Below are 55125 nucleotides of genomic sequence, written 5' to 3' on the forward strand. Positions count from 1 at the left end.
TCCTACATCATGGTCCAAAAACATTGAGCCACAACAGCCTCGCTCCTACAGGGATTTGGGGTGGAGTCAAGATACTGCAGGGCCGATCCATTTGTTAACGCTGGGCGCTTGCCATTGCTCAAGCGCATCAATCAACGCCGCCGGCTCGGTATCAAAGATCAGCATCTCGCTGTGTTCGGTTTTCATGAAACCTTCCTTCACTGCATGCTCGAGCAGGCTGCGCACCGGGTTGAAAAAACCGCCGATGTTCAGGCAGCCGACGCCTTTGTGGTGTTCGCCGAGCTGAGTCAGTGTGGTGACTTCAAACAGCTCCTCAAAAGTCCCCAGACCACCCGGCAGGGCAATAAAGGCGTCCGCCCATTCACTCATTCGAGTCTTGCGGCTGCGCATGTCGGGCGTGATTTCATGCCGGGTCAATCCGCCATGCAGATGGCCGAGGTCGTGCAAATAGTGGGTGATGACGCCAACCACTTCACCGCCCTCGGCGAGCACGGCATCCGCCACGATCCCCATCAAACCCTTGTCGGTGCCGCCATAAACCAGTTGCAAGCCGCGCCTGCCGATTTCCCTGCCCAGGGCGCGAGCGCCTTCGGCGTAGGCGGGGTTGAAGCCAAAATTGGAGCCGGAGAAAACAGCAATGCTGCGCAGTAGAGAGGGCATCGGAAGCGGTCCGGTTGAGAGCGAGCGCACCATCCTGCGGCCTGTTGGATCAGCGTAACAGCGCCAAGAATCGAGTGTTTGCGTAGGCCATGAATCGCTACAGCAATTCCAGAATGCGTTGGCCGAGGCGTTCGGCGGTGGCCTGGGAATCGATGTTGGCGAACCCGAGCAACAGCGCCGAATCGGTCTGGCCATGAATGCTGAAATCGCTCAAGGCTTCGGCGTAAATGCCTGCCTGCTGAAGGCGCTCGACCAGCGCTCGATCGGATTGTTGATCCGCCAGCCGCAAGATCAAATGCATGCCGCCGGGCTGCGCATCAATGCGAATGCGCTCGCCCAGAACAGCCTTCAACCCGCGCGCAGTCGCCTCCCGACGTTCACCGTAGAGTTTGCGCATCCGCTGGATATGCCGGGCGAAATGGCCTTCGGTGAGAAACGTGGCGACGATGGCCTGGGTCAGTTCCGGGCTACCGCCGAGGAATGTCTGGCCGACGTATTCGAAGCGTTCGACCTGCGCTGGCGGCACCACCAGATACGAGAGGCGGATCCCTGGAAACAGCACCTTGCTGAACGTGCCGGCGTAGAGCACCCGACCGTCGCGATCCAGGCTTTTGAGCGCGGGCAATGGACGACTGACGTAGCGGTACTCGCCGTCATAGTCGTCCTCGACAATCCAGGCTTGCTCCCGGCTGGCCCACGCCAGCAACTCCAACCGGCGCGGCAGCGACAGCGACACACACAGCGGACTTTGATGCGCCGGCGTGACCACCGCCGCACGGGCGCCCATCGAATGATTCACGGCTTGCGTCACCTGCATGCCATCCTGATCGACCGGCACCGGCACCGTTTCAATCTGCAGATGCGCCAGCAATTGTCGGGTCGGTAGATAGCCCGGGTCTTCAACCAGCACGCGGTCACCCGGTTTGAGCAATGCGTAGGCGATCAGCGCCAGGCTGTTGCGGTAACCCGAGGTGATGAACACCTGAGAGGGCGCGCAGGTAATGCCACGGGCGACTTGCAGGTAAGTGGCAATCGCGATGCGCAACGATTCCAGTCCATACACCGACGGGTTGGCCATGTCCGCCACCCGCGTGGCGCGAACGCACCGGGCGCCGATTTGCGCCCAGATTTTTCGTGGAAAGGCGTCCAGCGCCGGCAACGCCATTTGGAACGGCAGGATGGGGGCCTTGTGCCGGATCGAGGTGTTTTCGAGGGTTCGTTCAGTGGCAGAGGAGGGCGCCCGCACATTGATCCCCGGCGCCACCACCGTCCCGGCCTGGCCGCGCGCCTGAATGTAGCCCTCGGCGGTCAGCAATGAATACGCGGTATCGATGGTGCCACGGGCCAGGCCAAGTTCTTTCGCCAGCGCCCGAGCGGCCGGAATCCGTTCGCCCGGTGTGAGCGCGCCATCGGTAATCGCCCCCCGAAATCGCCAATAGATTTGCCGGTAGATCGGTTCATTGGACGTCGGGTCCAGGGGCGAAAATGGTTTGCCAGGAGTAGTCATTGCGCCTCGTGATGTTGGAAGTGCGCGAGCAGCGCCTGATCTGTTCTGGATCGCGCTTCAGCGATAGCGTCCGGGCCGAGAGCGGTGCCTTCAACCGTGAAGAAATTTAGATCATGCAGGCCGATCATGTTTAGCACGGCTTTCAGGTACGGCGTCAAAAAGTCCGGCTGACGCGCGCGCTCCCCGGAAAATCGCCCGCCTGAAGCAATGGCCACAAACACCGGACGATCGCGCAACATCGGTGTTTTCCCTTGGGCACCGACATTAAACGTCCGGCGCACCCGAGCGACGTGATCGATCCACACCTTCAATGCCGAGGGCACGGTGAAGTTGTGCATCGGCGTACTGATGACCAGCACATCCGCGCTTTCCAATTCATTAATCAACGCTTCGGACTGGATAAAAGAACCATCCTGCGCAATGTCTTCAAGCGATTGCTGAGAGATCGCGTAGTTCTCATCCACATGGGCGATACCGCCGGCGCCCAACACCCGGTTTGTTATGACGGCTGTCGGATGGCTTTTCAGTAAGTGGCCCATCACTGATTGAGAGAGACGATAGCTCTCGGACGCTTGCCCGCGCGGGCTGCAACTGACGTGCAGGATGTTCATGGTTTTTGCCCTTTCAGATGATCGATAGAGGCCCCCATGCTACGAACCCCATGACCTAGCCAAAAGATCCATGAATCACCTTTGTGACTGGTCCATGATCACGCGTTCATGGCCCATGACAATAGACAGATCATGGACCTTCAAGGCTAGTCCATGACGCACCAAGATGGAGTCCTCCCAATCAGCCAACAGAGGATTCATCATGACCAATCGCATCGACTACGCCAGCGCTTCGCCCGACGGTTACAAGGCATTCGGCGGCGTCTACGTCACCGTGCAAAAGTCCGGTTTGCCCCACGAACTGATCGATCTGGTGTACCTGCGAGTCTCGCAACTCAACGGCTGCGCTTACTGCATCGATATGCACTCGCGGGACCTGATCAAGCTCGGCGTCAGTGTGGAAAAACTGGTGCTAGTGCCGGTATGGCGCGATGCCGGTGCAGTGTTCAGCACCCGCGAACGCATCGCTCTGGCCTGGGCCGAAACCGTCACGAAAGTGGCCGAAACCGGCGTGCCAGACGCGGACTATCAAGCCACCACTGCCGAGTTCAATGACAAAGAACTGGCTGACCTGACTTACGCCATCGGCTTGATGAACGCGTTTAACCGATTCGGCGTGACGTTCCGCTCGATCCCCGCAGCGGCCAACAAGGCCTGAACCCTTTAAGCGAGCGCCGCGTTGGCGCTCGCTTCACCCACTTAACGGAAGGAACAGTCACCATGGCATGGGTATTACTAGGCCTCGCCGGCATCCTCGAAATCGCCTTCGCCTTCGCAATGAAAGGCTCTGAAGGTTTCACCCGATTGACCCCCGGACTGATCGCCGCCGCTACCGGCGTGTCGAGCGTTTATATCCTTTCCCTGGCACTTCGTTCACTGCCGGTCGGCACGGCTTATGCGGTGTGGACCGGTATCGGCGCGGCGGGCACGGCGATTCTGGGGATGGCGATATTGGGGGATTCCACCACGCCGCTGCGGATTCTTTGCATCGCGCTGATCCTGGGTGGCGTTATCGGGTTGAAGTTGGTGTCGGCGAACTGATCGGGTTCAAATGTTCTGATCATCGATCGGAGTTCCATTCAACCATTCCTGATTCATCGTCTCGGCATCCCCCAAATAATCGAGCAACCAGGCCATGGCCGGTGAGTGCTTGTTTTGATTCCACGCCACGCACGACGGGCTGGCGGCGAAGGGGCGTTGCAGGTTGAGGGCGATCAGTTCGCCTTGCTCGATCAGTGGGATCACCAAGTGCGCCGGCGCCATGCCCACGCACAAACCTTCGCGCAGACAATCCAAAGCCGAGGCCCAGTTCGGCACCACCAGTCGCCGCTGATTATCCAGCGACCAGGTGTCGCGTTTGGGCAGGTGGCGTGAGGTGTCGTTCATGCACAGCGCGGGGTAGGGGCGCAGTTGATCGTCGTCCAATGGCCCGTTCAATGCGGCCAGCGGATGCCCGGCGCTGGCCACGCACAACCAGTTCAACAGGCCCATGTCGCGAAAACTGTAGTGACTGGCCACCGGCACCGCGCTGGTGGCGCCGATCACAATGTCGGTGCGCTCATCGGCGAGGGCGTCCCACACACCGTTAAACACCTCGTAGCCGAGCAGCAATTCGACGTCGGGAAACTGTTTATAAAAATCCAGCACCAATTGCCGGCAGCGTTCCTGTTTGACGATGGCATCCACGGCCACTTTCAACTGACCGCTCCAGCCGTTGGCCACTTGCTGACACAAGCGCCGGGTGTCGAGCATGCTTTTCATCACCCCGCGCGCCTGCTCGATAAACAGCTTGCCCGCCGGTGTCAGCTCGACATCGCGATGCCGCCGTACAAACAACGGCACCGCCAGCCATTGTTCCAATTGGCGCACGGTGTAACTGACCGCCGACGGCACACGGTGCAACTCCTGCGCGGCGGCGCTGAAACTGCCATGCCGGGCCACGGCATCCACCACATCCAGGGAATATTCAGACCACATTCAGTTGCCTTCAAAAATATTGATAGGAGCGTCCAATTATTATCGCTTCACAAGAAAAGCTCACCACCCATAATGGCACGCTGCTAACAAATTATTTGATTTGAAGATTCAGTTAGGGCGTTGATGAAAAACTCGTTTGGCTTCACCTGTTATTTGATTGGGCTGAGCGTGCTCGGCTACCTCGGCATGGACATGTACCTACCGGCGTTCGGCGTTATCGGCGGCGATCTGCACTTGTCCGCCGGAGCGGTCGGCGCGAGCCTGAGCATCTTCCTCGCCGGTTTCGCCGTCGGCCAATTGTTGTGGGGCCCGTTGTCGGACCGCATCGGCCGCAAACCCGTGTTATTGATGGGCTTAAGCCTGTTTGCGCTGGGCTGCCTCGGAATGTTCTGGGTCGAAACCGACGTGCAACTGTGGGCGCTGCGCTTTATCCAGGCCGTCGGCGTGTGTTCGGCAGCGGTCAGTTGGCAAGCGCTGGTGATCGACCGCTACCCGCCAGAGCAAGCCAATCGCCTGTTCGCCGGGATCATCCCGCTCATGTCCCTGTCACCTGCACTCGCGCCACTGCTGGGTGCGCTGCTGCTGAATCACTTAGGCTGGTTGTCGATTTTTGCTGTGCTGCTCGGCGTCAGCGTGCTTTTGCTGGTGCCCACCATGCTGCTCAAAACCACACCGAAACGCCTGACTGCCAACGGCGAACGCTCCCGCATCAGTTTCGGAAAACTCCTCAAATCCCCGGCCTTCAGCGGCAACGTGTTGATCTACGCCGCCTGCTCAGCCGCGTTCTTCGCCTGGCTGACCGCCTCACCGTTCATCCTCGGCGGCATGGGCTACAGCCCCGGCGACATAGGCCTTAGCTACGCATTGCCCACCCTTGGATTCCTCATCGGCGGCTTCAGTTGCCGCAGTTTGCTGCAACGCCTCAGCGGCCAACGCATGCTGCCGTGGCTGATCCTCGCGTATTGCCTGAGCATGGTGGCGCTGTACCTGGTGGCGACATTCACCACGCCGACCCTGACCACGCTGCTGATCCCGTTCTGCCTGATGGGCCTGGTCAACGGCGCCAGTTTCCCGATCATCATTACGAATGCTCTGATGCCATTCCCGGAAAATTCCGGCAAAGCCGCGGCACTGCAGAACGCGTTGCAGCTGGGGGCGTGCTTTGGCGCGAGTTTGTTGGTCTCGACGTGGATTGAGCAGCCGTTGCAGATAGCAGTGGTGGTGATGCTCGGGACGGTGCCGGTGGCGGTGTTGGGGTATTGGATGCAGGGGCGCAAGAGCGCGGAAGTGGAGCGGTTCGGGCGGGTAGAGATAGATCGGTAACCCCGATCTACTTGTTGTCGCGACCCCCGGAGCTGCCGAAGGCTGCGATCTTTTGATCTTTATAGGCCAGCCGTTTATTTCAAAAAGACCTATAAAACTGTCATTTATTACAGTAGCTCCCAATGATTGCCGGACCTAACCTAGGCCGGGAATCACTGCCATAAATCGAATGGAGTTCACTATGGAAACCAAATCAGAAAACCAGGGTTTTCCTGCTCTACCTAAACTGTTCTCAAAAATCATGCTTCTTTCAGCACTGGTCCTCCCATTAGCAAGTCAGGCAGCGGACGACACTTACAACTGTAATTTGGTGGGGGTGCCCGGGACTACGACTCAGACCGTTCAAGCCTCATCCGTTGATGCGGCCAAGAAAAGTTTTAAAAGCCAATTGGAAAATGCGAGACAGAACTACCCTAATGCGACCTTACAGTGTGTGAAACAGTAAATTGCAAAAAAGGGGAGTAATTTATTTAAGGCACGAAAAAGCCCGGCTGATTAGGCCGGGCTTTTTGTTGGGAACCGCTTTAGAGGCATTCATTCATGCGGTGCGGTTTTCGATCAGGCGGTCGGAACCACCTTCAGCGACGCGGCTTTCAATCAAACGATCAGAGCCACCTTCAGCGACGCGTTTTTCGATCAGGCGATCCGAGCCGCCTTCAGCGACGCGGTTTTCGATCAGGCGATCGGAGCCACCTTCAGCGACGCGTTTCTCGATCAGGCGATCGGAGCCACCTTCAGCTACACGGCTTTCAATCAGACGATCCGAGCCGCCTTCAGCGACCATGGTGTGAGAAGAAGCGGCGAAAGCGTTAACTGCAAAAACCGAGAAAGCGATGCTGAGAAGGACTTGGCGTTTCATGATGGTGTGCTCCGGGGGAGTTATTGGTTGGTATGGACGCGATGTTACGCCCCGGATTTTTTAAGAGAACTTCATTGATGTGATGGTGACTATCGACGTCGACAATGGTTGAGCGAAGTACCCCATCCTTGAGTGATGGCCTCTGGCTACGCGTTGCTAGATCAGCCCCGCAGTGGCACCCTCGACGCCCGTCGCACCAAGGAGCAGGTGATCAAGGAATGAGTGGCTACGTCCCCAACCCCCCGAAAAACTATCGATATGACGAGGCCAAGCCTGTCGATATCCACGCCCAGCGTTGGGCGGAATATGAGAAGCACGGTAAAGCGCCGGCGCCTGATAAAGAGAAAATTGGCATTGCGCTGAGGATTGGCGTGTTCTTCGATGGCACCGGCAACAACGCCAATAACACGGCTGCTGGTTTGCTTTGTGGGGCGCAGCATCCGATTGCGGTTGAAGATATTGATGCGAGTTGCAGCCCGTACATGTCTGATCCGGATAGTAGTTATGGCGCAGGTCCTACGAACGTAAAAAAACTCCATGACTTGTATTACTCGACGGTGATGGCCGAAGGCGACGGTCCTACCAAGCTTGCTTCACGTGCTATTTACGTAGAAGGCATAGGCACAGAAGCCAATGAAAAAGACAGTATGGTCGGCTCAGGTATGGGACGCGGAGGTACCGGTGTCGCCGGTCGTGTTCAATATTCATTTACGCTCATTAAACAGCTGCTCAACAACGTACTGCAGGAGAACCCTAACAGCGAAATTACGTCGCTGACTTTTGATACGTTCGGCTTTAGCCGAGGCGCAGCTGCCGCTCGGCATTTTTCGAATGAAGTCGTCACGGGTAAGCAAGGGCCATTGGGGGATCTTCTGCGCAGTAACGCCAAAGACTTCAGTAGAGGCTTTAACGAGCAGTACGGTAATGGGCTGAATATGGGCTTTATTGGGCTATTCGATACAGTGCCCTCCATTGCTGGATTCACCAATTTTGGCAGAGTGAAAAGCCCTATCGCCCCAGGAATAAAGTTGTATCTGGATCGAAGGTATTTCAAGGATGTCATCCATCTGGTCGCACGTGACGAATGCCGTGGAAATTTTGCGCTGAGTCGAGTCAAGCCGGATCATCCGGAAATGACGCTACCTGGTGTCCATTCAGATATCGGTGGCAGTTACCTTGATGACGTACAGGAATGCGTGTTGGTCAGCCCAATGCAAACCCTTGATGTGCCAATCAATACGAATGTCATCTCCACTTCGATCTATCGCGACGCTGCAAAGGTAAAAAGTCAGTGGGTCGCTAAAGGATGGCCATCGCAATTATTGGAAATTGTGACACCTTCAGCCCTTGTAATAGCGAAGGATCAGCAAGACAGGTTCGGTCCTGGAGAAAAGCGCGTTTATGCCGCGCTGCAACTCAAGCGTCCAGTGAGTGGAAAACTCTCAAGGGTTTATCTGAGGGTGATGTATCAACTCGCCAAGGAAAAGGGTGTTCGGTTTGAAGAGATTCCAGACAAGCCTGAATATGTCATTCCGGAAGAACTTCAGGCGCTTAGTGATCGGTTCGTCGCAGGTGACTACAGCACCACACCAGAAGAAGAACAGCTATTGAAACTGAAGTACATTCATACGTCTGCCAACTGGAATCATCCTCTCGGTAAAACGGATGGCAGCGGTATCGAGGCTGTTTACATCAATGCCCCTACGGAGGACGCGATTCGCGTGCAACATCCTCACGTACCTGATCGGACGCTTTGGTAATGAGAATATTCATAGCCCTGTTGGGCGTTTTACTTTTCACTGGCTGTCAGTCCACAGGTCACGTTTTGGGTAAAAGTGACCCGAGATCTAGCTGGTGGGAGCTGACGTTCCTTGAACCGAACTATATGCAAGTTTGGGTTGAAGACAGCTCTGTTCAGGATATCAACGGAAAGGTCTTTTTAAGGGCCGGTAGCGGCACCGCCGCTGGCGGAGAACCAGAAGACGGCAAGGCATCTGCTCGCGGTTGGGTAGGCGTTGGTGGTAGTGGGAAAACAGTGGTTGGAGCTGACCTGCCTAAACGGATCTTTGTTCGATGGCAGTCTATCGCAGAGCAAAAAACCTATCGGGCGTGGGTGGATATTCCCGATGAGGCCCGACAATTGATGGAGTCTTCAACCGCACAGCGTTGCCCGGAAACGCCAGAGAAAGAAGCTCGGTTTATGGCGACTGTTTATCTGGGGTTGGCGCCGGGTGGGGTCATACAGGCGTGGGTTAAAGACTCGTGCTATCGCCCGATCAAAGTGGCTCGTGCTCAAGCGGAGCTTGAACCATTGGGACCCGACCAAGGCAAGAATGATGGCCGCTATGCCTACCCCGTAAGCGAAAAATCCAAACGCTATATCAACCAATACGGCATCCCCTACGGCAGTTGGTAATACACCCCCCCAACCAAATGAAAACGGGTGCCTGCACGGCATCCGTTTTCATTTACTTAGGTATCTGACTGGACGCTTTGGTAATGAGAGCATTAGTCGCCCTGTTGGGCGTTTTACTTTTTACGGGTTGTCAGTCTACGAATTCGCTCTCGGGCAAAAATGACCCTAAGTACCCTTGGTGGGAATTAGTGTTCATCGAACCGGACTACATGAAAGTCTGGGTGGAAGACAGTTCTGTGCAGGACATCAATAACAAAGTCTTTTTCCGCGCCGGTGGCGGCAATGCCGCCGGCGGCGAACCCGAAGATGGCAAAGAGTCTGCTCGCGGTTGGGGGGAGGTTGGGGGAACCGGTATTCCGGTGGCGGGGGCTGGCCTACCCAAACGTATCTTCGTGCGATGGCAATCTTTGGCAGAACCCCAAACCTATCGAGCCTGGGTGGATATTCCTGAGGAGGCGCGGCAGCTAATGGTTTCATCCACCAATCAACGCTGCCCGCAAACGCCTGAGAAAACAGCTCGGTATATGGCCTCTATTTACTTAGGCCTTGCGCCGGGTGGTGTGGTGAAAGTCTGGGTCAGAGACTCATGCAGAGTTGCGATTGAGGTTGCTCGTACCCAGGCCGAAGTAGAGCCGCTAGGCCCGGACCAAGGCAAGAGTGGAGGCCGCTACGCCTATCCGATAAGCGAGAAATCCAAGCGCTATGTTGAGAGATTCGGCATTCCTTATGGCAGTTGGTGAGTGATCGTGTGGTGATCAGTCCACGGTTAACCGGGATACCCGTTTTGCTGGTCGCTATCTTGATGGTTGGCTGTCAGTCAGCAGACTCCCTCTCTCTCAAGAATGCCCCCAAAGCTCCTTGGTGGAGCCTCAGCTTTAACGAGCCGTTCTACATGAAGGTATGGGTGGAAGACAGCGCCGTTGAGGATATCAACGGAAAGGTGTTCCACGGTACTGGCGGTGGCCGAGCTTCTGGTGGTGAGCCTGAGAATGGGACAGAAGCCGCTCGTGGTTGGGGCGAGCATATCGGTGGGAGCATTCGGGGTGTGGTCGGGGCTGATTTGCCCAAGCGCATTTATGTTCGTTGGCAGTCGATCGTCGAACCACAAACTTACCGCGCCTGGATCGATATCCCTGAGCAAGCTCGGCAGATCATGCATGCCTCTGTAAACGAGCGTTGTCCGACCAGGCCAGAAGAACCCGCGAATTACAGGGCGGCCGTTTATGTCGGCTTGGCTCCCGGCGGGATTGTTCAGGTATGGGTTGAGGACAAGTGCCTGAAAACGATCAAGGTCGCTCGTGCTCAGGCCGAAATAGAACCGTTGGGGCCGAGCGAGGGCAAGACTGGCGGGAAGTATGCTTATCCGGTTAGCGAAAAGGCCCAGCGATACATCAAACAGTACGGTGTCCCTTACGGCAGTTGGTGAGTGATTGTCGTGGTGCAGTTGTTTCATCCTTTGTCTGACAGGAGCGAGTTTTGATTCGAGCGATGCTGGCGTTGCTGGGTGCAATTTTGATTTCCGGTTGCCAGTCGGGTGATCCGCTTTCAGCAAAAAATGACCCCAAGTCTCAATGGTGGGAGCTTGCTTTCACCGAGCCCGATTACATGAAAGTGTGGGTGGAGGACAGCTCGGTGCAAGACGTCACGGGCAAAGTCTTTTTCAGAACTGGTGGTGGCAGCGCCGCTGGCGGCGAACCTGAAGATGGTAAAGAGTCCGCCCGCGGCTGGGGGGGAGGCGTTGGTGGTAGCGGTAAAACAGTTGTAGGTGCCGATCTACCCATGCGCATATTTGTCTGTTGGCAATCCATCGTAGAGCAGAAAACCTATCGCGCATGGGTGGATATTCCTGAGCCGGCCCGTCAACTGATGGCGTCATCTACCCAACAGCGTTGCCCGCAAACACCTGAGCGAGAAGCTCGGTTTATGGCGTCGGTCTATCTGGGGCTTGCCCCCGGCGGCGTCGTGCAGGTTTGGATGAGAGACTCATGCAATCATCCCGTCAAAGTTGCCCGAGCCCAAGCGGAGCTTGAACCGCTAGGACCTGACCAAGGCAAGAATGATGGCCGCTATGCCTACCCCGTAAGCGAAAAATCCAAACGCTATATCAACCAATACGGCATCCCCTACGGCAGTTGGTAATACACCCCCCAACCAAATGAAAACGGGTGCGTGCACGGCACCCGTTTTCATTTACTCCGATGCCGACGCCTGCACCTTAGATCGGCGAGTGGTTGGCCTGAGGAGATGTTAGAAATCGTGACTCCGCAGCCAAGCATGCGACCTGCGGCAGACCAAGATAAGCCGGTGTCCAAAAAAGTGCGCGTCCGATAAGTGGCAAGCTATCGGTGGTATACCAATGCACCTACCGAAGATGGGCTTCGGGTTCGCCACCCTCACGTGTCAGATCCTGGCTGGAGAATCTTTTGATGCGTGTTTTAGTTTTGTTTTTGGGAATGTTGTTGGTGATCGCTTGCCAAGCAACGGACTCCCAATCAAAGAGTGAGCTTACGAGAAAGTGGTGGAGCCTCAGTTTTAACGAGCCGAACTACATGAAGGTGTGGGTGGAAGACAGCACCGTTGAAGATATCAACGGCAAGCTGTTTCCCCGAAGGGGCGGAGGAAGGGCCGCAGGTAGCGAACCAGAAGACGGCACCGAATCCGCTCGGGGATGGGGTGAAATAACGGGCGGAGTTCGTGAAGTCGTTGGGGCTGATTTACCCAAGCGCATCTACGTTCGTTGGCAGTCGGTTGTCGAGCCACAAACGTATCGCGTATGGATAGATATTCCCGAAGAAGCCCGGAAAATCATGCGAGAGTCGATGAGTGAATCGTGCCCGACAACACCGGACGAACCTGCCGGAACCGTTTCTTTGGTATATGTGGGCCTTGCACCCGGCGGAATTGCGCAGGTGTGGGTATCGGACAAATGCATGAAAGCAGTCAAGGTTGCACGAGCCCAGGCTGAGATAGAACCTCTAGGGCCACACCTCGGGAAGTCTGGCGGGAACTACTACCCGCAATCTGAGAAATCCAAGCGCTATGTTGAGAGATTCGGCATTCCTTATGGCAGTTGGTGAGTGATCGCGTGGTGATTTGTGCTTGGACGCCGAGACATCATTCTCTGCCTTACTGGAACCAGTTTTGATGCGAGCAATGATCTTTTTATTGGGCGCATTTTTAATCGGGGGCTGTCAGGCGGCCGACCCCCTGTCCGGTAGAAACGACCCAAAAAATCAGTGGTGGAGCCTCAGCTTTGTTGAACCTTCGTATATGAAGGTATGGGTAGAAGACACTGCTGTTGAAGACATTAATGGGAAGGTGTTTCGTCGTACCGGTAGCGGTTCAGCAGCTAGCAGTGAGCCCGAAGGTGACACAGAGTTTGCGCGGGGTTGGAGTAATAACATCAGCAGCAGTATTCGGGGAGTCGTGGGTGCAGACCTGCCTAAACGGATCTACGTTCGATGGCAGTCGGTGGTCGAGTCAAAAACCTATCGCACATGGGTCGATATCCCCGAGGAGGCGCGACAGCTTATGCACGCTTCCGTGAATGAACGTTGCCCGGCAACACCTCAAGAGCCTGCCAATTACATAACGATGGTTTATCTCGGCCTGGCTCCCGGCGGCGTCGTGCAAGTGTGGGTGACAGATAAATGTTTGAAATCGATCAAAGTCGCCCGCGCTCAGGCTGAAATCGAACCGCTAGGGCCACACCTCGGGAAGTCTGGCGGGAACTACTACCCGCAATCCGAGAAATCCAAGCGCTATGTTGAGAGATACGGCGTTCCTTATGGCAGTTGGTGAGTGATTGTCGTGGTGCAGTTGTTTCATTCTTTGTCTGACAGGAGCGAGTTTTGATTCGAGCGATGCTGGCGTTGCTGGGTGCAATTTTGATTTCCGGTTGCCAGTCAGGTGATCCGCTTTCAGCAAAAAATGACCCTAAGTCTCAATGGTGGGAGCTTGCTTTCACCGAGCCGTATTACATGAAAGTCTGGGTTGAGGACAGCGCGGTTGAGGATATCAACGGTAGGCTTTTTCGGCGCACCGGCGGTGGTTCTGCGGCTGGTGGGGAACCAGAAGACGGGACAGAATCCGCCCGAAGTTGGGACAGTGTAGGTAGTTCTGGAAAAATGGTGGTTGGTGCCGATCTACCCAAACGTATCTTCGTGCGCTGGCAGTCGATAGTCGAACCACAGACGTATCGCGTTTGGTTGGACATACCGGAACAAGCCAGGCAGCTAATGAAGGCATCCACCAACACGCGATGCCCGGAGACACCTGAACAAAAAGCTCGGTATATGGCATCTGTCTATCTGGGTCTTGCCCCTGGTGGCGTCGTGCAAGTGTGGGTTAGAGACTCATGCAGTCGCCCTGTAAAAGTAGCTCATGCCCAAGCGGAGGTTGAGCCTTTAGGACCTAGCCAAGGTAAGAGCGGGGGAAGATACGCCTACCCCGTAAGCGAAAAATCCAAACGCTATATCAACCAATACGGCATCCCCTACGGCAGTTGGTAATACACCCCCCCAACCAAATGAAAACGGGCTCCCGCACGACACCCGTTTTCATTTACTCCGCTGCCGACGCCCGCACCTTGGGCCGGAGTCATGGGAGCGGCTTTATTTCAGGCACAAAAAAGCCCGGCTTATCAGGCCGGGCTCTTTGTTGGGAACTGCTTTAAAGGCATTCATTCATGCGGTGCGGTTTTGGATCAGACGGTCGGAACCACCTTCAGCCACGCGATTCTCGATCAGACGATCCGAGCCACCTTTGGCAACGCGTTTTTCCAGCAGACGATCCGAACCACCTTCAGCAACGCGATTCTCGATCAGACGATCCGAACCACCCTCAGCAACGCGTTTTTCCAGCAGACGATCCGAACCACCTTCAGCAACGCGATTCTCGATCAGGCGATCCGAACCACCCTCGGCAACACGTTTTTCCAGCAAACGATCCGAACCACCTTCAGCAACACGATTCTCGATCAACCGATCCGAACCACCCTCAGCCACTCGGCTTTCAATCAGACGATCCGAGCCGCCTTCAGCGACCATTGTGTGAGAAGAAGCGGCGAAAGCGTTAACTGCAAAAACCGAGAAAGCGATGCTGAGAAGGATTTGGCGTTTCATGATGGTGTGCTCCGGGGTGTTTATTGGTTGGTATGGAGCGGATGTTACGCCGGGGATTTTTTATGAGAACTTCATTGACGTGATGGTGACTATCGACAGGAGCAATGGTTGAAAAACAGTGGGCAAATGCCAGGGCAGCCAAGCGCCAAAACATAAGCGGGCGGTGACCGCGACAAAATGACTTAAGATCCTCGAAAGCCGGAATAACCCCTCGACTCAAGGATGCGACATTTATGGAAATCCCCTTCTCTCAAATCAGCGAACGTTTGCACAATCGCCGATTTACCGTAGCAAACAACACCCAAGGGCTCTCCGGTGCAGGCACAGTTTTTCATTACCAGGTCGAAGGAAATGCAATCTCGAGCACTTACCAAGGCGGGCGGATCCGTATAGGTAACCAAGTCGGGCGCGTGACAGGCCCCGATACCATTGAGCTTCTCTTCCAGTGTTTAACGACGGAGGGCGAAATGCTTGCCGGCTGGTCCCGTGGCACGGTTGGCGTTGATCACGCAGGACGTACCACGCTGACCTTCGTATGGGGTTGGTTATCCGGCGCGACGGGAGGCGGGGAGTCCAGCTACGTCGAGCTTGCCCCATAGCGGTTTTCGTTCCGGTTCACAGAGCACAACCTGCTGGCCGGCGCCATCCCCAAGTCGCCATCCATCGCTGCACGCTTAACCTTCCTGAGGCCATTGATCTTCAATTTCAAACCACGACGCCTTCGACGACACACACGTGTGCCGCTGCTTTGGCGCGTGGAACGGCGTATCGAGCGTACCAACCGCAATCGAAATCCAATCCGCGAACTCTCCATTCGAATCCGACCAAAACAACGAAGTGCCACAGTTCGAACAGAACTGCCGCGTGACCCCGGCCGACGACTGAAAACGCTTCAGCGCGTCAACACGGCTCGCGATGGAAACCGCCGACCTGGGAGCGCTGGCATACGTCGCGAACGCGGCGCCATGGGCCTTTCGGCAGATGAGGCAATGGCAGTGAGACACGGCTTTCAACTGCGCCGAAACCTCATAGGTCACGGCACCGCAGAGACAACTTCCTTGATGAAACTCATCCATGTTCATCGGTCACTCGAAAAAGAAGGGGAGAGGCAAGACCCGCCATGCTACGGCATCACAGACACAAAAAACGGGCGCCATCACAGCGCCCGTTTTCATTTACTCCCGAACCTGCGCCCGCAAGCGCCGACCGATCACATCCATCAAATCACAGCCATCGCGCAACGGAATGACCAACAACTTGGAAAAGTCCGCCAACACCACCGTGTCACAACCGATCTCGGCGCGGTAAGCGATGTTCTCCAACACCTGCGTGACCGTGCGAATGCGGTAATCGGCCATGGCTTGCAGGACGTCGAGTGGAGCTTGGGTGTCGATGAGCAGGGAAGCCGGGACCAGGTCGATTCCGGTGATAGGCATGTATCTTTCCATAGGGGTAAAACTCCGATCAAAGCAAAGGTTGACTGCCCCTCAATCGTCGCCAAACGAATGGGTGACAGCTGTACGCAGGTTGGCGAACCGGGATCGGAAAACCGGCAGACCCGAAGGTCTCCCGCGCACAGCTGCCATAAAGACAGCTTTGCGAGCGTGCAACAGCGTCTGCAAGAAAGCACAGAGCTTTTGCACCCGATCAAACAGGTCGCCAAACCTGGTCGCCATTTGGGCGACCGGGCGGACTATAAGCTTGTTGGGGTGAAATGAGCAAGGTGCTGATACGGATATTTGCGTGGACGGTTGCGAGTAGAAGTGCCAAAAATGAGTTGTGGTTTTCTGATTATCCAATCAAGTTTATATAAAATATATTTGATGTGAAAATAAGTGTTTTATTGTTGAAGGCGCTAATAAAGATTCAATTGCCAATTGATGGCCAAGTGGTATCATGCTTGGAATAATCTGGAGAGTGGGAGGTCTTATGGAAACTAAAGAAGAAGTCGAAACTGGAAAAGTAAGTGATGAGCAAAAACTACGGATTTCAGCGCTTTGGGATACCCTGAAAAGATATGATAATTATATTGGAACGGTTAATTTTAAAAGTGGATTGATTACTACGTTAAATGCGGCGGTTTTTGGTGGTGTAGTTCTTAAGTCTGATGTGTTGGTTTTGAAAGATAGCTTGTATCGTGATGCGTTAATCTTGAACGTGGTTGTTATCGCCTTCCTGTCTTTGCTAAGCATATACTGGGTTATAAAAAGTATTTGGCCTAATTTGAAAAGCGCAAGCACGGGGACTAACAGAGATGTGTTAGCGCCCTCTCTGTTTTTCTTTGGCTCAGTGTCGAGTAATTTTAACGCAAAGTCTTATGCTGAAAGTTTCAGAAAGGTAACTGTTGAAGAGATGGAGAAGGATTTGTCTGTCCAAGTTCACGAGGTTGCAGCGATTACCTCTTTGAAATTTAAAACAATATCGACGGCTAGTTTGTTTACGAAGTTGAACGTCTTGGCGTTGTTATCTTTTGGTGTGATTCAATTGTTGCAAAGTGTGGGGTATACATTATGTCGCGCATGAAAGAAGTTTTTGGCTCGTTTGAAATGGAACCACAGATTCTAAAATCTGCCCAGGCGATGGATTCTGCTCGTAGCGTTGGTATGGTTGCTGAGTCAGCGTCTCTTGAGCAAATTAGTAATATAGAAAGTCATGATTATAATATTCAAAGAAAATTACGTGAGTTGTTCGGTAAGTCTGGTTTGAACTCAACCCCTATAGGTGGTCATCCTCACTTTGATCACTTGAAGGATAGCGGTGGGCTAGAAAATGGCTACGCCACGACACTTTTTGTTGACATTCAAGGTTCTACGAGGTTAGGAGTGTTTTATGCTCCGGAATTGGTGTTCTACATAAAAAATCAGATAATTAAATGCGCAATAGAAGCCATTCTTGCATTTGACGGTCATGTTCATAGGATTATGGGTGACGCCGTTTTGGCGTTCTTTAGAAGTGATGGAAATAATCCGCGTAATAGTGCCATAGATGCAATAAATTGTGGTTCTGTACTCGTGCAGTTTATCCGAGAGGAAGTAGTTCCAAAGCTTAGATTGAATGGGTTGGAAGAGGATGTTGGTATTCGTGTTGGAATTGATTATGGGGCGGAGAAAACTGTGCTTTGGGGCATGTATGGATATACGGGAGTGTCGGAAGTAACTGCCACGTCCTTTCATGTTGATATCGCAGCCAAGCTCCAACAAAGCGCACCGCGTAACCGTGTGATGCTTGGCGAGTCCCTCGTGAATTTGCTTGATCTACATGACCAAGTTGTTGAGGTTAAACGCGGTAAAAAAGGAGAGGATACAATAGATCATAAATTTGTGAGACCTAATTACACAGATAGCAATGGGCAGCCAATGAACTATAGGCAGTATGTGATCTCACAGGATAAATATTTTGGACTGCTACCGAGCCCTGCAGATGACAGTTTGCCTATACGAATTGAAAGTACACTAAAAAATAAAGCTGGTATTCAGTCTGATGATAAATATCACCGTTGCTCTCGGTCTATTAAGCAGGATCATGGTGTTGATTTTAAGGCCTTATTTTATACCGTGGGTAATCCCCAAAATGTCGAAGTGAAATTTCGTGTGGAAAATCATGGGACTCAAGCTTCTGAAGAATCTGATAATGGTAATCATGAAACAGTGGTTGCGGCTCGACAGAGAGTAGACGGAAGTTATTTTGCCAATCGGTGGGAGGGGACCTCTTATATCGGCTTGCATTATATGTTTGTTTCAGTTCTTGAGGATGGAGTTGTTAGGATTCCAGAGCAATGTTATGGAGTGTTTGTTGGGTGATATTTGGACCGAAGGTGGTGGGTTTTTTGGTCGAAAATTCTCCACCACCTTTACTTCTAAATCCAATAACCTATGTGCTAAGAAGACTGGCTCGTAGGCAGCAGGAAACTGTCTATTCCTTTTCACGAACCTACCTTAAGTAAATAGCTTGATTATGCAATTGGATGTTTTCTAGCCCATTGAGCTACCGCACGTTCGACATTATCTAACTGTCCGTCGATACCTCTTATCCAATGTTTGTACTCATCACTAGGTAAGCAGGATGCCCCATAAATAAACGCTCGGCGAACCCAAGGGGTCATTTCTTGTAAATTTTGTTTTCTGCTTCGAAACCAAAAATCTTTTTTACTACGCCCCATTGCTAGAAGAATCTCGCGGCGTGAAAATTCATCAATGGAATCATTGTATAAATTGACATATTGATTGTCACAGTTCCATTCTCCATCTAATGCAAATGGCCTAAGCATATACATTCGTGAGTATTCTAGGTGGGAAGCTGTTGATGCGTCGCTGCGATATAAGTCAATAAGTTTTAACCCGAGTTTGGCTTTCTGATCAGCTGGGAGATTGTCTAGATGCAATAAGTACTCCATGCATTTTCTAATGACGGGTACAAATTTATCGAAATTGTCAAAAATCAAATTTGTTGCATACGTATCGCCAAGCTGCGCTAGTCGACGTAGTAAGAATTTAATGAGGGAAAGATCAGGCTCATCCTCTTCGATTTGTTCTTCTAGAATGCCTTCTAGATTTAGATGGTCGACTGCTGCTTTGTGTTCTATCGATAAAGCATCATAATCTATTTCTCCATAAACATCCTCTACGCCAATTTCATCTAATAATTCGTAAAATCTCTCCGATAGTGTTTCAAGCTCCCTTTTTTCATTTTCTCTAAGATACTTTTGGCGGAAAATTTCTATCGGAACTATTTTTGTTTTATTTTGCTGAAGAGTTAGTCCGTGATTTTCAAGAAGTCCGCGTGCAATTATGGTTAAGTATTTATAAGCTTCTGCTTCCGATTTACAGAAAAATCTAAAGTCATCCGAATAGCGAATATAGCGAGCGCCTTCAGACAATAGAAGCTGATCAATATCCGATATTGTTATTTCGGCTATTAGACGCGAAGCGGCGGAGCCCACTGGGATTCCGTAGGAGTACGCTCCTGCCCAATGCCCTATGAGCATCTTAATTGCCTCCGCGTGCATGTGCCCTATACTTAGAGCACTGTCCAGCGCATTGTCGATTCGGTGCGTATAGAGTCTGGGAAAGAAGTCTGCTATGTCGGCGATTACGATATGAGTTGGTTGGTAACCTTCGCAGATTGTCCTAGATGCTTGTTGAAAAGTTCTGTATGTGGAACTTTCGGAGTACATTCTTCCATCTGCGTCGGGTTTAAATCGATAGGAATGGACAGTCGCGTCTGTTACTGGAATTCGATACGCTTCAAGTTTTTCGCCGATTTCATAAGTTAGCGCGGTTAGTACTAAGAAGTCTAAAGGATCGAGTTGTGTTGAGATTCTAAATCCGAATCTATGTTTTGGTACAAGGCATCTGCGATATGGCCGAACTTTCCATTCAAGAATGTTTATATTTTGGATTGATGCCTTTACGTTGTTCCAGTCGCTGGAGATTGCTTTGAATTCAAATAAGTCGGGAAATATGTCAGTGTCACTCCACGTAAGTGCGTGTTTAAGCGCCCAGTCTAATGCTGCGTCTGAAAGAATTAATGGCATGTTAGTCCTTTTATCTTTGTTTATAGAACTTCAAAAAACACTTCGTTTCTTTGACGTGCATTAAAAAACTAACGTCCCTAAGTCCACGATTCTATGTGCCACTATCAAAGTAGTCGCAAATCGCCATGCCAGCCTCTAAATAACCAAGAAATCTCAAATCCCGCTTTTTCCAATGCGATCCCATTTCCCCATGACGTAGACTCCACCCACCTCGATCACTGTCACCCCGAGCCCTACGCATGCAAACCCCCAGCCCCGCTATACCCCTCTGGAAAACCTACCTCCTTTTCCTAGCCCCCATGGTCCTCTCCAATTTCCTCCAATCCATGTCGGGCACCATCAACAGCATCTACATCGGCCAAATGCTCGGCACCCAAGCCTTGGCAGCCGTCTCCGGCATGTTCCCAATCGTCTTTTTCTTCATCGCCCTGGTCATCGGCCTCGGCGCGGGCGCGGGTGTGCTCATCGGCCAAGCCTGGGGCGCTCGGGAAACCCATCTGGTAAAAACCATCGCCGCTACAACCCTGTTGTTGGGCGCGATGATCGGGTTGGTGGCGGCGGTGTTGGGCAGTGTGTTCGCCAGGCCGGCGTTGCAGGGTTTGGGGACGCCGGCCGATGTGTTGGACGACGCCGTGGCCTACGCCCACGTGATGATGTGGATCATGCCGTCGCTTCTGGTCTATGTGTTGTTCACGCAGTTGCTGCGCGGGGTCAGCGATACGGTGTCGCCGTTGGTGGCGTTGGTGGTGTCGACGTGTATTGGTCTGGCGCTGACGCCCGCCTTGATAAAAGGCTGGTTGGGTTTTGCGCCGATGGGGATTCAGAGTGCGGCGTTTGCGGGGTTGGCGGGGAATTTGTCGGCGATGGGGTGGTTGGCGTGGCGGTTGATTCGTAAGGGGCATCCGTTGGCGCCGGATCGGGAGATGTTTGCGGCGATGCGGTTGGATTTGGCGATTTTGGGCAAGGTGTTGCGCATCGGGTTGCCGACTGGGTTGCAGATGGTGGTGTTGTCGGCGTCGGAGTTGGTGATTCTGGCGTTGGTGAATCAGCACGGTTCCCAGGCGACGGCGGCGTATGGGGCGGTGACGCAGATTGTGAATTACGTGCAGTTTCCGGCGTTGTCGATTGCGATTACCGCGTCGATTCTTGGGGCGCAGGCGATTGGGGCGGGGCGGTTGGAGCGGATTACGCCGATTTTGCGCACGGGGATTTTGATTAATGTGTGTTTGACCGGTGGGTTGGTGTTGTTGGGGTATTTGTTGTCGCACTGGTTGTTGGGGTTGTTCCTGACGGAGGACTCCACTCGGGCGATGGCTGAGCATCTGCTGCACATCATGTTGTGGAGTTTGTTGGTGTTTGGCTTCCAGGCGATTATCGGCGGGATCATGCGGGCCAGTGGCACGGTGTTGGTGCCGATGGTGATTTCGATTGTTTGCGTGCTGGGGGTGCAGTTGCCGGTGGCGTATCTGCTGGATGCGGAGTACGGATTGCAGGGTGTTTGGATGGCGTTTCCGGTGGCGTATCTGGGGATGCTGGCGTTGCAGACGGCGTATTACAAGTTTGTTTGGCGGCATCAGAAGATTGAGCGGTTGGTGTGAGGGCGATCATTTTGTTTGGATGCTAGGCTTGATATCACCGCAGGAACGGCTCGCCCCGGTCCTGTGATTCAGGTGCTCCCACTGGCAGGGATAGATCATGAACAAGGGCAAACGGATTGTTATTTTCCCCTTCGATAACTTGACGGGGCAGGCCACTCAGACGAAGAAGAGTTGGACGAACGCCCGGCGCGGCAAACTCGATAAACTCAGGGACAGCGAGACGGGAAAGATCCCTGAGGGCTTCGAACCCTATAAGTTTTTTCATCTGGGCCAACTTGAAGAACTCAAAGTAGCGATTGCTGGCTGTGCCGGCCCTGAAGATCAGATTTATGTGTGCGGACACTGCGCCCCGGGCTTGGACCTGATTGCCAAGGATGTGGGTGGCAAGGTCGGTCTTAACTCCGTGGAGCTGGCGATACTGTTCGCCAGGAAATTACCGCTCACCGAGGCTTTTGCCGGAACCATCAAAATTTATGCGTGTTTCTCTGGCGTGCCTGAAGGAGATAACAAGTCGTTTGCCGCACGGTTCAAAAACATCATGGGCAGGGCCAAATACAAAAATTGCCAAGTGGTGGGTTATTCCATGAATTTGAGCGACTACCTGGGCGAGCACAAAATGGCTTATCAGGACGATCACCCGAAAGCCAAGGTCGCCGGCGCCATGCTGGAGAAGTTTGAAGCGGGCCAGCTGAGTGCGTCAGAGATCGAAGCGCTCAATTACCCACGATCCAAATCGGCGCAAGTGCCGATCGGATAGCGAAACGTTTACCGGTTTGAAATGGGCAGTGTTTTTAAACCGGTAGGGGTTTGGATATGCGCCAGTAAGTAGGGCGTTGAAGTCGCTGCCAATTCGTGAAGATGAACCGGGCCGGAAAAGTTGATCGCGGTAAGAAGTGCCATAATTCTTTCGGGATTGGGATCGAATATATCCAGCGCCACCAGCTCACAGCCTTGATCCAGCATTGCACTTGCTGGATGTGGCGTTTGCTCCCATTGAATCAGCGTCGGCGCTGAGCCCTTCAGCGGCAGGCTGCCGTCGGCGGGGATGGTGATTTGCCAGGACAAGGCGCCTCGGGTCATGGGTTCGGGATTGCCAACAATGGCGCGGCAGGCATCGGTGATGGCATGGATATCGTCGGTGCGGGCGACCCAGGTTGCCAAGCGTGGTGGCGCATCAAAAGCCAGGTCATCCATTGCAAACCAGCGTGGCCGGTCGGGGCGTTTGGCGGCGGGGTCTATGGCGATCACTTCCAGGTAAGTGTCGGGGCCCAAGCGCAGTAGCCGGTTGTGGGTGCCCATGCGCGGGTGAACGCCGCCGGGTTGCAGGTCGATGCCGAGGGCGCGGGTGACGAAGGCGCAGCCGGTGGCTAGGTCGGGGGCGACGATGGCGAGGTGGTCGAGGGTGCTTTTCATGTGCTCCGTGCCTTTGCGAGGTTCTGTTTGCCGGGTTCCCTTTCAGGTTTTATACACCCTCCAATAATGTGGGAGCGAGCCTGCTCGCGAAGGCGGTAGATCAGTCAACTTCGATGTTGGATGTGCCGGCCTCTTCGCGGGCAAGCCACGCTCCCACAGGGGGTTGGGGGTGTTCACACGTATTTCGTCCACTGGAGATCCAGTGTGGGAGCGAGCCTGCTCGCGAAGGCGGTGGATCAGTCAACTTCGATGTTGGATGTGCCGGCCTCTTCGCGAGCAAGCCCGCTCCCACAGGGGAATTGAGGGGTTGGTGGATTTATTGGTTGCCTGCCCAAACGCCGGGGCGGCGTTGATGCCAGGGGATCGCCATTTCCAATTGTCCTGCCAACCGCAACAACACCTCTTCCGCGCCGAAGCGTGCCGCAAATTGCAGGCCGATGGGCAGGCCGCGGGACATTCCCAGCGGCAACGAGATCGCCGGCGTGCCCGCGACGTTGAACACCGGGGTAAACGGTGAGTGTTCAAACACCCGTGCCGTCCATTGCAGGCCATCCATGTTTTCGGCGCCGAGGTTATAGGTGCCGAGGGCCTGAGGCATGCGCGGCAGGGTGGGGGTCAGCAGTACATCGAATTCGTCGAACCAACTCGTCACGCTACGGGCGATGAGGTTGCGTACTTCCAGCGCAGCGGCGAATTCCACGGCGCGGGCCTGTTGGCCGTAGGCGTAGCAGGCGAGGGTGGCGGGTTCGAGGGTGGTCCGGTCGATGGGGCGTGAGGTGGCGGCGGCGAGGCCGTCGATCCAGCGCACGAGGGTGGCACACCAGATGTGGGCGTTGGCTTCGACGAAGGCGTCCCACGAGGTGCCGAACGGGGCGTTGACGGGTTCGACGCTGTGGCCGAGGGCTTCGAGTTCGCGGGCGACGGCGTGGGTGGCGTCGGCGATATCGGGGTCGAGCGGGGCGCCGTTCCACGGGGTGTCGAGCAGGCCGATGCGCAACCGTCCCGGGTCGCGGCCGACTTGCGCCAGAAAGCCTTCGGCCGGTGCGGCGGTGTGGTAAGGATCGCCGGGCGCGCCGCCCTGAACGATGTCCATCAATGCCGCGCTGTCGCGCACGGTTCGCGACAGGCCGAGTTGCGCGCCGAATCCGGCAAATACTTCGTCCAGGGCCGGGCCGTTGGAGGCGCGGCCGCGCGTCGGTTTGAGGCCGACCAAACCATTGAAGGCTGCCGGTACACGGATCGAACCTGCGGCATCGGTGGCATGGGCAATCGGCACGATGCCAGCGGCGACGGCGGCACCCGAACCGCCGCTCGATCCGCCGGCTGATAGTCGGGTGTCCCACGGGTTGCGAGTCGGGCCTTGCAGGGCGGATTCGGTTTCGGTGCTGAAGGCCATTTCCGGTGTGGTGGTGCGGCCCAGCGTGGCGAGGCCGGCGGCGTTGAAGCGTTGCATCAGGTACGAGTCGGATTCTGCGACCAATCCTTGGGCCAGGCGACTGCCCAACTCCACGCGCCGGCTCGCCGAAGTGATCGCCAAATCCTTGATCAGAAACGGCACGCCAGCCAATGGGCCCGAGCCTTCGGTGACGGTGGGTGACCAGGTTTCGATGACGGCGTTGATCTGCGGGTTGACCCGGTGCACGGCGGCCATCGCCAGTTCGGCCAGTTCTGCTGCGGTGACTTCGCCAGCCGCCACCAATTGGGCGAGGCCAATGCCGTCGTAGGCTGCGTATTCGTTGAGGTTCATGAGCAATCTCCCGTTGAGAGAGTCGATCATAGGTAAAGCGCTGATAGCTGATTAGCCCATAAAAGCGGTTTGGAATGTGCCGATGGTGGCACAATCCAGCGATTCCACCATCACAGGCATTTCCATGATTCGGGACTTGAATGACACGCTAGTGTTCGTGCGGGTGGTGCGCCTGGGCAGCTTTACCGCGGCGGCCCAGGCGTTGCAGATTCCCAAGACCACCGTCAGTCGCCGCGTGCGCGAACTGGAGCAGGCCATCGGCGTGCAACTGCTGCGTCGCACCACCCGCCAGTCGAGCCTGACCGAGGCCGGGGCGGTTTATTACGAGCAATGCAAGGACATCGCCGCGACCCTTGAGCACGCCGAACTGGCGGTGCATCAGTTGCGCGATGGCCCGCGCGGTTGGTTGCGGGTGACGGTGCCGTACTCGATCGGGGTCAGTTGGTTTGCGCCGCTGGTGGCGGGTTTTCGACAGGCGTATCCGGAGATCAAGCTTGAGATATTGGCGTCCCATGTGCCGCTGGATCTGGTCGGGGAGGAAATCGACGTGGCGTTGCGCCTCGGCGCGTTGCCGGATTCGAGTCTGGTGGCTCGGCGGCTGGCCAGTTACGCCACGGGCATTTACGCCGCACCCGAGTACATCGAACGCCATGGCGCGCCGGTCACGCCTGACGCGTTGATTGAGCATCGCACGCTGGTGCTGAATCAGGCCCGGCGCGATGTCGGTTACGTCTGGCCGCTGCGCAAGGCGGGCGCCAAGTTGCGCAATTATCGGGTTGAGCCAACCATCATCGCCAACGACCCGGCGTTGTTAAAGGATGCATTGCTTGCCGGCGAAGGGCTGAGTCTTGGGATGGACCGGAGCATGCAGATTGACGTTGAAGCAGGGCGGTTGTGTCGGGTGTTACCGCAGTGGATCGGCCCGCCGCAGGATCTGAATGCAGTCACGGCGCGGGAGCATTTGCCATCGCCGAAGGTGACGGCGTTTATCAAGTATTTGAAGGAGCGAATGTCCGGGTCGGAAATTTCCCACGACTGGACAGAGTGATAGCGAATTAGTAGCCTCGAAACGTTTTCACCATTGACCAGGGAGGTCTATTGCACATGGCGACTCGAGGTAGAGAGCTGTACCGACATTTTGATTCGGCCAAAAACCTGCTTTACGTCGGCATCTCGCTGAGCACCGTCGCCCGGCTGTCGCAGCACCGACGGTCATCCCGATGGGCCGACGACATCGCTTCGATCGAGATAGAACGGTTTCCCAATCTTGCACTGGCTGCTGAAGCGGAAAAACACGCAATCATTGTCGAAAACCCGAAGTGGAATCGGGTGCACAAGCCCTTCCAGGCGCCCAAGGGCTTGGTGAAAAAAAGCCGCCGGAATGCCTGGAAATCCAAGTCTCTGAACTACCCGTTCGATGTGTCCAACGTGGCGCGTTGCCTGCGGGAAACCACCGCGCTGATCGCCCGCACGGTTGCACTTGCTCACCATATTCGACTGAGTGGCGGCGCCGCGACGGATACGTTCGTCAGTCTGGTGCTGACGATGCAAGACTCGGTGTCGGCCGACGAGTTGCGCATGCATGAACTCTTTAACGCTCAATCGCCAGAAACCGCGCCGAGGCGGCGATTCAGGTTGATCACACAAGCCACATGCCATGCGCCCGGCACGGTGGTTGATCAGTGCGAATTCACCCTGATTACGCCAAACTGGCTTGCCAGGCTCTGTGAAGAGAGCCTGGGGCGGCGCGACGATTATGATCTGGCGTTTGAGCGCGACATCCAGCCGGCGATTGCCGAATTTACCCGCCTGTTTGAATCGCTGGTGATTGAAACCGATTGAGTGCGGCGTTATTAAACGTCGGGTTTGTTTCGTTCGGGCCAGCGCCAGTGGAATAAACGGCGGTTCTTTGCTTTAGTCCACCCATCGCTGGCCAACACGCCCGATACCCCAACCATAGATAGCCTGACCGGAGAATCTCATGCGCTTTCGGTTCCTGCAGTGCGCCGCCATTGCTGGCGTCATGGTCTTCGCCTCCGGCGTTCAAGCTGTCGAATACCACCAGGTCAACGCCGCCGCCAGCCAGATCAGCTTCACCTACAGCCAATTTGGCTCGCGGGTGTACGGCACGTTTGGCCAGTTCGAAGGCACGCTGGATTTCGACACGCAAAAACCCTCAGCGGCCCACGCCGCGCTGAACATCCAGCTCGCCAGCATCGACGCCGGCAGCAGCGATGCCAACACGGAACTGCAAAAACCGGCGTGGTTCGACACCGAGCACTTCCCGCTGGGCATCTTCAAATCCACCAGCGTCAAAGCCTTCGGTGACAACCGTTACCTGTTCACCGGCAACCTCACCTTGAAAACCGTCACCCACCCGGTGCAGGTTCAAGTCGAGTTGAAACCGGAAAACGGCATCGGCGTGTTTGTCGGCGAATTCGCGCTGAACCGTGATGACTTCAAAATCGGCGAGGGCGAATGGGCGGACGGTGTGGTGTCCAAAGACATCAACATCCGCTTTCGCATCGTCGCGCCGGAGCAATAACCGCCCCCGCACCGGACCTCCACTGAATGCGGCGTGTGTGAACACCCCCAATCCCCTGTGGGAGCGAGCTTGCTCGCGAAGAGGCCGGTACATCCAGAATCGAAGTTGACTGTCCCACCGCATTCGCGAGCAAGCCCGCTCCCACACTGGATCTCTGGCTGACGCAGCATTTATGGTCAACCCCAATCCCCTGTAGGAGCGAGGCTTGCCCGCGAAGAGGCCAGCCCATCCAACATCGAAGTTGACTGTCCCACCGCCTTCGCGAGCAGGCTCGCTCCCACATTGGATCTCCAGTGGACGCAGTATTTTTGAACACTCCAATCCCTTGTAGGAGCGAGGCTTGCCCGCGAAGAGGCCGGCACATTCAGAGTTGATGTTGACTGCCCCACCGCATTCGCGAGCAAGCCCGCTCCCACACTGGATCTCTGGCTGACGCAGCATTTATGGTCAACCCCAATCCCCTGTAGGAGCGAGGCTTGCCCGCGAAGAGGCCAGCCCATCCAACATCGAAATTGACTGTCCCACCGCATTCGCGAGCAAGCTCGCTCCCACACTGGATCTCTGGCTGACGCAGCATTTATGGTCAACCCCAATCCCCTGTAGGAGCGAGGCTTGCCCGCGAAGAGGCCAGCCCATCCAACATCGAAATTGACTGACCCACCGCATTCGCGAGCAGGCTCGCTCCCACATTGGATCTCCAGTGGACGCAGTATTTTTGAACACTCCAATCCCTTGTAGGAGCAAGGCTTGCCCGCGAAGAGGCCAGCCCATCCAACATCGAAGTTGACTGACCCACCGCATTCGCGAGCAGGCTCGCTCCCACACTGGATCTCTGGCTGACGCAGCATTTATGGTCAACCCCAATCCCCTGTAGGAGCAAGGCTTGCCCGCGAAGAGGCCAGCCCATCCAACATCGAAGTTGACTGACCCACCGCATTCGCGAGCAAGCCCGCTCCCACAATGGATCGCCGCTGAACGCCGAATATGTGGTTAACCCCTATTCGTGGCAGCGATATATCAAGGTGCCACTACGCTATCCCCCCCAGCTGCTAAGCTACGCCGGTGCAACACCCGAGTTGAACGCGACAATCTGCAAGGAGGCAGACTGATGGTGATCAAACGCATTGCCGATACGAGTGCGCATGCTGTTCCCGAGTTGTTCGTTCGCGAAGAAGTGGAGCGCGTGCTGGCGCTGCTCCTGGCCAGTCCATTGTTCGCCAAGTCTCGGCGGATGGGCGGCCTGCTGATTTTTCTGGTCGAACATGACCTTCAGTTCTCGAATACACCGCTCACCGAGCATGCCATTGGTATCGCGGTGTTTCGCCGTGATCCGGCCGTCTATTGCACAGGCGACGATCCGGTGGTGCGAGTGCAGGTTGGTCGGTTGCGGCGCAAGCTCGCCAGTTACTACGCCACCCTGGGCCAGCACGACCCGGTGCGCTTGAGTGTGCCGGCCGGCAGTTATCGGCTGGCGTATGAGCGGCTCCGGCCCAGGTTGGCCGGCACCCTGCATCCGGTTTTGCAACTCCAGCCGTTTACCTGCATCACCCACGATGGCGACGACTTTACCCGCGGCTTGTGCGAAGAGTTGAGCTGCAAGCTGTTCGAATCATTCGAACAGACTCAGACCCGTGCCAGCCATATGTTGATGAATGTGCCACGCAGCAGCGTAAAAACGCCGTTACCGGGACGGGCAGGGCGCGGCAGTTATTCGCTGGAGGGCAGCGTACGGGTGGAACCGGCCCGAGTCCGGGCTTCGGTGCGTTTGATCGATGTCGCTCAGGGGCGGATTCGCTGGTCGGAGCAGTTTGATCGCAATCGACCCTACGGCATCGCGACTCAGGAGGACCTGGCGGAGTCTATCTGCCGGTCGCTGACGGGCTATTTTGCCCGGGGCAGTGACGATGGCTGAGAGCAGGGGCAACCGCGAGGCTGCCCCTGATGTTTCAGTTACACGGTTTTCCAGACGCCGCCGACGTAGAGGCGTGCTGCGCTGTTGACGTTGGTCAGATCAACTTCGATGGCATTGGAGCGCGAGGTGCTGAACATGGTGCTGGTCTGCACATTCTGCTCGAACCACACAAGAATGGTCTCAACGGGCTTCAGCGTAACCTGACCGGTGACCACTTGATTCGTGGCCACGTAGATCGGGGTGCTGACCTGGGCGCCATCGAGTCCGGTGGACAGTTGGTTGATGCCAGGGTGGATCGCACCGTAGTTGTTCACCAGGGTGATGTCGGTGTCAGCGCCGCCGGATACCGCCGCACCCAGCAGGCCGCTGCTGTCGAGTGTCGATTGTTGGCCCAGGCCGATGTTGACCGTGTTGGTCGAGGCTCTGACCTGCACGTTGGCCTGGAACTGGTTGGTGCCGAACAACTGATACTGAGGCGTCCAGCTGAAATCATTGAAACTCAGGTATTGGACGTAGGACTGCCAGACCACGTTATAGGCTTCCGTACCGACCTTTTTTGCAAAGCACAATTTGTAGCCATTCTGCTTGAGCGTGGTGAGGTCGGCGGAATCGATCTGGATCGACACCGTTTTTTGCGTGGCGGCCAGGGTCGACGTCAGCACTTTGCTGTAGTCGGTGATTTTCAGGGCCGTTGGTGCGGCGAGGAGCGACTTGACCGCCGCTTGAACGTCGTCGTGCAATGCTTGTTGGTTACTTGCAGCGCTTGACTTACTCATGGTGTCCCTCTGTTCTGTCTTGGTTGTGTTTAGGCAATCAATGGGCAGCGGGCGTCGAATCCGACCAACGATCAGGCAGCACCCGTGACAGGTCTTCCATGCCTCCACTGGCGGGAGGCGGGCGGTGCCGATGATGTGTCACAACCCTGTAAGCACATTGACGGCCTCACTCTAGGCGCGAGGGGCGGAGCGGCGAAGTATCTTGGCGTTACATTCGTGGCGGGGGTGAGGCGATATCGGTCAGTCAGGTAACAGGTTGCGTAACGGGGTTGTATCAAAAGGGTCGCTAGCCGCCAAACCCCTGTGGGAGCAGGCGCGTTATGATAGGCGCGCTCGTCACTCGCTCTTCGCAACCGTTTCCCGGAGTCAGCCCCTGCAATGCCCCAGATCAGCCATTACAAAACACCGTGCCCCGAGCACATCACCAGCCAGATCCTACAACTGGTGGTCGATAACCTGACCGACATCAGCGCCGTGGCCCTGCCGCCGAGCAACCTGCTGTACAACGTGTACCAATACGCGATTGGCTACGAGGTTCACCTCTACCTGGAAGCGTTGAACGGGGCGAAGGGGATCACGGTTGAGTTGATCGTGGCGACGGACGTGGATGATCCGGAAAAGGTGATCGGTTTTGTGCTGTACCTGCCGGTCAAGGACGATCCCGAAGCGTGCGGCGTGGCGTATATGGCCGTCGATGCCAGCCATCGAGGCCAGGGTGTCGCCCGGACGATGCTGCGGGAAATGGTCGGTCGCTATCCACACGCCGAACTGACGTGCAGCGTTGGCAAAGTCCCGTATTTCGAGGCGATGGGCTTTCAGGTGCTGGGCGTACGCGGGACTCAAGTGCTGATGAGCACCCGCGACCACGGCACGGACGGCTTGATGGCGGTGCTGGACACGGCACCGATCTACAGCTCGCTGGAAGTGCGGCAGATTCATACGTATCTGCTGCAAAAGAACGGCAAACGGGCGATGACCGATGCGGAAAAACAGCGGGATCGGCATCTGGATCAACTGACGCGCAAGGCCAACGAATTTGTGCGCGGGCGGTTGGGGGATGAAGCGGTGCCGGCCCCATCCCCAAGATTGCGCCTGGTCTAACCATTCCCGACCCAACACAAATCCCCTGTAGGAGCGAAGCTTGCTCGCGAAGGCGGCCTATTGGTCGACATCGATGTTGGATGTGCCGGCCCCTTCGCGAGCAAGCTTCGCTCCTACAGTTAAAAGCCTCTGAGCCGTTATGAAAGCTTCACATTCATGGTAATCCGCGCCGTGAACACTTTCTTGCCCTCGGCATCATGAACATCCACCGGCACGATCTTGTCGCCTTCAGTCAGCCAGTCAACCGCTTCCCCGTTGGCGACCGCCGTCACATCCGTCTTGGCTTTGGCCAAATATTCCACCGTCATCCCTTTTGGAATCCAGCGCGCACCTGCGGGAATCGAAACGTCGGTCATCGTCCCGGCGGCCAGTTCCGCGGCATTGCACATGGCAATCGCGTGGACGGTGCCCAAGTGGTTGGTGATCTCCCGGGAAAAGGGCACTTGCACGCTCGCGTAGCCTGGACGCAGTTCCGAAACCAGCGGGTTAATGCTGCTGAAGTAGGGCGCCACCTTGCACGCCATTTTGCTGAATGCTTCGGGGCCGGCGCTGGTGAACATGCTGAGAAACTGGTTCATGTTGAAGCCTCTTTGAGGAGTCGATTAACAGAATGATGTTCCGTAACAGAATAATGTTCTGTAACGGAACAGTATTCGGTCGAAAGGAAATCTGTCAACCTAGCGCCACTTATCCGTAGGCAACCGTTTGCCTTATCGTTGACTTTTCAGGCCTGTGTTCAGCATGGAAACCGCAGATTTACTCGAGCGCTGCTACCCCGGACGACGAGCCGAACTCAAGCGCGACATTTTTAGAAACGCCCTCAGGCTGTTCAATGAACAGGGGATCGAGGCCACCACCATCGAGATGATCCGCGCCGAATGCGATACCAGCGTGGGCGCGATCTACCACCATTTCGGTAACAAGGAAGGCCTGGTGGCGGCGCTGTTTTTCACTGCGCTGGATGACCAGGCTCAGCTTCGCGACCGCTACCTGGCCGACGCCGACACCACGCAAGCAGGGATTTACGCGTTGGTGCACAGCTATGTGGATTGGGTCGATCACCAACCCGAGTGGGCACGGTTTCAGTACCACGCGCGATTTGCCGTGACCAAAGGGCCTTTCAAAGATGAACTGGCCACCCGCAACAAAACCCGCAATCGCCAGCTCTGGGAATGGCTTTCAGCCCCGGAGCGGGGCGATGAGTTGAAAGGGGTACCGGCCGAGTTGATGCTGTCGCTGATTATCGGCCAGGCGGACAGCTACTGCCGGACCTGGTTGTCGGGCCGGGTGAAGAGCCGTCCGATGGTCTACCGGGACATGCTGGCAGAAGCGGCGTGGCGATCGATTTCCACCGGTGAAACCCGCAAACAATGAAGATCTCCCAACTGCAGACAATCCCCTGTGGGAGCGGGCTTGCTCGCGAAGGCGTCGTGTCAGTCGACATCTATATTGACTGACCCAGCGCTTTCGCGAGCAAGCCCGCTCCCACAAAGGTTCAGAGTTGATTGATTATTTCGTGCCCGCGCAGACCCCATGTGGGAGCGAGCTTGCTCGCGATAGCGGCAGAACATTCAACATTGATATTGACTGATCTATCGCTTTCGCGAGCAGGCTCGCTCCCACAGGGGGAAGTGGTTGTGTCAGATGTTGCGGGTTGTTCTTTCGACCATCGCCTTGATCGTTTCGAACAGTTCTTCCTCGGCCTGCCCAGCGGTGATTTCTCCTGTTGCCGCGGCATTCGACAAGGCTTCGGCAGCGCCGAGCATCGCCCGTAAACTCGCGGGTTTGATGGCATTTGCTCCAGCGAAGGGCTGCAGGACGTCCTGGCATTTGTTCAGGAAAATCCCTTCGTACTCACGCTTGATTTTCTCCAGTTCCGGCGAGCTCGCCAGCGCTGCAATCACCCCCGGGATTTCGTTGCCCTGTGTCAGCACGCATGCCACATAGGACGACGCAATAATGCCCGCCGTGCTGTCCAGGGTCGGTTCGCAGGTCAGCAGCGCGGCGTCCATGATCGCCGTCTGCCGGGCATCGAAATCCTGATACAGCGCCGCCAACAAACCTGAACGCGTGGTGAAGTGGTCATAGACCACCGGTTTGGTCACGCCCGCCAGTTCGGCGAGGCGTCCGAGGGTCAACGCATCCGTGCCTTCTTCTCTGATCATCTGCCAGGCGACGTCCAGCAACTGGCGTTGACGATCTTCCCGTGACAGGCGACGACGGGGTTGTGGTGTGGAGTCGTGCTCGGTGGTTTCGGTGCTTGACATAGTTATGTACCAAAAGTAACTTACTGATCGTAACTTACCAAGAGTATATAAGGTCCGCCCTGTGCTCTCAATCAGGAGTTTGCCCATGCACGCACTTATCGTTGTGGCTCATCCCAACCCTCAGTCGCTCACCCACAGCCTTGCCCGGCAAATCGCCGAGGGCCTGACCACCGTCGATTCCAGCAACACCTATGAAATCGCCGACCTCTCGGCACAAGGTTTTGATCCACGATTCGGCACCGCGGACATGGCGGTTCATCATCGCGAGGCCGCCGCCCCCGCCGATGTCCTCGCCGAACAGGCACGAATTGATCGCGCCGATGCGCTAGTGCTGGTCTTTCCCGTTTACTGGTGGTCAATGCCGGCGCTGCTCAAAGGCTGGATTGATCGGGTGTTTTCCAATGGCTGGGCGTTCGACTTCAGCCTGGACACGCCATTCGTGCAGAAGCTGGGGCACTTGCGGGTTCATCTGGTCGGCGTGGGCGGCGCCGATGCAGGGTCCTTTGCCCGGCATGGCTACGACGAGGCAATGAAGACGCAGATCGACCATGGCATTTTCGAATACTGCGGTGCGCGGGTAGTGACCTCCGAATTGTTGCTGGACTCGGAAGTTCAAGCGCCGCAGATTCACCTGAAAGCCGCGCGGGCTCTGGGCAGAAACCTCTTCACTTCATCTGAAGTGACCGAAGCCGTGTGAACACCGGGGTCCAAATGTGGGAGCGAGCCTGCTCGCGAAAGCGTCAGTTCAGTCGAGAAAAATGGTGCCTGACACGACGCCTTCGCGAGCAGGCTCGCTCCCACATTGGTTTATCGGCGTCTAGACAGCCCCAGGCCAACCCGCCTGGCGCAAGGCTTTGAGCAGTGTCGCGGCATCCAGCCCCGGCACCGCATGCCCATTGCCCTCAGCCGTTTCACCCGCCAGCAACGCGTTGATGATCGCTTCTTCGACGGCTTCGGTCGCGGCCAAAAACAGTTCGCTGATGTGGTCGTTGTTGACCATGCGCAGGTTGTCGCAGATCGGGGCTTTCTTGCTCTCGTAAGCCGCCGGTGGCACGTCGTTGCCGGTGGTGAAGGCGATGAAGATGTCACCGCTGTGGTCTTCATTACCGCCGCCGGTGCGGGCCAGGCCCAGGCTGGCACGTTGCGCGAGGCGGGTGCATTGGTGCGGCAGCAACGGCGCGTCGGTGGCCAGGCAGACGACGATCGAGCCCATGCCAGGATGAGGCAACGACGCTTTGAGGAACGGCGAGTCGGCCTTTTCCATGTAGCGCCCGACCGGGTAGCCATCGACCCGCAACTCGTTGCGAATGCCGTGGTTGGCCTGGACGATGGCCCCCACGGTCCAGCCACCCTGGGCGCTGCTCAGGCGCCGGGACGCAGTGCCGATTCCGCCCTTGAATTCATGGCAGATCATGCCGCTGCCGCCACCGACATTACCCTCGCTGACCGGTCCGCCCACCGCTGTGCGCAAGGCTTCGGCCACGTGCTCGGGTTTCACATGGAAACCGTTGATGTCGTTGAGCAAGCCGTCGAACGTCTCCAGCACGACGGGCATGTTCCAGTAGAGTCGCCCGTCATCCGGTTGTTGTTCGCGGTCCAGCACAATCAGCGCATCGCGCACCACGCCCAGGCTGTGGGTGTTGGTGAACGCGATCGGACTGGTCAACAGCCCGGCCTCGCGAATCCATTCCAGCCCGGTCGCATCGCCATTGCCGTTGAGCACATGGACCCCGGCAAAACACGGTTGTTGGCTGGTGGAACCGATGCGAGGCTCGATCACCGTGACGCCGGTCAGGATGTCGCGGCCCTGGGCGGTGCGGCCGCGCACATTGCTGTGGCCGACCCGTACGCCGGGCACGTCGGTGATGGCGTTGAGCGGGCCGGGTTGCAGCTGGCCGAACTGGATATTCAAATCGCGGGCACGTGGTTTCATTGTCGTTCTCATGTTCAATCCAAACTCATTGGCACACCCCTTGTAGGAGCAAAGCTTGCTCGCGATAGCAATCGATCAGGCGACATCTTCTTCGAATGTGATGGCCTCTTCGCGAGCAAGCTTTGCTCCTACGGGGATCTGCGGTGTTTTTACTGGCCGTTTTTGATGTTGCTCCAGGAGCGCGTGCGGACACGTTCGATCTCATGGGGCTGCGGTTGCAGGGTGAACGCCTTGGCGATCACTTCGGCGGAGGGGTAGATGTTGCTGAACTTGTGCACCTCATCCGAGAGCAACGCGGTCGCGTCTTTATTGGCGTTGGCGGTGAGCGCCAGATTGGTGGCGGGGGCGATCACTTCAGGGCGCAGCAGGTAGTTGATAAAGGCCAGTCCCTGTTGTGGATTGCTGCCGTCCTTGACCATGACCAGGTTATCGGACCACAGCGGCGCACCCTCGACCGGAATGCTGTATTCAATCTTTACACCCTTCGCGGCTTCATTGGCGGCTTGCATGGCACCGAACACGGTGCCGGACCACGTCAAGGCGACACAGATATCGCCGTTGGCCAGGTCGGTCTGGATCTTCGACGAATTGAAGTAGGTGATGTACGGGCGCAACTTGAGCAGCAGTGCTTCAGCTTTTTTGTAGTCCGCGGGGTTACTACTGTTGGGCGGCAGGCCGAGATAGTGCAGGGCGATCGGGATGATCTCGGCGGGAGCGTCCAGCACCCCCACGCCACATTGGCTGAGCTTCGCCAGGTTTTCTTCCTTGAACAGCAGATCCCAGGAGTTCACCGGAGCCTGGTCGCCGAGGGCTGCTCGGACCTTGTCAACGTTGTAGCCAATGCCGTCGGTGCCCCACAGGTAAGGAACGGCGTATTGGTTGTCCGGGTCGTTCGCGCGCAGCTTTTCCAGCAGCACCGGGTCAATGTGTTGAAGATTGGTCAGTTGGCTACGGTCCAGTTTCTGCAAGGCTCCGGCCTTGATCAGGGCCGGCAGAATGAAGTTACTGGCTACCACCACGTCATAGCCGCTATGGCCCGTCATCAGCTTGGCTTCCAGTACTTCACCACTGTCGAAGGTGTCATAGACGGGGTTGATCCCGGTGTCGCGCTGGAAATCCTTCAGCGTGGTAGGACCGATGTAGTCAAACCAGTTGTAGACATGCACGGTGGGGGCATCGGCGGCAAATGCCGACAGCGACGCCGACAGGCACGCGCCCAGTCCCAGGTTGATATACGTGCGGTGACCACTCATGATGCGGCGCTCCTGGCCTGCTGCAGGCCGGTGATAATCAGGAGCTTGCAGCGTATCGAGGGGGAGGGTGATCACCCATTCCCATCATGGGTTACTCGAAAGGGGTAGGGCGTGGACGGGTTGTTGAAAGAGTTGCCGGTGCATCAAGGATTAGCGCGAGTGTTTGGCGCGTTGGGCCACGACAGTTTCTGGCGGGCGCTGGTGGATACCTTGCGCTTACTGGTGCCGCTGGATAACGCCCTGGTCGCAGTCATGCGCGCGGGAAGGGTGCCGGTGCTGCTGATCGATTTCGACTCCCGGGCCAGCGCGCACGAGGAGGAAGAACCGGCTGACTACAGCGCCGGCATGTATTTGCTCGATCCCTTCTACCAGGCAGCCTGCGCCGGTATCACTGACGGATTGCACAGCCTCGATTCAGTGGCCCCGGACCAGTTTCAGCAGAGCGAGTATTACCAGAGTTATTTCCGTTCGGTGGTGGGCGGTGATGAGTTGCAGTTCATGATCAACGTGGACGGCGCTGTACTCGGTTTGTCGCTGGGCCGCTCGACGCGATTCACCCCTGAAGAACACGGCCGTCTGCTATGTGTGCGTGACTGGGTGCTGGCCGCGATGGGCCGACACTTGCAACTGGTGCCGCCGGAGGGACCGACAGCGGTGGCCGGGGATCTGGCGACCTTGCTCGATCAATTCGATGCGCGATTGACGGCACGGGAAGTCGAAACCGCGCGCCTGATCCTCCAGGGCTTCTCCAGCAAAGCCATCGCCCAGCAACTGAGCATTTCCCCGGAAACGGTGAAAGTGCATCGGCGCAATCTTTACCACAAGCTCAACGTCAGCGGTCATGGCGAGTTGTTTGCGCTGGTGTTGCAGCCCAAATAGCGCATTCACCAACAGTCCCCTGTGGGAGCGAGCTTGCTCGCGATAGCGGTATGTCAGTCGGTATCAATGTTGAATGTGCCGCCGACATCGCGAGCAAGCTCGCTCCCACAAGGGATCTTCAGCAGCAGGCCAATGTGGGAGCGAGCCTGCTCGCGAACGCCGCACCTCAATCCCCCTGCCGAAACACCAACGCCTTCAACCCGCATTCAACATCGGCATCCGGAAACTCCGGCGGATTCTCCAACCGCTCCACAAACCGCAAACTCGGCGCCTCACGAGTAACACCATCAATCAGGAAATCCGAACCGAACGCCGGGTCGTTCATGCAGGCCAGCACCGTGCCCTGTTCGGTGAGCAATTCCGGCAACCGCCGCAACACACGCTGGTAATCCTTGGTCAGCAAAAAACTGCCTTTCTGAAACGACGGCGGGTCGATGATCACCAGGTCATACGGGCCCTTGCCAATCACCTTGCCCCAGGACTTGAACAGGTCGTGGCCGAGGAACGTCACCTTGCTCAAGTCGTGGCCATTGAGCCGGTGATTGTCACGACCACGGCTGAGCGCGGAACTGGACATGTCCAGATTGACCACATGCGCCGCGCCACCCTCGATGGCCGCCACTGAAAACCCACAGGTGTAGGCGAACAGGTTCAACACCCGTTTGCCCTCGGCATTGGCTCGCACCCAGTCGCGGCCATAGCGCATGTCGAGGAACAGCCCGGCATTCTGTTTGCGGCCCAGGTCCACCCGATATTTCAGGCCGCCCTCGGTAATGGTCATTTCCTCAAGCGCGCCCCCCAGCAGCCATTCAGTGGTGCTTTGCAGCAGGTAGCGGTGTTGCAACAGCAGCGTGTGCGCGCCGGATTGTTGCCACTCGTCTGACTGAGTAATGCCGAGCAGCAGACGCTTCAAATCTTCCAGCTGTTGCGCTTCCGGCTCTTTGAACAGAGACACCAGCACCACACCTTGCAACCAGTCGACGGTCAACTGCTCCAGGCCCGGCCAGCAACGCCCGCGCCCGTGGAACAGACGGCGGGTTTCGGCCGGGGCGCTGGCCAGGGCGGTCAACAAGTGAGTGTGCAGGGTGGCGAGGGCGTCAGGGTTCATCAGGCAACGTCGGCAATGTGAGTGGGCGGCATTTTAACCACAAATGCACCCCGGCAACCCGCGGATAGTTATCACGTTTAATTTAACTTTACGTGAGGATTTGGCGATCTTCCGGCTCCCATACTTGGCCCCAACGAACAACAACCGGGAGCCGGACATGTCGCAGCCAACTGCTTCACCCAGGGCCAGCCATCCACGCTGGCTGCGCCTGACCCATTGGCTCAACGCCGTGGCCGTCGTGGTCATGATCACCAGCGGCTGGCGCATCTATAACGCCTCGCCCCTCTACGATTTCAGCTTCCCGGCCTCGATCACCCTGGGTGGTTGGCTCGGCGGTGCGTTGCAATGGCATTTCGCGGCGATGTGGTTCCTCGCGGTCAACGGCCTTATTTACCTGATCATCAACATCGCCAGCGGTCGTCTGTTTCGACGGTTTTTCCCGGTGTCACCCAAAGGCATTCTGCATGACTTGTGGGCCGCATTGAGAGGGCGGCTGGGGCATGCCGACCTCAGCCATTACAACCAGGTCCAGCGGTTTGCCTACCTGTTCGTCATGCTCGACATCACGATGATGGTGGTCTCCGGGCTGGTGCTCTGGAAGTCAGTGCAGTTCCCGCTGTTGCGTGAATTGCTGGGCGGTTACGAAGGCGCGCGGCAGGTGCATTTCATTGCGATGTCGCTGTTGGTGGCGTTCATCGTGGTGCATCTGGCGATGGTGCTGCTGGTGCCGAAAACGTTGTGGTACATGATCGTTGGGCGCAAGGAGCCTGTATGAAAAAGCGCATCGAAGGACTCGACGAGTCATCCATCCTGAGCGAAGCCAGGAAGGTATTGGCGCCACAAATCGAAGACCGTTCCCGGCGCTCATTCCTGATGCGCAGCCTGACCCTCGGCGGCGTGGCCATGTTGTCCGGTTGCAACATCACCGACAACGACAGCGTCGAAACCGCGCTGTCCTCCATGTCCCGCCTTAACGATCGGGTCCAGGGCTGGCTGTTCAACCCCAACGCCATGGCGCCGACCTATGCCGAGTCGATGATCACCCGGCCGTTTCCCTTCAATGCTTTTTACGGTATCGACGAGGCACCGACGGTCGAGGAAGAAAGCTATCGGCTGGAAGTCACCGGCATGGTTGCCGACAAGCGCAGCTGGAAGCTTGAAGAATTGCGCGCCATGGCCCAGACCGACCAGATCACCCGGCATATCTGCGTCGAAGGCTGGAGCGCCATCGGCCGCTGGGGTGGCGTGCGCTTCAGCGATTTCCTCAAACGGGTGGGCGCCGACACCGACGCCAAGTACGTCGGCTTCAAATGCGCCGACGACTACTACACCAGCATCGACATGGCCACGGCGCTGCATGCGCAAACCTTACTCACACTGACCTACGACGGTGCCGTGCTGCCCCGTGAATACGGCTTCCCGATGAAGCTGCGCATGCCCACCAAGCTTGGCTACAAGAACCCCAAACACATCCAGGCGATTTTCGTCACCAACACCTATCCGGGCGGCTACTGGGAAGACCAGGGCTACAACTGGTTTGGCGGCAGCTGACGAACGCCCAAGTACTTCACCGCAAGCACACTCAACTCTATAAGGAACACCACCATGAAAAAGCTAGCCACCGCCGCACTGTCTCTGTTCTTGGCCATGGGCGTCGCCAGCGTCTACGCCGCCGACACCATGAGCAACGACAGCATGAGCAAGGACTCGATGTCCAAAGATGCCATGTCCAAAGACAGCATGAAAAAAGACACGATGAAAAAGGACAACATGGCCAAGGACACCATGAAAAAAGACAGCATGTCCAAGGATGCGATGAGCAAGGACACAATGAAGAAAGACAACATGTCCAAGGACAGCATGAGCAAAGACGCCATGAAAAAAGACGCCATGTCGCAGTAACCCCCCGGTGTCCCCCCTGTGGGAGCGAGCCTGCTCGCGAAAGCGTCCTGCCAGTCAACATTAATGTTGAATCTGAAGCCGCCTTCGCGAGCAAGCCCGCTCCCACAGGGTTTTTCTGCGACCTGAAAAAGGGTATGACCTGACCTCATACCCCCATGACTTTTAATGGTTACAGCCCCGCCAACCCCCAGTGTTAAAAAATCGCAAACCAGCTCATCAACAACAAAAAAGAGCGTTTGCAATCATGACCAAGCCCCACTGCCGCGTCCCCGTCAGCCCCGTGCTGCGCTCTTCGAATCCCGACATTTGCCCCGCGATCTTCACGATCTGTGTGCGCTTCTGATCACCCTAAAAAATCCAAAAAGAGTATTGCCCCATGAAAGAACTCGACCTGTACATCGGTGAAGGTTTCGAAGGCCCAGGCGTGAACGCCGCGCACATCAACATTCTGATCGGCCCGCGCAACGGTCCGGCGGGGCAGGCGTTTGCCAATAGCCTGGCGTCACCGAGCCAGGGGCATTGCCCGTTCATGGTGATCGCCCAGCCAAACATTCCGGTCAAGCCAATGACCCTTTACGTCAACAAAGCCGCGATCAGCAGCGACCTGCACGGTAATGCCACCTGGGGCGCGTCCCAGGCCGGGATCGCCAAGGCTGTTCTGGAAGCGTTGCTGGACGGCACTTTGCCGCCGGAAGCCGAAGATGAGTGGGCGATTGTGACGGCCAACTGGGTCAACCCGGCCTGCGATGATCTCGATGCGGTGTACCTGAACAACTACAACGCCTGCCGCACTGCGATCCGCGCCGCCCTGACCGGCAAGCCGGAAACCGCGCAACTGGCGGATGTGGTCGATCACATCAGCAACCCTTTCTACACGCCAAAAGCCTGAGGTCTGCGCCATGCAATACATTCGTTTGGGCAACTCCGGCCTGCAAGTCTCCCGCCTGTGCCTGGGCACCATGAACATGGGCACCCCGGACTGGAAACCGTGGATTTTCGATGAGAAGCAAAGCGAGCCAATCGTCGCTCATGCCCTGGACAACGGGGTGAATTTCATCGACCTGGCGGACTTCTATTCCGCTGGCGTCGGCGAGGAAGTGGTGGGGCGCATCGTCAAGCGCCTGGCCCGTCGCGACGACCTGGTGATCACCACCAAAGTCGGTTACGGCACCCGTAACGGCCTCAATGCCAGCGGCCATTCGCGCAAGCACATCATGGACAGCATCGACGCCTCGCTGAAGCGCCTGAACATGGATTACGTCGATGTGTTCATGCTGCATTACTTCGACATGAACACCCCGGTCGAGGAAACCATGAGCGCGATGAACGACATCGTGCGTTCCGGCAAGGCCCGTTACATCGGCGTGTCGACCATGCTCACCGGGCAACTGGCGAAGATCCTCATGGCCTGCGAGCGCAATGGTTGGGTCAAACCGATCAACATGCAGTTGCAACTGAACTGCGCCTACCGCGAAGAAGAGCGCGAGATGATCCCGTTCTGCCGCGATCAAGGTTTGGGTGTCTCTGTGTTCAGTCCACTGGCCCGTGGCTTACTGACCGGCGACGTGCAATCGACCCGCAACCAGACCGACTTCTTCACCCAACAGATGTACAGCGACGAAGCCTCGTTCGAAATCGCCCATTCGGTACAGCGCGTGGCCCGCGCCCGTGGGGTGTCGAACGCGCAGATCGCGCAGGCCTGGGTCGCCAATCATCCGGGGGTCGATTGCATGCTGGTGGGTGCCGACACCACCGCGCAGTTCGACAGTGCCCTGGCTGCGTTGGAAACCAAGCTCGATGCCGAAGAGCTGCATGAACTGGAACGCAACTACACCCCGTGCGACGTGATCAACGATTACACCGCCGGTAAACGCATCCTGCGCTCGGCCCGTCCGGGTCTGGAACGCTTTAATCTGACTGAGGCCGTGGCATGAGCGCGCTGATCCGTAACGGCAATTTCATCGATGGCCAATGGTCCAGCGGTGGCCCCACCTATCCGGTGTTGAACCCGGCCAATGGCGACCTGATCACCGAAGTACAGAAGGCCGGCGCTGAAGCAACCAACCTCGCCATCGCCGCCGCCAACCGTGCCTTGCCAGCCTGGCGCAAACTGACGGCCAAGGAACGCAGCCAGAAGCTCAAGCGCTGGAGCGAGCTGATGCTGAGCCACCAGAAGGACCTGGCCACCTTGCTCAGCCGCGAACAGGGCAAACCGTTGGCCGAAGCCATGGGCGAAGTGGTCTACGCCGCAAGCTTTCTGGAGTGGTTCGCCGAAGAGGCGAAACGCGCTTACGGCGACGTGATTCCGAGCCACAAGGCCGACGCCCGCATCATCGTGGTCAAGGAAGCTATCGGCGTCGTCGCGGCGATCACCCCGTGGAATTTCCCGCTGGCCATGGTCACCCGCAAGGTCGGCCCGGCGCTGGCGGCCGGTTGCACGATGATTCTCAAACCCTCTGAAGAAACACCGCTGTCAGCCTTCGCCCTGGCGGTGCTGGCCGAGCAGGCGGGCATTCCCGCCGGCGTGTTCAACATCGTCTCGGGTGATGCGGTGGCGATTGGCGGGGCGCTGCAAGCCTCCAGCGTCGTGCGCAAACTGTCGTTCACCGGCTCCACCCGCACCGGCAAATTGCTGATGCGTCAGGCCTCGGAAACCCTGAAAAAAGTCTCGCTGGAACTGGGCGGCAACGCGCCGTTCATTGTGTTCGACGACGCCGATCTGGACGCCGCCGTCAAAGGCGCCATGGCCTCGAAATTCCGCAACACCGGGCAGACCTGCGTCTGCGTCAACCGCTTCTTTATTCAGGACGGCGTGTACGAAGCCTTCACCGGCAAACTGGCTGAAGCGGTCGCGGCGATGCGCGTCGGCAGTGCGCTGGACGGTGAAACCGAGCAAGGCCCGCTGATCAACGCCGCCGCGCTGGCCAAGGTTGAACTGCATGTCGGTGATGCTCTGGAGAAGGGCGCCAAACTGGTGTGCGGCGGTCGTCGCCATGCCCTCGGCGGCACGTTCTACGAGCCGACCATCCTCATTGACGCCAACAGCGAGATGCTGATCGCCCAGGACGAAACCTTCGGCCCTGTCGCCGCGTGCTTCCGCTTCAAGGACGAAGCCGAAGTGCTGCAACGGGCCAACGACACGCCGTACGGGTTGTCGGCGTATTTCTACAGCCGCGACATTGGCCGCGTCTGGCGCATGGCCGAAGGCCTGGAAGCGGGCATGGTCGGGATCAACGAAGGGATCATCTCTACGGAAGTCGCGCCGTTTGGCGGTATCAAGGAATCGGGCCTCGGTCGCGAGGGCTCCAAATACGGTCTGGAAGACTACCTGGAAATCAAATACCTGTTGATGGGTGGCCTCTAACCCAACGCCTCCTGTAGGAGCGAGGCTTGCCCGCGAAGGCGGTGTATCTGTCGGCATTGATGTCGCCTGACACTCCGCCTTCGCGGGCAAGCCTCGCTCCTACAGTACGTGGTTCAGTCAGCTCTGATGCGTCTGATCCAACGGTTTCATCAGAGCCAAAACGACCGGTTTCATTTCTCCGTCAATAACAACAACTGGAGACGAACATGTCCGCTCAATCGATAAAGATCGACGACCTGCCCATCGGGCGCTTCCACATCAAAATCGCCGGCCTGACGTTCGGCGCGCATTTCACCGACGGCTACATCCTCGGCCTGATCGGTATCGCTTTCACCCTGCTGAGCCCGCAGATGCACCTCGATGCGTTCTGGCAAGGCCTGATCGGTGCGTCGGCGCTGATCGGCCTGTTCCTCGGCAGCCTGTTCTTTGGCTGGATCTCCGACAAGGTCGGCCGACAGAAAATCTTCCTGGTCAGTTTTGTGCTGATCACCATCGCCTCGCTGATGCAGTTCTACGCCGAAACCGCGATGCAATTATTCCTGTGCCGGGTGCTGATCGGCATCGGCCTGGGCGGTGACTTCAGCGTCGGCCACGCCATGCTTGCCGAGTTCTCACCGAAGAAACATCGCGGCGTATTGCTCGGTTCGTTCAGCGTGATCTGGACCTTCGGCTATGTCGCCGCGACCTTTGTCGGCACGGCGATGCTCAACCTCGGCGATGATGCCTGGCGCTGGATGCTGGCCTCGTCGGCAATCCCGGCGGCGTTGATCCTGATCGCTCGCATCGGCACACCGGAATCGCCGCGTTGGCTGGTGAATCAGGGACGCATCGCCGAAGCCCGGGCCATCGTCAAGAAACACCTCGGCGATAACGTCGAACTCGACGAAACCCGCTCCACCGAAACCCGCTCCGGCTATGCGGTGCTGTTCAGCCGTGAATACCGCAAGCGCACGGCGTTCAATTGCCTGTTCTTCGTGTGCATCGTGATGCCGTACTTTGCGATCTACACCTTCCTGCCGTCGATTCTGCAAAAGATGGGCTTGGCCGAAGGATTTGGTACGGAGTTGATGCTGAACATGCTGCTGATCCTCGGGGCATTGATCGGGATCTGGTGCACGGTGAAGTTTTCCCGTCGGGGTTTCCTGATCAACTCGTTCATCATCCTCGCCGTGGCGCTGTTTCTGCTGGCAGCGTTGCCGGGTAGTGCGGCGTTTTTGATGGTGTTGGTGTTCGGTGTGTTCACCCTGGTGTTGTCGGCGGTGAGCAATCTGGTGGGCGTGTTCCCGGCCGAGAGCTTCCCGACGGAAGTGCGGGCCAGCGGGATTGGCCTGGCGACGGCGGTGAGCCGCTTGGGTTCGGCGGTCAGTACCTTCCTGCTGCCGGTGAGTGTGGCGGGGATCGGGTTGAGTCCGACCATGGGCATTCTCGCGGCGATTCTGGCGCTGGGCGCGATGATTTCCTGGGCCTGGGCACCGGAAACCAAATCCCTGACACTGAGCCAGGCGTGCAAGGCGCAGAGTCCGGTGGAGAGTGGGGCGCCGGTCAAGGTCAAGGTCGCAGCCCCGATCTGAAGCATGATCGTTCCCACACTCTGCGTGGGAATGCCTCAATGGACGCTCTGCGTCCGCTTGTGGGACGCGGAGCGTCCCTGGCTGCATTCCCACGCAGAGCGTGGGAACGATCAATATCGAGTCGAGCTCAGGTGTTGAAAAGCATGAAGATCTGCTCCCTTTCCCCCTCTCCCCTCTGGGGCGGTCCGACGTTTCGGGAGGGCTGGGGTGAGGGGTGGCCCTCAAGGGTTACTCACCAACCCCAACCACTGCGTAAACAACCGCACCTTCGACAACCCCAGTTTGTCGTTCGCCACATCCAGCCAATACCCATACGGCCCAATCACCTCCACTGGAGTGATCGGCAACAGGCTGCCATTGGCCAATTCCTTCTCGATCATCTGCCGGTCAATCACCGCCAATCCACCACCGGCCAATGCCGTGTGAATCACCTGGTCCAGAGTGCTGAATTCCAGCCCTTGCACCGCATCGATATCGTCCCGACCCATCGCCGCCAACCAGTTCTCCCACACCTTCAAACGCTTGCCGTCGTGCAGGATGTGCAACAAGGGAAACCGCCGCAGGTCCGGCGGCTGGCCGTTGACGAACAACTCCGGGCTGGCCACCGCTATGTGCCGTTCCATCACCAGCAACTGGCTGCTGCAATGGTTGGCGGCTTCGAGGCCGAAGCGGATGTGGCAGTCGATTTCCGCGAGGTTGTCGTGGCCGCTTTGATTGGTCACGCTCAGGCTGATGTCCGGGTAGCGCTGGCAGAACGCACGCAAGTGCGCCGACAACCAGCGCGTGGCCCAGGTCGGCGGCGCGACGATGCGCAGGCGCTGGCGCAGGTTGGGCACGCGCACCGCTTGCAGGGCACGTTCGATGTGGTCGAAGGCATCGCTTAGCTGAGGGGAGAGGGCGATCCCGGTTTCGGTCAGGGACAAGCCCTGAGGCGTGCGAATAAACAGCGCCACGCCGAGGTAGTCTTCAAGCTGTTTGATCTGCCGGCTGACCGCGCCTTGGGTGACGTTCAGCCCCAGGGCCGCCTGGCTGAAACTGCGATGCCGGGCGACTTCTTCAAAGACACGCAGCATGTTGAGCGAGGGCAGTTGACGCATGAAAGGGTGGCTCCATACCTGACGCCGATTCGGGCCGGGTTTATTGTTTTTGGCGAATGTTCTGTAGGGCGTATCTGACTCCTGTGGCAGGGGCTGATGCAAGTGGTGTTTGGGCTAAAGTCTTCGCGGGCAAGCCTCGCTCCTACAGGGGATCGCGTATTCCTTGTAGGAGCGAGGCTTGCCCGCGAAGGCGTCCTCAAGAACGCCAAAAACCCCGGATCAGAAGTAATACCCAATGTTCATATACAACTGGTTCTCCCACTGATCGGTCCCGCCAGCCCCCAGGCTCTGGGTGTAGCTGCTACCACCGATATACGGGTCATTTTTGCCATACAACCACTCCGTCGCGATCCACAATTTGCTGAAGGAAAACGACGTCCCGAGGATCATCCGCTGTGAGGTCTTGAATTCATCGGCGGATTTATCGAAGGCGCTGTAGTTGGCATACAGCTTCACGCCGCTGATCAGGTCGAACAGGTACTTGCCGCTGACGTCGTAGCTCAGGTCCGCCACGTACAGATTGCCGCGACTGGCGACGTTGTAGGTGCCGTCGTAGCCGCCGAGGGTCACCACCTCATCGGTGCCGGCGTTGCGTGGCGACATCTGCTGCCGCGCCGCTTGCAGTTGCACGCCCCACGGGCCGTTTTTGCCGAGGTAGTGCACGGCCACGGCGTTGCGCCGGCCGTCGTTGTCGGTGTCCTTGTTTTCCAGGGTCGAGGTCAGGCCCGAAATGCCGACTTCGGACTTCCACGGTCCCAGGTCCAGGGCCTTGGCCACCCTCAGCACCACGGTGTTGCGTTCCTGGTTGTCGCTGCCATCGCCCACGTAGCTGTCGGCGCCGGACACCACGCTGGAATAGGTCACGCCCTTGCTGGTGCCTTTGCCTTGCCAGGCCGGGCGCAGGTAGTAGCCGGCCTGGATGTTCCAGTCACCGCTTTGCTGGATGTACTTGGCGCCGACCTGTTGCACATCTTCCAGGCCGATAACATTGCCCAGGGTTTCGTAGAAAGTGCTGCCGAAGTACGGCTGCAAACCGAACGGCACGGTGTTCAGGCCCACCTGCACTTGCTGGTCGGGGTTGAACTTGTAACCGGCCCACGCGAACTTGGCGAACTGGATGTCGCCGTAGTTCTTGGTGTACTGGTAAGGGTAAGAGCGCCCGTAGAAGCGGTATTGCGCCTCACCGATCCAGGTGTCGGAATTGTACTTGGCGCTGAGGAACACCGTGTCCAGACCGAACTTCTGAATGTCGCGATCCGGGTCATAGTCCCAACGTGCCCGAATGGCGCCGCCAAGGTCGAGGTTGTCGGTGACCTGCACCGCCATGGCCGGTGCCGCGAAGGCGCCGAGCAGAGGAATGAGAGCGATGGAACGGACCGCAAGAGGGGTTGTGCGCACAGTCATACTCCTGATTTTTTAGTTATGGTTGGCAACAGCAGCCCATGCCGCAGCGAACGCTGCGACCTGGGAAAAGGGTTATTGACTCAGTTGGCTTGAGGTCGGATCAGCCTCAGCGGTGGTTCAGCGACGGGCACCACCGGTATCGCCGAAGCACCGGGCGCCGCCGCGAGCAAGGTCTGGGTGTAAGTGTTTTGCGGCCGCAACAGCACCTGTTGCGCGGTGCCGTATTCCACCACTTCGCCCTGACGCATCACCGCGATGTAGTCGCTGATCTGCGCCGCCACCCGCAGGTCGTGGGTGATGAACAAAATGCTCAGGTTGAAGCGCTGTTGCAGTTCGGCCAGCAGTTCCAGCACCTGTTTCTGCACCGAGACATCCAGCGCCGACACGCTCTCATCGGCGATCAGCACTTCCGGGCGCATCGCCAGGGCCCGGGCGATGCCAATGCGCTGGCGCTGGCCACCGGAAAACTGCCGTGGCTTGCGCTTGAGGGCGTCACGCTTGAGCCCGACCTGCTCCAGCAAATCGCCGGCCTCGGTCCAGGCATCCCTGGCCGACAAACCACGCAATTGCGCGGCGCGGGCGATGATGTCGCCGACGCTGTGCCGTGGATTCAGCGAGCCATAGGGGTCCTGGAAAATCATCTGGATCCGCCGCCGATTGGCTGCCAGGGCCGAACCGCGCAAGGCGAGGAAATCCGTATCGCCGACCCAGACATGGCCGCTGTCGCTGTCCACCAGCCGAATCGCGGCTTTGACCAGGGTGCTTTTGCCCGAGCCAGACTCGCCGACAATCGCCAACGTCTTGCCCCGTGGCAGTTGCAGCGACACATCCTTCAGCGCCGGGACCGAGCGACCACTGACGTTGTAAGTCTTGGTCAGATGCTCGATGCGCAACGCCATCTCACCGTCGGCACACGGCGCGTGCAACTCGGGATGCAACGCCGGCACGGCCGCAATCAACTTGCGGGTGTAGGGGTGATTCGGCGCATTCAGCACCTGGTCCCGCTCACCGATTTCCACCAGCACACCGCCCTCCATCACAGCGATGCGGTCGGCGATTTCCGCCACCACACCGAAGTCGTGGGTGATGAACAAAATGCCGTGCTGACCGCGACCGCGCAGGTCGCGTACCAGTTTCAGCACCTGGGCCTGAGTGGTGACGTCCAGCGCCGTGGTCGGCTCGTCGGCGATCAGCAAATCCGGGTTCATCGCCAACGCCATGGCAATCACCACCCGTTGGCATTGGCCGCCGGAGAGCTGATGCGGGAAGCTGTTGGCGATCCGTGGCGGGTCGGGCAATTGGGTGGAGTCGAGCAGGGCGAGCATGCGTTCCCGGCGTTCAGCGGCGGGCATGTTCGGTGCGTGGATATCGAAGATTTCCTCGACCTGCTGACCGATGCGAATCGCCGGATTCAGCGCCGCCATCGGCTCTTGGAAAATCATCGCGATGCGGTTGCCACGCAAGCGTCGCAACGCCTGTTCGTCCATGCGGCAGATGTCGTCGCCAAGAAAATCGATCACCCCTTCGCTGTGGCGCAGACCTTTGGCGTAGTCGCCCATGATCGCCGCCGAGAGCACCGATTTGCCGGAGCCGGACTCACCGATCACACAGAGGATTTCACCCTTGCGCACGTCAAGGCTGATGCCTTTGACCGCGTGACTGCGGTCGGCACCGGCGGGTAGTTCGATGGACAGGTTCTCAACCTTTAAGACTTGTTGTTGGCTCATGCTCAACTCCTTGTGCCTTTCTGGGCGTGTTCGTCCAGACCGTCCGCCAACAGGCTCAGGCCCAGCATCAGGGTGGAGATGGCAATGCACGGGAAGATCACCAGGTGCGGGAAGGCGATGGCCATGCTGCGGCCTTCGTTGATCATGCCGCCCCAGTCCGGGGTCGGCGGTGGCAGGCCGAGGCCGAGGAAACCGAGGGCGCCGATCATGATCGCGGTGTAGCCGATGCGCAGGCAGAAATCGACGATCAGCGGCCCGCCGCAGTTCGGCAGGATTTCCACCAGCATGATCCGCAGCGAGCCTTCGCCCTGGGTGATGGCGCTGAGCACGTAGTCCCGGGACCGGATGTCGATGGTCAGCGCACGCATGATGCGGAAGATCGCCGGGGCACTGGTGAACGTCACTGCGATCAGGATGTTCAGCGCCGAGGCACCGAGGGCGATGATGATCACGATGTACAACACCAGCACCGGGAATGACAGCACGGTGTCCGCGACATAGGACAGCAACGCATCGACCCAGCCATTGAAGTAACCGGCGCACAGGCCCATGGCGATGCCCACGGCGAACGCGGTCAGGGTCGCGAGGATCGACCAGAACAACACCGTGCGGGTGCCCCAGATCAGCCGCGACAGAATGTCCCGACCGATCATGTCAGTGCCCAGCAGAAAGCTCAGGCCATTGCCATCCGGGGTCATCGGCGTCAGCAGCGGAGTGAAGCTTTCCAGTGGATCGTGGGGCGCCAGCCACGGCGCGAACAACGCCATCAACACCCAGCCACCGACCAGCAGCAAACCGAGCAACGCCAAGGGATGTTTGAACGAGTTGAGGAAGTTCATTGGCCACCTCCGCCAAGACTGCGCAAGGTGATGCGCGGGTTGAGCCAGGTGTAGGCCAGGTCCGAGAAGATTTTGGTCGCGCCGACCACAATGCCGCTGATCATTGCGCAGGCTTCGATCAGGTACACGTCATGGTTCAGCGACGCGGTGTACAGCAGCGAGCCAAAGCCTTTGTAGGCGAAAAACACCTCGACCACGATCACGTTCGACAGCAGCCACGGGATGTACAACATGATCACCGTGATCGGTGCGATCAGCACGTTACGCAGGGCATGCCGCAGCACGATCCGCGAGGTGGACGCGCCTTTGAGGCGGGCGGTGCGGATGTATGGCGCCTGCATCACTTCGACCATCGAGGCGCGGGTGATCCGCGCCAGATAACCGATGCCGAACAGGCACAGCACCATCAGCGGCAATGCCAGCTCTACGGGGTTGAAACCGTCGCTCATGCTGCTCACGCCCGGCAGCCAGTTCAGCCAGAAGACGAAGATCGCCGAGACAAACACCGCACTGGCGAAGTCCGGAATCGAGGTGGTGACGATCGATAGAAATGACACCAGCCGATCCACCGCCGAGCCTTGGCGAATCCCGGCCAGAATGCCGAGGGTCAACGCCACCGGCACCATCACCGCCAAAGCCAGTCCAGCGAGGATCAGGGTTTGCCACAGGTTAGGCAGCAGCAGGTCGATCACCGGTTCACGAAAGTGCACCGAAGTGCCCCAATCGCCGTGAACGAAGTCTTTCAACCAAACTAAATAGCGCCAGACGAAGGGTTGGTTGTAACCGTGTTCCACCAGCCATGCGGCGCGTTGGTCGGCGGCGGAGTAGGGGCCGAGGACGTTGATTGCGACGTCCTCGATGTTCAGTTCCAGGGCCAGGAACACGATCACCGACACCGACAGCAGGGTTGCCGCCAGCGCCAATAACTTGCGCAATAGAAATTCAGCCATGCTCGCACGCTCCGGCTAATCAAGGGATGGCGGCCCAACCCTCCGAGGTGGGCGAGCCGCGTGAGGGGCGCGTGAATCAGGCGCTCAACCAGACTTCATCCATTGGGTAGAAGTCCGAGGGGTGAACCTGAAAGCCCTGGACTTTCTTGCTGGCGGCGGTGAATTTGTCGCCCCAGAACGGCTGCACCATGACGCAGGCGTCTTGCAGGATTTGCTCGACGCTTTGCATGGCCACGGCCCGTTGTTTCGGGTCGATGATGCCCATGGCGTTGTCCAGCGCGGCGTCGAACGCCGGGTCGCTGTAGTGGCTTTCGTTCCACGCGGCGCCGCTGCGGTAGGCCAGTTCCAGCGACATCACGCCCAACGGGCGGTGGGCCCAGTAGGTGAGGCTGAACGCGGCTTTGTCCCAGATTGGCCAGTATTGGGTGGCCGGAATCACTTTCAGGTTGATGCGGATGCCGGCCTCGGCGCAGTTCTGTTGCAGGATCTGCGCGCAGTCCTGTTCGTAACGGCCCTGGGTGTTGCCGACGATCAGGTCGATGTCGATGCCATTCGGATGGCCGGCTTCAGCGAGGAGTTTCTTCGCGCCAGCGACATCACGGGCACGTTTGGGCAGCGGGAAGTATTCCGGGTGCGACGGGGCGACGTGGTGGTCTTCGCCCAGGGTGCCCATGCCGCGATAGGCGATTTTCAGCATCTGTGCGTTGTCGGCGCAGAGCACCACGGCTTTGCGAATCCGTACGTCGTCGAAAGGTTTTTGATCGCAGGCCATGCGCATGACCACGGTTTGCGCCGATTTGCAGGTCAGCAGTTGTGCGCCCGGCAAACGCTTGGCCAGGTCCAGTTCGGCCACGGTCACCCGGTACAGTACGTCCACTTGCCCAGCCTGCAATGCCGCGAGGTGGGTCGAGACGTCGGTGCCCATGTCGACGTAGCGCAACTCATCGAGGTTGGCCGGTTTGCGCCAGTAATCGGCACGCTTGGCGAAGGTCGCCTGCTTGTTGACCGCAAACGACACCAGTTTGAACGGCCCGGTGCACAGCGGGTTTTTCACCCAATCATCACCGGCCTTGAAGCTGCGGTGGACGATGGCGCAGGTGAAGGCGTTGAGCATTTCCGGGATGGCCAGCATCGGCCGCTTGAGCACCAGGCGGAACTGGAAGTCGCTGACTTTCTCGAAGGCGCTGATGTCCTGGAATGCGGTGCGGTTGACTGACTTGGAATCGGCGGCGATCCAGCGCTCGATGTTGTGCTGCACGTCCTCGACGTTGAAGGTGTCGCCGTTGCTCCACTTTACGTCCTGACGCAGGTTGAAGGTCCAGGTCTTCAAGTCGTCGGACGGGCTCCAGCTCTCGGCGAGGTACGGGTGGGTGATGTTGTCAGCGTCGACCCAGGTCAGGAATTCCAGCGAGTTGCGCAGCAGGTTCGAGGCTTCGATCCAGGTGATCAACATCGGGTCCTGGATTTCCTGGATGGCGCAGGCAAACCGCAGCGTGCCGCCCTGGCGTGGCGGGACAGCCTCGGCGGCGCGCACGCTATTACCGAGCAGGGCCGAACCGAGGAACGTGCTGGCGCTGGCGGCGGTGATGCCGAGGAGGGTGGCGGTGCGCAGGAATTGCCGGCGGTTGATCTCGCCGCTTTTGACTTGGGTGCACAGCTCGTTTACCGCTGGATGCGGCAGGGCGCCGTCCAGTGTCATTAACTCTTTCATATGCCTCTCCGATAACGTGCACAAAATGCGTTTTTCGACTGGCCGCTGGTGGGGCGAGCGGCAGACGCGGTCGGTTTTCGATAAACCGAAACTGTCAGTGGCAGGCGCCGCGAAGGCGCAGGCAAGACAGGCGTGAAGCCGGCAGCAGAACAAGGCGCAACGAAATCAGGAGGTCGGGAATGGGGTAGGACATAGGGCTGCTCTCATGTTGTTTTTATTAGAGATGCCCGCAGTTTTGTCATCTGCGCAAAGATCGACAAACGATAAATTCAACGGTGAAACGTTCGATAAATGCATGTTACTGACCGTAAGGAAGGCTGCCGCTTGAGATAGACAGGCTGGACTGATGAAGGAACGGGGCGTTGAAGTCGCAAACGCCCCTTGTTCCGAGTGGGAACAAGGGGAAAAACGGACGGTGTCGAAGGAGATGACGACGCCGTCCGGGCAACTCATCGCGGCATCAGGCGTGGATCGAACGGGTAGTCGGAGAGCAATTCGATACCGTTTTCGTGGATGTAGATCTGCTCTTCGAGCTTCACACCTTCGCCGCCTTCATCGTGGCCGATGTAGCTTTCTACGCAGATGGTCATGCCGGCCTCGAACACACCGTCGTAGCCCAGCGAATCGATGTCTTCGCGGTGCACAACGTAAGGGTATTCACCGGTCATGCCGACGCCATGCGCCAAAGCGAAGTAACGGTTGGCCTTGTAGTTGTCGGGAATCTTCCACGCCAGCTCGGCGTATTCCTTGAAGCTGCGCCCGGCCTTGAGCATTTCCATGTTGGTCTGCACTTGCTCGTAGGCCAGTTTGTACAGCTCCTGTTGCTTGGCGGTCGCGGCTTGCTCGCCGCAGAGGAAGGTTCGCGAGAAGTCGGCGTAGTAGCCGAAACGCCCGACCACGTCAGTGTCCAGGGCCACCAGATCGCCGGCCTCGATCGGCCGGGTGCTGCATTCTTGAAACCATGGATTGGTGCGCGGCCCGGAGGACAGCAGGCGGGTTTCCACATAATCGCCGTCGGTGGCGATCACGTGTTGGTGCAGGTGCGACCACAGTTCGTTTTCACTGATGCCCGGCACCAGTTTGCTTTCCATCAGACGCACCCCGGCTTCAGTGGCGCGCAGGCTGGCGCGAATCATCTTCAGCTCGTTCGGCACCTTGATGCAGCGCGCCCGTTCCAGCGGTTCCTGGGCGTCGAAAATCTGATAGCCGAGTTTTTGCAGTTCGAACGCGGCGGCCGAGGTCGCGCTTTCGATGGCGATGCGCTTGTTGCCGCCACCGTGCTTGCGCACCAGTTCATCGATTTCGGCGGCCCATTCAGCGGTGACGTTGCTCAGGAAACTGTCGCAAAAGTAGTAGGAGATGGCTTTGGCCGGGCGCACTTCATCGACGGTGTTGAGCTTTTCTGCCAGATGCAGGCAACCGCCGAATTCGAAGACCACCACCGGGCCTTGCGCCGGGATGAAGGCGTAACGCGCCGGGTTGCGCGCCGAGTACACCTGCATGTTGCGTGAGCCGGTGGCGTAGCGCATGTGGGTCGGGTCGAACAGCACGCAGGCGGCGTAGTCGCGTTTTTTCAGTTCGTTGCGCACCCGTTGCAAACGGTCGAGCTGGATTTGCTGGATCTCGTCGTAGGTCGGTTCGCAGTCGGCGGGGTTGCGGTTGGGGCCGGACAGGCTCATGGGGTGTTCCTCGCAGGGCAAATACGGTGGGTTTTTTTCAGGATTTTTTTGGGCGGATCAGTCGAGCAACTGGTCGCTGCGCACCAGGTTGCGTTCGGCTTGCAGGTGAGCTTCGGACAGGCGTCCGTAAAGCTGCTTGGTGCGCTGGGCGCGGCCGATGATTCCGGGCTTTTCGGAGTAGGCGAAGATGGCGGTGTTGCGCTCAGTGGCACCCTCGACGCGGGTCACTCGGTGCACGGAGAAGCGGCCCTTGAAGATCTGCAAGTCGCCGGGGTTGAGTTCCAGTTCCTGCACTCGGCTGCGGTCGTCGCCGCGCACCACTTTGCCCACCGCACCGAGG

57 protein-coding genes (1 of these 57 only partly in view) are annotated in these 55125 nt (G+C 57.5%); 32 read left to right on the forward strand and 25 right to left on the reverse strand.

Annotated elements, in window-relative coordinates; all coding sequences use genetic code 11:
- Positions 1-66: 66 nt before the first annotated feature.
- The 3 genes from BK667_RS30105 to BK667_RS30115 form a co-directional block, all read right to left on the reverse strand.
- Entirely contained in the window at positions 67-660 is a 594-nt protein-coding gene (locus tag BK667_RS30105) for an LOG family protein (protein ID WP_123599753.1), read from the reverse strand.
- Positions 661-757: 97 nt separating this feature from the next.
- Complete coding sequence (pdxR, locus tag BK667_RS30110) at positions 758-2167, reverse strand: MocR-like pyridoxine biosynthesis transcription factor PdxR (RefSeq protein ID WP_123599754.1); 1410 nt, start codon at positions 2165-2167, stop codon at positions 758-760.
- Positions 2164-2778 carry an FMN-dependent NADH-azoreductase gene (locus BK667_RS30115; protein ID WP_123599755.1) on the reverse strand — a complete coding sequence of 205 codons (615 nt, stop codon included), beginning with the start codon at positions 2776-2778 and terminating at the stop codon, positions 2164-2166. Before BK667_RS30115 ends, pdxR begins: the two co-directional genes overlap by 4 nt.
- A gap of 202 nt (positions 2779-2980) precedes the next feature.
- On the opposite strand from BK667_RS30115, the gene BK667_RS30120 reads away from it, so the two are divergent.
- Both BK667_RS30120 and BK667_RS30125 read left to right on the forward strand, forming a co-directional pair.
- Positions 2981-3436: a carboxymuconolactone decarboxylase family protein gene (locus tag BK667_RS30120; RefSeq protein ID WP_123599756.1), complete on the forward strand. Its 456-nt coding sequence runs from the start codon at positions 2981-2983 to the stop codon at positions 3434-3436.
- Positions 3437-3498: 62 nt separating this feature from the next.
- Positions 3499-3819 carry a DMT family transporter gene (locus tag BK667_RS30125; protein WP_123511764.1) on the forward strand — a complete coding sequence of 107 codons (321 nt, stop codon included), beginning with the start codon at positions 3499-3501 and terminating at the stop codon, positions 3817-3819.
- Positions 3820-3825: 6 nt separating this feature from the next.
- Here the strand turns inward: BK667_RS30125 and punR are convergent, their stop codons facing one another.
- Positions 3826-4755, reverse strand: coding sequence for a DNA-binding transcriptional activator PunR (gene punR / locus BK667_RS30130; RefSeq protein ID WP_123599757.1), 930 nt, complete (start codon positions 4753-4755; stop codon positions 3826-3828).
- Positions 4756-4878: 123 nt separating this feature from the next.
- On the opposite strand from punR, the gene punC reads away from it, so the two are divergent.
- Both punC and BK667_RS30140 read left to right on the forward strand, forming a co-directional pair.
- The gene (gene punC / locus BK667_RS30135; RefSeq protein WP_123599758.1) at positions 4879-6078 is read left to right on the forward strand and encodes a purine nucleoside transporter PunC; all 1200 of its coding nucleotides are present in this window, start codon (positions 4879-4881) and stop codon (positions 6076-6078) included.
- 181 nt (positions 6079-6259) lie between these two features.
- Positions 6260-6523: a hypothetical protein gene (locus tag BK667_RS30140; RefSeq protein ID WP_123599759.1), complete on the forward strand. Its 264-nt coding sequence runs from the start codon at positions 6260-6262 to the stop codon at positions 6521-6523.
- 93 nt (positions 6524-6616) lie between these two features.
- On the opposite strand, the gene BK667_RS30145 is transcribed toward BK667_RS30140, so the two are convergent.
- A complete protein-coding gene (locus BK667_RS30145) occupies positions 6617-6937 on the reverse strand; it encodes a hypothetical protein (protein WP_123599760.1) in 321 nt (106 codons plus the stop codon).
- Between the two features lie 218 nt (positions 6938-7155).
- On the opposite strand from BK667_RS30145, the gene BK667_RS30150 reads away from it, so the two are divergent.
- The 8 genes from BK667_RS30150 (at position 7156) to BK667_RS30185 (ending at position 13864) form a co-directional block, all read left to right on the forward strand.
- On the forward strand, positions 7156-8697 hold the full coding sequence (locus BK667_RS30150; protein WP_123511774.1) for a T6SS phospholipase effector Tle1-like catalytic domain-containing protein: 1542 nt from the start codon (positions 7156-7158) through the stop codon (positions 8695-8697).
- The gene (locus BK667_RS30155; protein ID WP_123599761.1) at positions 8697-9353 is read left to right on the forward strand and encodes a DUF2931 family protein; all 657 of its coding nucleotides are present in this window, start codon (positions 8697-8699) and stop codon (positions 9351-9353) included. Before BK667_RS30150 ends, BK667_RS30155 begins: the two co-directional genes overlap by 1 nt.
- A gap of 83 nt (positions 9354-9436) precedes the next feature.
- Positions 9437-10093: a DUF2931 family protein gene (locus BK667_RS30160; protein ID WP_123599762.1), complete on the forward strand. Its 657-nt coding sequence runs from the start codon at positions 9437-9439 to the stop codon at positions 10091-10093.
- A 62-nt stretch (positions 10094-10155) separates the two neighbouring features.
- Complete coding sequence (locus tag BK667_RS30165; RefSeq protein ID WP_123599912.1) at positions 10156-10779, forward strand: DUF2931 family protein; 624 nt, start codon at positions 10156-10158, stop codon at positions 10777-10779.
- 62 nt (positions 10780-10841) lie between these two features.
- A complete protein-coding gene (locus tag BK667_RS30170; protein ID WP_375539192.1) occupies positions 10842-11492 on the forward strand; it encodes a DUF2931 family protein in 651 nt (216 codons plus the stop codon).
- A 287-nt stretch (positions 11493-11779) separates the two neighbouring features.
- Positions 11780-12430, forward strand: coding sequence for a DUF2931 family protein (locus BK667_RS30175; protein WP_123599763.1), 651 nt, complete (start codon positions 11780-11782; stop codon positions 12428-12430).
- Positions 12431-12497: 67 nt separating this feature from the next.
- Entirely contained in the window at positions 12498-13154 is a 657-nt protein-coding gene (locus BK667_RS30180; protein ID WP_123599764.1) for a DUF2931 family protein, read from the forward strand.
- 62 nt (positions 13155-13216) lie between these two features.
- Positions 13217-13864, forward strand: a complete 648-nt coding sequence (locus BK667_RS30185) for a DUF2931 family protein (protein ID WP_375539193.1) — start codon at positions 13217-13219, stop codon at positions 13862-13864.
- Between the two features lie 174 nt (positions 13865-14038).
- On the opposite strand, the gene BK667_RS30190 is transcribed toward BK667_RS30185, so the two are convergent.
- Positions 14039-14476 carry a phage infection protein gene (locus BK667_RS30190; protein ID WP_123599765.1) on the reverse strand — a complete coding sequence of 146 codons (438 nt, stop codon included), beginning with the start codon at positions 14474-14476 and terminating at the stop codon, positions 14039-14041.
- Between the two features lie 233 nt (positions 14477-14709).
- On the opposite strand from BK667_RS30190, the gene BK667_RS30195 reads away from it, so the two are divergent.
- Positions 14710-15075, forward strand: a complete 366-nt coding sequence (locus BK667_RS30195; RefSeq protein ID WP_123599766.1) for an avidin-fold protein — start codon at positions 14710-14712, stop codon at positions 15073-15075.
- A 75-nt stretch (positions 15076-15150) separates the two neighbouring features.
- Here BK667_RS30195 and BK667_RS30200 read toward each other — a convergent pair whose 3' ends face one another.
- Both BK667_RS30200 and BK667_RS30205 read right to left on the reverse strand, forming a co-directional pair.
- Entirely contained in the window at positions 15151-15552 is a 402-nt protein-coding gene (locus tag BK667_RS30200) for a GFA family protein (protein ID WP_123599915.1), read from the reverse strand.
- A 99-nt stretch (positions 15553-15651) separates the two neighbouring features.
- On the reverse strand, positions 15652-15924 hold the full coding sequence (locus tag BK667_RS30205; protein ID WP_123511786.1) for a hypothetical protein: 273 nt from the start codon (positions 15922-15924) through the stop codon (positions 15652-15654).
- A 481-nt stretch (positions 15925-16405) separates the two neighbouring features.
- Between BK667_RS30205 and BK667_RS30210 the strand changes: the two genes are divergently transcribed.
- Together BK667_RS30210 and BK667_RS30215 are read left to right on the forward strand one after the other, a co-directional pair.
- Complete coding sequence (locus BK667_RS30210; RefSeq protein WP_123599767.1) at positions 16406-16999, forward strand: Pycsar system effector family protein; 594 nt, start codon at positions 16406-16408, stop codon at positions 16997-16999.
- Positions 16987-18276, forward strand: a complete 1290-nt coding sequence (locus tag BK667_RS30215; protein WP_259698264.1) for a nucleotide-binding domain-containing protein — start codon at positions 16987-16989, stop codon at positions 18274-18276. Before BK667_RS30210 ends, BK667_RS30215 begins: the two co-directional genes overlap by 13 nt.
- Positions 18277-18428: 152 nt before the next feature.
- On the opposite strand, the gene BK667_RS30220 is transcribed toward BK667_RS30215, so the two are convergent.
- A complete protein-coding gene (locus tag BK667_RS30220) occupies positions 18429-20009 on the reverse strand; it encodes an RNA-directed DNA polymerase (protein WP_123599768.1) in 1581 nt (526 codons plus the stop codon).
- 239 nt (positions 20010-20248) lie between these two features.
- Between BK667_RS30220 and BK667_RS30225 the strand changes: the two genes are divergently transcribed.
- Positions 20249-21607 carry an MATE family efflux transporter gene (locus tag BK667_RS30225; protein WP_123599769.1) on the forward strand — a complete coding sequence of 453 codons (1359 nt, stop codon included), beginning with the start codon at positions 20249-20251 and terminating at the stop codon, positions 21605-21607.
- Between the two features lie 97 nt (positions 21608-21704).
- Positions 21705-22364 (forward strand): hypothetical protein, encoded by a 660-nt coding sequence (locus BK667_RS30230; RefSeq protein ID WP_123511799.1) that lies wholly within the window; start codon positions 21705-21707, stop codon positions 22362-22364.
- An 8-nt stretch (positions 22365-22372) separates the two neighbouring features.
- On the opposite strand, the gene BK667_RS30235 is transcribed toward BK667_RS30230, so the two are convergent.
- Both BK667_RS30235 and BK667_RS30240 read right to left on the reverse strand, forming a co-directional pair.
- Positions 22373-23020, reverse strand: coding sequence for a VOC family protein (locus tag BK667_RS30235; RefSeq protein WP_123599770.1), 648 nt, complete (start codon positions 23018-23020; stop codon positions 22373-22375).
- Positions 23021-23336: 316 nt separating this feature from the next.
- The gene (locus BK667_RS30240; RefSeq protein ID WP_123599771.1) at positions 23337-24767 is read right to left on the reverse strand and encodes an amidase; all 1431 of its coding nucleotides are present in this window, start codon (positions 24765-24767) and stop codon (positions 23337-23339) included.
- Between the two features lie 136 nt (positions 24768-24903).
- Between BK667_RS30240 and BK667_RS30245 the strand changes: the two genes are divergently transcribed.
- The 4 genes from BK667_RS30245 (at position 24904) to BK667_RS30270 (ending at position 29224) form a co-directional block, all read left to right on the forward strand.
- Positions 24904-25815 carry a LysR family transcriptional regulator gene (locus BK667_RS30245; protein ID WP_259698265.1) on the forward strand — a complete coding sequence of 304 codons (912 nt, stop codon included), beginning with the start codon at positions 24904-24906 and terminating at the stop codon, positions 25813-25815.
- A 56-nt stretch (positions 25816-25871) separates the two neighbouring features.
- Positions 25872-26609: a GIY-YIG nuclease family protein gene (locus BK667_RS30250; protein WP_123599772.1), complete on the forward strand. Its 738-nt coding sequence runs from the start codon at positions 25872-25874 to the stop codon at positions 26607-26609.
- A gap of 139 nt (positions 26610-26748) precedes the next feature.
- Positions 26749-27312 (forward strand): YceI family protein, encoded by a 564-nt coding sequence (locus BK667_RS30255; RefSeq protein WP_123599773.1) that lies wholly within the window; start codon positions 26749-26751, stop codon positions 27310-27312.
- A 1108-nt stretch (positions 27313-28420) separates the two neighbouring features.
- Complete coding sequence (locus BK667_RS30270; RefSeq protein ID WP_123599775.1) at positions 28421-29224, forward strand: hypothetical protein; 804 nt, start codon at positions 28421-28423, stop codon at positions 29222-29224.
- A gap of 38 nt (positions 29225-29262) precedes the next feature.
- Here BK667_RS30270 and BK667_RS30275 read toward each other — a convergent pair whose 3' ends face one another.
- Positions 29263-30000 (reverse strand): hypothetical protein, encoded by a 738-nt coding sequence (locus tag BK667_RS30275; protein ID WP_123599776.1) that lies wholly within the window; start codon positions 29998-30000, stop codon positions 29263-29265.
- A gap of 378 nt (positions 30001-30378) precedes the next feature.
- Here BK667_RS30275 and BK667_RS30280 point away from each other — a divergent pair, with 378 nt between their 5' ends.
- The gene (locus BK667_RS30280) at positions 30379-31101 is read left to right on the forward strand and encodes a GNAT family N-acetyltransferase (protein WP_123599777.1); all 723 of its coding nucleotides are present in this window, start codon (positions 30379-30381) and stop codon (positions 31099-31101) included.
- Between the two features lie 137 nt (positions 31102-31238).
- Here the strand turns inward: BK667_RS30280 and BK667_RS30285 are convergent, their stop codons facing one another.
- Positions 31239-31679 carry a hotdog fold domain-containing protein gene (locus tag BK667_RS30285; RefSeq protein WP_123599778.1) on the reverse strand — a complete coding sequence of 147 codons (441 nt, stop codon included), beginning with the start codon at positions 31677-31679 and terminating at the stop codon, positions 31239-31241.
- Between the two features lie 163 nt (positions 31680-31842).
- On the opposite strand from BK667_RS30285, the gene BK667_RS30290 reads away from it, so the two are divergent.
- Positions 31843-32475, forward strand: a complete 633-nt coding sequence (locus tag BK667_RS30290) for a TetR/AcrR family transcriptional regulator (RefSeq protein WP_123511824.1) — start codon at positions 31843-31845, stop codon at positions 32473-32475.
- A gap of 266 nt (positions 32476-32741) precedes the next feature.
- On the opposite strand, the gene BK667_RS30295 is transcribed toward BK667_RS30290, so the two are convergent.
- A complete protein-coding gene (locus BK667_RS30295) occupies positions 32742-33368 on the reverse strand; it encodes a TetR/AcrR family transcriptional regulator (protein ID WP_123511827.1) in 627 nt (208 codons plus the stop codon).
- A gap of 85 nt (positions 33369-33453) precedes the next feature.
- Between BK667_RS30295 and BK667_RS30300 the strand changes: the two genes are divergently transcribed.
- Complete coding sequence (locus tag BK667_RS30300) at positions 33454-34065, forward strand: NAD(P)H-dependent oxidoreductase (RefSeq protein ID WP_123599779.1); 612 nt, start codon at positions 33454-33456, stop codon at positions 34063-34065.
- A 120-nt stretch (positions 34066-34185) separates the two neighbouring features.
- Here BK667_RS30300 and BK667_RS30305 read toward each other — a convergent pair whose 3' ends face one another.
- Positions 34186-35301 carry a DmpA family aminopeptidase gene (locus tag BK667_RS30305; protein ID WP_123599780.1) on the reverse strand — a complete coding sequence of 372 codons (1116 nt, stop codon included), beginning with the start codon at positions 35299-35301 and terminating at the stop codon, positions 34186-34188.
- Positions 35302-35450: 149 nt separating this feature from the next.
- A complete protein-coding gene (locus tag BK667_RS30310) occupies positions 35451-36554 on the reverse strand; it encodes a polyamine ABC transporter substrate-binding protein (protein WP_123599781.1) in 1104 nt (367 codons plus the stop codon).
- Between the two features lie 111 nt (positions 36555-36665).
- On the opposite strand from BK667_RS30310, the gene BK667_RS30315 reads away from it, so the two are divergent.
- On the forward strand, positions 36666-37433 hold the full coding sequence (locus BK667_RS30315; protein ID WP_123599782.1) for a helix-turn-helix transcriptional regulator: 768 nt from the start codon (positions 36666-36668) through the stop codon (positions 37431-37433).
- 166 nt (positions 37434-37599) lie between these two features.
- On the opposite strand, the gene BK667_RS30325 is transcribed toward BK667_RS30315, so the two are convergent.
- Positions 37600-38541, reverse strand: a complete 942-nt coding sequence (locus BK667_RS30325) for a class I SAM-dependent methyltransferase (RefSeq protein ID WP_123599783.1) — start codon at positions 38539-38541, stop codon at positions 37600-37602.
- A 157-nt stretch (positions 38542-38698) separates the two neighbouring features.
- On the opposite strand from BK667_RS30325, the gene BK667_RS30330 reads away from it, so the two are divergent.
- The 7 genes from BK667_RS30330 (at position 38699) to BK667_RS30360 (ending at position 45378) form a co-directional block, all read left to right on the forward strand.
- The gene (locus tag BK667_RS30330; RefSeq protein WP_123599784.1) at positions 38699-39316 is read left to right on the forward strand and encodes a cytochrome b/b6 domain-containing protein; all 618 of its coding nucleotides are present in this window, start codon (positions 38699-38701) and stop codon (positions 39314-39316) included.
- Positions 39313-40092, forward strand: a complete 780-nt coding sequence (locus tag BK667_RS30335; protein ID WP_123599785.1) for a molybdopterin-dependent oxidoreductase — start codon at positions 39313-39315, stop codon at positions 40090-40092. Before BK667_RS30330 ends, BK667_RS30335 begins: the two co-directional genes overlap by 4 nt.
- Positions 40093-40146: 54 nt before the next feature.
- On the forward strand, positions 40147-40443 hold the full coding sequence (locus tag BK667_RS30340; protein ID WP_123408719.1) for a pentapeptide MXKDX repeat protein: 297 nt from the start codon (positions 40147-40149) through the stop codon (positions 40441-40443).
- A gap of 376 nt (positions 40444-40819) precedes the next feature.
- Complete coding sequence (gene fae / locus BK667_RS30345; RefSeq protein ID WP_054615233.1) at positions 40820-41332, forward strand: formaldehyde-activating enzyme; 513 nt, start codon at positions 40820-40822, stop codon at positions 41330-41332.
- Between the two features lie 10 nt (positions 41333-41342).
- Positions 41343-42377: an aldo/keto reductase gene (locus tag BK667_RS30350; RefSeq protein ID WP_123599786.1), complete on the forward strand. Its 1035-nt coding sequence runs from the start codon at positions 41343-41345 to the stop codon at positions 42375-42377.
- Positions 42374-43807 (forward strand): NAD-dependent succinate-semialdehyde dehydrogenase, encoded by a 1434-nt coding sequence (locus BK667_RS30355; RefSeq protein ID WP_123599787.1) that lies wholly within the window; start codon positions 42374-42376, stop codon positions 43805-43807. The genes BK667_RS30350 and BK667_RS30355 overlap by 4 nt, the downstream gene beginning before the upstream one ends.
- A gap of 206 nt (positions 43808-44013) precedes the next feature.
- Entirely contained in the window at positions 44014-45378 is a 1365-nt protein-coding gene (locus BK667_RS30360) for an MFS transporter (protein WP_123599788.1), read from the forward strand.
- A 221-nt stretch (positions 45379-45599) separates the two neighbouring features.
- Here the strand turns inward: BK667_RS30360 and BK667_RS30365 are convergent, their stop codons facing one another.
- From BK667_RS30365 to BK667_RS30400, 8 genes are all read right to left on the reverse strand, one after another.
- Positions 45600-46475, reverse strand: a complete 876-nt coding sequence (locus tag BK667_RS30365; protein WP_123599789.1) for a LysR substrate-binding domain-containing protein — start codon at positions 46473-46475, stop codon at positions 45600-45602.
- Positions 46476-46694: 219 nt separating this feature from the next.
- Complete coding sequence (locus BK667_RS30370; protein WP_375538762.1) at positions 46695-47801, reverse strand: hypothetical protein; 1107 nt, start codon at positions 47799-47801, stop codon at positions 46695-46697.
- Positions 47802-47959: 158 nt separating this feature from the next.
- Entirely contained in the window at positions 47960-49606 is a 1647-nt protein-coding gene (locus tag BK667_RS30375) for a dipeptide ABC transporter ATP-binding protein (RefSeq protein WP_123599790.1), read from the reverse strand.
- A 2-nt stretch (positions 49607-49608) separates the two neighbouring features.
- On the reverse strand, positions 49609-50445 hold the full coding sequence (locus BK667_RS30380) for an ABC transporter permease (RefSeq protein ID WP_123511858.1): 837 nt from the start codon (positions 50443-50445) through the stop codon (positions 49609-49611).
- On the reverse strand, positions 50442-51395 hold the full coding sequence (locus BK667_RS30385) for an ABC transporter permease (RefSeq protein ID WP_123599791.1): 954 nt from the start codon (positions 51393-51395) through the stop codon (positions 50442-50444). The genes BK667_RS30380 and BK667_RS30385 overlap by 4 nt, the downstream gene beginning before the upstream one ends.
- A gap of 76 nt (positions 51396-51471) precedes the next feature.
- The gene (locus tag BK667_RS30390) at positions 51472-53106 is read right to left on the reverse strand and encodes an ABC transporter substrate-binding protein (protein ID WP_123599792.1); all 1635 of its coding nucleotides are present in this window, start codon (positions 53104-53106) and stop codon (positions 51472-51474) included.
- Between the two features lie 449 nt (positions 53107-53555).
- The gene (locus tag BK667_RS30395; protein WP_123511864.1) at positions 53556-54785 is read right to left on the reverse strand and encodes a M24 family metallopeptidase; all 1230 of its coding nucleotides are present in this window, start codon (positions 54783-54785) and stop codon (positions 53556-53558) included.
- Between the two features lie 57 nt (positions 54786-54842).
- On the reverse strand, positions 54843-55125 hold the end of the coding sequence (locus BK667_RS30400; protein WP_123511866.1) for a HalD/BesD family halogenase. The gene runs 599 nt beyond the window's last position; 283 of the gene's 882 nt are visible here — the last part of the coding sequence; its start codon lies off the right edge, out of view; its stop codon occupies positions 54843-54845.

Origin of the sequence: Pseudomonas frederiksbergensis (genome assembly GCF_003732705.1) — a bacterium.
In the GTDB taxonomy this organism is placed as follows: Bacteria; Pseudomonadota; Gammaproteobacteria; order Pseudomonadales; family Pseudomonadaceae; genus Aquipseudomonas; species Aquipseudomonas frederiksbergensis_F.

What these genes read in the sequence shown, in the direction of transcription:
- BK667_RS30105 (WP_123599753.1), bottom strand. Translation starts at nt 660, where the DNA reads ATGCCCTCTCTACTGCGCAGCATTGCTGTTTTCTCCGGCTCCAATTTT.
- pdxR (WP_123599754.1), bottom strand. Translation starts at nt 2,167, where the DNA reads ATGACTACTCCTGGCAAACCATTTTCGCCCCTGGACCCGACGTCCAAT.
- BK667_RS30115 (WP_123599755.1), bottom strand. Translation starts at nt 2,778, where the DNA reads ATGAACATCCTGCACGTCAGTTGCAGCCCGCGCGGGCAAGCGTCCGAG.
- BK667_RS30120 (WP_123599756.1), top strand. Translation starts at nt 2,981, where the DNA reads ATGACCAATCGCATCGACTACGCCAGCGCTTCGCCCGACGGTTACAAG.
- BK667_RS30125 (WP_123511764.1), top strand. Translation starts at nt 3,499, where the DNA reads ATGGCATGGGTATTACTAGGCCTCGCCGGCATCCTCGAAATCGCCTTC.
- punR (WP_123599757.1), bottom strand. Translation starts at nt 4,755, where the DNA reads ATGTGGTCTGAATATTCCCTGGATGTGGTGGATGCCGTGGCCCGGCAT.
- punC (WP_123599758.1), top strand. Translation starts at nt 4,879, where the DNA reads ATGAAAAACTCGTTTGGCTTCACCTGTTATTTGATTGGGCTGAGCGTG.
- BK667_RS30140 (WP_123599759.1), top strand. Translation starts at nt 6,260, where the DNA reads ATGGAAACCAAATCAGAAAACCAGGGTTTTCCTGCTCTACCTAAACTG.
- BK667_RS30145 (WP_123599760.1), bottom strand. Translation starts at nt 6,937, where the DNA reads ATGAAACGCCAAGTCCTTCTCAGCATCGCTTTCTCGGTTTTTGCAGTT.
- BK667_RS30150 (WP_123511774.1), top strand. Translation starts at nt 7,156, where the DNA reads ATGAGTGGCTACGTCCCCAACCCCCCGAAAAACTATCGATATGACGAG.
- BK667_RS30155 (WP_123599761.1), top strand. Translation starts at nt 8,697, where the DNA reads ATGAGAATATTCATAGCCCTGTTGGGCGTTTTACTTTTCACTGGCTGT.
- BK667_RS30160 (WP_123599762.1), top strand. Translation starts at nt 9,437, where the DNA reads ATGAGAGCATTAGTCGCCCTGTTGGGCGTTTTACTTTTTACGGGTTGT.
- BK667_RS30165 (WP_123599912.1), top strand. Translation starts at nt 10,156, where the DNA reads ATGGTTGGCTGTCAGTCAGCAGACTCCCTCTCTCTCAAGAATGCCCCC.
- BK667_RS30170 (WP_375539192.1), top strand. Translation starts at nt 10,842, where the DNA reads ATGCTGGCGTTGCTGGGTGCAATTTTGATTTCCGGTTGCCAGTCGGGT.
- BK667_RS30175 (WP_123599763.1), top strand. Translation starts at nt 11,780, where the DNA reads ATGCGTGTTTTAGTTTTGTTTTTGGGAATGTTGTTGGTGATCGCTTGC.
- BK667_RS30180 (WP_123599764.1), top strand. Translation starts at nt 12,498, where the DNA reads ATGCGAGCAATGATCTTTTTATTGGGCGCATTTTTAATCGGGGGCTGT.
- BK667_RS30185 (WP_375539193.1), top strand. Translation starts at nt 13,217, where the DNA reads ATGCTGGCGTTGCTGGGTGCAATTTTGATTTCCGGTTGCCAGTCAGGT.
- BK667_RS30190 (WP_123599765.1), bottom strand. Translation starts at nt 14,476, where the DNA reads ATGAAACGCCAAATCCTTCTCAGCATCGCTTTCTCGGTTTTTGCAGTT.
- BK667_RS30195 (WP_123599766.1), top strand. Translation starts at nt 14,710, where the DNA reads ATGGAAATCCCCTTCTCTCAAATCAGCGAACGTTTGCACAATCGCCGA.
- BK667_RS30200 (WP_123599915.1), bottom strand. Translation starts at nt 15,552, where the DNA reads ATGGATGAGTTTCATCAAGGAAGTTGTCTCTGCGGTGCCGTGACCTAT.
- BK667_RS30205 (WP_123511786.1), bottom strand. Translation starts at nt 15,924, where the DNA reads ATGGAAAGATACATGCCTATCACCGGAATCGACCTGGTCCCGGCTTCC.
- BK667_RS30210 (WP_123599767.1), top strand. Translation starts at nt 16,406, where the DNA reads ATGGAAACTAAAGAAGAAGTCGAAACTGGAAAAGTAAGTGATGAGCAA.
- BK667_RS30215 (WP_259698264.1), top strand. Translation starts at nt 16,987, where the DNA reads ATGTCGCGCATGAAAGAAGTTTTTGGCTCGTTTGAAATGGAACCACAG.
- BK667_RS30220 (WP_123599768.1), bottom strand. Translation starts at nt 20,009, where the DNA reads ATGCCATTAATTCTTTCAGACGCAGCATTAGACTGGGCGCTTAAACAC.
- BK667_RS30225 (WP_123599769.1), top strand. Translation starts at nt 20,249, where the DNA reads ATGCAAACCCCCAGCCCCGCTATACCCCTCTGGAAAACCTACCTCCTT.
- BK667_RS30230 (WP_123511799.1), top strand. Translation starts at nt 21,705, where the DNA reads ATGAACAAGGGCAAACGGATTGTTATTTTCCCCTTCGATAACTTGACG.
- BK667_RS30235 (WP_123599770.1), bottom strand. Translation starts at nt 23,020, where the DNA reads ATGAAAAGCACCCTCGACCACCTCGCCATCGTCGCCCCCGACCTAGCC.
- BK667_RS30240 (WP_123599771.1), bottom strand. Translation starts at nt 24,767, where the DNA reads ATGAACCTCAACGAATACGCAGCCTACGACGGCATTGGCCTCGCCCAA.
- BK667_RS30250 (WP_123599772.1), top strand. Translation starts at nt 25,872, where the DNA reads ATGGCGACTCGAGGTAGAGAGCTGTACCGACATTTTGATTCGGCCAAA.
- BK667_RS30255 (WP_123599773.1), top strand. Translation starts at nt 26,749, where the DNA reads ATGCGCTTTCGGTTCCTGCAGTGCGCCGCCATTGCTGGCGTCATGGTC.
- BK667_RS30270 (WP_123599775.1), top strand. Translation starts at nt 28,421, where the DNA reads ATGGTGATCAAACGCATTGCCGATACGAGTGCGCATGCTGTTCCCGAG.
- BK667_RS30275 (WP_123599776.1), bottom strand. Translation starts at nt 30,000, where the DNA reads ATGAGTAAGTCAAGCGCTGCAAGTAACCAACAAGCATTGCACGACGAC.
- BK667_RS30280 (WP_123599777.1), top strand. Translation starts at nt 30,379, where the DNA reads ATGCCCCAGATCAGCCATTACAAAACACCGTGCCCCGAGCACATCACC.
- BK667_RS30285 (WP_123599778.1), bottom strand. Translation starts at nt 31,679, where the DNA reads ATGAACCAGTTTCTCAGCATGTTCACCAGCGCCGGCCCCGAAGCATTC.
- BK667_RS30290 (WP_123511824.1), top strand. Translation starts at nt 31,843, where the DNA reads ATGGAAACCGCAGATTTACTCGAGCGCTGCTACCCCGGACGACGAGCC.
- BK667_RS30295 (WP_123511827.1), bottom strand. Translation starts at nt 33,368, where the DNA reads ATGTCAAGCACCGAAACCACCGAGCACGACTCCACACCACAACCCCGT.
- BK667_RS30300 (WP_123599779.1), top strand. Translation starts at nt 33,454, where the DNA reads ATGCACGCACTTATCGTTGTGGCTCATCCCAACCCTCAGTCGCTCACC.
- BK667_RS30305 (WP_123599780.1), bottom strand. Translation starts at nt 35,301, where the DNA reads ATGAAACCACGTGCCCGCGATTTGAATATCCAGTTCGGCCAGCTGCAA.
- BK667_RS30310 (WP_123599781.1), bottom strand. Translation starts at nt 36,554, where the DNA reads ATGAGTGGTCACCGCACGTATATCAACCTGGGACTGGGCGCGTGCCTG.
- BK667_RS30325 (WP_123599783.1), bottom strand. Translation starts at nt 38,541, where the DNA reads ATGAACCCTGACGCCCTCGCCACCCTGCACACTCACTTGTTGACCGCC.
- BK667_RS30330 (WP_123599784.1), top strand. Translation starts at nt 38,699, where the DNA reads ATGTCGCAGCCAACTGCTTCACCCAGGGCCAGCCATCCACGCTGGCTG.
- BK667_RS30335 (WP_123599785.1), top strand. Translation starts at nt 39,313, where the DNA reads ATGAAAAAGCGCATCGAAGGACTCGACGAGTCATCCATCCTGAGCGAA.
- BK667_RS30340 (WP_123408719.1), top strand. Translation starts at nt 40,147, where the DNA reads ATGAAAAAGCTAGCCACCGCCGCACTGTCTCTGTTCTTGGCCATGGGC.
- fae (WP_054615233.1), top strand. Translation starts at nt 40,820, where the DNA reads ATGAAAGAACTCGACCTGTACATCGGTGAAGGTTTCGAAGGCCCAGGC.
- BK667_RS30350 (WP_123599786.1), top strand. Translation starts at nt 41,343, where the DNA reads ATGCAATACATTCGTTTGGGCAACTCCGGCCTGCAAGTCTCCCGCCTG.
- BK667_RS30355 (WP_123599787.1), top strand. Translation starts at nt 42,374, where the DNA reads ATGAGCGCGCTGATCCGTAACGGCAATTTCATCGATGGCCAATGGTCC.
- BK667_RS30360 (WP_123599788.1), top strand. Translation starts at nt 44,014, where the DNA reads ATGTCCGCTCAATCGATAAAGATCGACGACCTGCCCATCGGGCGCTTC.
- BK667_RS30365 (WP_123599789.1), bottom strand. Translation starts at nt 46,475, where the DNA reads ATGCGTCAACTGCCCTCGCTCAACATGCTGCGTGTCTTTGAAGAAGTC.
- BK667_RS30370 (WP_375538762.1), bottom strand. Translation starts at nt 47,801, where the DNA reads ATGGCGGTGCAGGTCACCGACAACCTCGACCTTGGCGGCGCCATTCGG.
- BK667_RS30375 (WP_123599790.1), bottom strand. Translation starts at nt 49,606, where the DNA reads ATGAGCCAACAACAAGTCTTAAAGGTTGAGAACCTGTCCATCGAACTA.
- BK667_RS30380 (WP_123511858.1), bottom strand. Translation starts at nt 50,445, where the DNA reads ATGAACTTCCTCAACTCGTTCAAACATCCCTTGGCGTTGCTCGGTTTG.
- BK667_RS30385 (WP_123599791.1), bottom strand. Translation starts at nt 51,395, where the DNA reads ATGGCTGAATTTCTATTGCGCAAGTTATTGGCGCTGGCGGCAACCCTG.
- BK667_RS30390 (WP_123599792.1), bottom strand. Translation starts at nt 53,106, where the DNA reads ATGAAAGAGTTAATGACACTGGACGGCGCCCTGCCGCATCCAGCGGTA.
- BK667_RS30395 (WP_123511864.1), bottom strand. Translation starts at nt 54,785, where the DNA reads ATGAGCCTGTCCGGCCCCAACCGCAACCCCGCCGACTGCGAACCGACC.